This is a genomic window from Vibrio rubrogenes (assembly GCF_059641415.1).
The window spans coordinates 1-57,671 of sequence record NZ_JCARSY010000022.1; the positions used below are offsets into that span (position 1 = coordinate 1).

51 protein-coding genes and 2 pseudogenes (1 of these 53 running past the window's edge) are annotated in these 57,671 nt (G+C 45.3%); 30 read left to right on the plus strand and 23 right to left on the minus strand.

Going from position 1 to position 57,671, the window contains the following annotated elements; all coding sequences use genetic code 11:
* Positions 1 to 41: 41 nt before the first annotated feature.
* From AC55NX_RS14640 to dnaA, 17 genes are all read right to left on the minus strand, one after another.
* The gene (locus AC55NX_RS14640) at positions 42 to 545 is read right to left on the minus strand and encodes a GNAT family N-acetyltransferase (protein WP_496996409.1); all 504 of its coding nucleotides are present in this window, start codon (positions 543 to 545) and stop codon (positions 42 to 44) included.
* Between the two features lie 159 nt (positions 546 to 704).
* Positions 705 to 1,328 (minus strand): protein-methionine-sulfoxide reductase heme-binding subunit MsrQ, encoded by a 624-nt coding sequence (gene msrQ, locus AC55NX_RS14645; protein ID WP_496996410.1) that lies wholly within the window; start codon positions 1,326 to 1,328, stop codon positions 705 to 707.
* Positions 1,329 to 1,388: 60 nt separating this feature from the next.
* A complete protein-coding gene (gene msrP / locus AC55NX_RS14650) occupies positions 1,389 to 2,390 on the minus strand; it encodes a protein-methionine-sulfoxide reductase catalytic subunit MsrP (RefSeq protein WP_496996411.1) in 1,002 nt (333 codons plus the stop codon).
* 291 nt (positions 2,391 to 2,681) lie between these two features.
* A complete protein-coding gene (locus tag AC55NX_RS14655) occupies positions 2,682 to 3,122 on the minus strand; it encodes an Hsp20 family protein (RefSeq protein WP_077335520.1) in 441 nt (146 codons plus the stop codon).
* A 466-nt stretch (positions 3,123 to 3,588) separates the two neighbouring features.
* Positions 3,589 to 5,364: a UvrD-helicase domain-containing protein gene (locus AC55NX_RS14660; protein WP_434200939.1), complete on the minus strand. Its 1,776-nt coding sequence runs from the start codon at positions 5,362 to 5,364 to the stop codon at positions 3,589 to 3,591.
* A complete protein-coding gene (locus tag AC55NX_RS14665; protein ID WP_434200938.1) occupies positions 5,357 to 7,135 on the minus strand; it encodes an AAA family ATPase in 1,779 nt (592 codons plus the stop codon). Before AC55NX_RS14665 ends, AC55NX_RS14660 begins: the two co-directional genes overlap by 8 nt.
* A 99-nt stretch (positions 7,136 to 7,234) precedes the next feature.
* A complete protein-coding gene (locus AC55NX_RS14670; RefSeq protein WP_496996412.1) occupies positions 7,235 to 9,067 on the minus strand; it encodes a TniQ family protein in 1,833 nt (610 codons plus the stop codon).
* Complete coding sequence (locus AC55NX_RS14675; RefSeq protein ID WP_217497621.1) at positions 9,067 to 10,029, minus strand: TniB family NTP-binding protein; 963 nt, start codon at positions 10,027 to 10,029, stop codon at positions 9,067 to 9,069. The genes AC55NX_RS14670 and AC55NX_RS14675 overlap by 1 nt, the downstream gene beginning before the upstream one ends.
* Positions 10,026 to 11,972: a TnsB C-terminal domain-containing protein gene (locus AC55NX_RS14680; protein WP_434200936.1), complete on the minus strand. Its 1,947-nt coding sequence runs from the start codon at positions 11,970 to 11,972 to the stop codon at positions 10,026 to 10,028. The genes AC55NX_RS14675 and AC55NX_RS14680 overlap by 4 nt, the downstream gene beginning before the upstream one ends.
* Entirely contained in the window at positions 11,887 to 12,678 is a 792-nt protein-coding gene (locus tag AC55NX_RS14685; protein WP_434200935.1) for a TnsA endonuclease N-terminal domain-containing protein, read from the minus strand. The genes AC55NX_RS14680 and AC55NX_RS14685 overlap by 86 nt, the downstream gene beginning before the upstream one ends.
* A gap of 175 nt (positions 12,679 to 12,853) precedes the next feature.
* Complete coding sequence (locus AC55NX_RS14690; protein WP_434200934.1) at positions 12,854 to 13,240, minus strand: helix-turn-helix domain-containing protein; 387 nt, start codon at positions 13,238 to 13,240, stop codon at positions 12,854 to 12,856.
* A gap of 192 nt (positions 13,241 to 13,432) precedes the next feature.
* The gene (locus tag AC55NX_RS14695) at positions 13,433 to 15,382 is read right to left on the minus strand and encodes a UvrD-helicase domain-containing protein (protein WP_496996413.1); all 1,950 of its coding nucleotides are present in this window, start codon (positions 15,380 to 15,382) and stop codon (positions 13,433 to 13,435) included.
* Positions 15,375 to 17,678 carry an AAA family ATPase gene (locus AC55NX_RS14700; RefSeq protein WP_434200932.1) on the minus strand — a complete coding sequence of 768 codons (2,304 nt, stop codon included), beginning with the start codon at positions 17,676 to 17,678 and terminating at the stop codon, positions 15,375 to 15,377. Before AC55NX_RS14700 ends, AC55NX_RS14695 begins: the two co-directional genes overlap by 8 nt.
* Positions 17,679 to 17,925: 247 nt before the next feature.
* On the minus strand, positions 17,926 to 20,340 hold the full coding sequence (gene gyrB / locus AC55NX_RS14705; protein WP_496996414.1) for a DNA topoisomerase (ATP-hydrolyzing) subunit B: 2,415 nt from the start codon (positions 20,338 to 20,340) through the stop codon (positions 17,926 to 17,928).
* Positions 20,341 to 20,359: 19 nt separating this feature from the next.
* Entirely contained in the window at positions 20,360 to 21,439 is a 1,080-nt protein-coding gene (recF, locus tag AC55NX_RS14710; RefSeq protein ID WP_496996415.1) for a DNA replication/repair protein RecF, read from the minus strand.
* 42 nt (positions 21,440 to 21,481) lie between these two features.
* The gene (dnaN, locus tag AC55NX_RS14715) at positions 21,482 to 22,582 is read right to left on the minus strand and encodes a DNA polymerase III subunit beta (protein ID WP_496996416.1); all 1,101 of its coding nucleotides are present in this window, start codon (positions 22,580 to 22,582) and stop codon (positions 21,482 to 21,484) included.
* A 98-nt stretch (positions 22,583 to 22,680) separates the two neighbouring features.
* Entirely contained in the window at positions 22,681 to 24,084 is a 1,404-nt protein-coding gene (gene dnaA / locus AC55NX_RS14720; RefSeq protein ID WP_496996417.1) for a chromosomal replication initiator protein DnaA, read from the minus strand.
* Positions 24,085 to 24,477: 393 nt separating this feature from the next.
* Here dnaA and AC55NX_RS14725 point away from each other — a divergent pair, with 393 nt between their 5' ends.
* The 9 genes and pseudogenes from AC55NX_RS14725 to AC55NX_RS14765 form a co-directional block, all read left to right on the plus strand.
* Entirely contained in the window at positions 24,478 to 25,227 is a 750-nt protein-coding gene (locus AC55NX_RS14725; RefSeq protein ID WP_496996418.1) for an amino acid ABC transporter substrate-binding protein, read from the plus strand.
* 166 nt (positions 25,228 to 25,393) lie between these two features.
* The gene (locus tag AC55NX_RS14730; protein ID WP_059123166.1) at positions 25,394 to 26,065 is read left to right on the plus strand and encodes an amino acid ABC transporter permease; all 672 of its coding nucleotides are present in this window, start codon (positions 25,394 to 25,396) and stop codon (positions 26,063 to 26,065) included.
* Positions 26,062 to 26,799, plus strand: a complete 738-nt coding sequence (locus AC55NX_RS14735; RefSeq protein ID WP_496996419.1) for an amino acid ABC transporter ATP-binding protein — start codon at positions 26,062 to 26,064, stop codon at positions 26,797 to 26,799. The genes AC55NX_RS14730 and AC55NX_RS14735 overlap by 4 nt, the downstream gene beginning before the upstream one ends.
* A gap of 300 nt (positions 26,800 to 27,099) precedes the next feature.
* Positions 27,100 to 27,234, plus strand: a complete 135-nt coding sequence (rpmH, locus tag AC55NX_RS14740) for a 50S ribosomal protein L34 (RefSeq protein ID WP_005378825.1) — start codon at positions 27,100 to 27,102, stop codon at positions 27,232 to 27,234.
* 11 nt (positions 27,235 to 27,245) lie between these two features.
* Entirely contained in the window at positions 27,246 to 27,602 is a 357-nt protein-coding gene (rnpA, locus tag AC55NX_RS14745) for a ribonuclease P protein component (protein ID WP_072963080.1), read from the plus strand.
* Positions 27,569 to 27,826 carry a membrane protein insertion efficiency factor YidD gene (gene yidD / locus AC55NX_RS14750; RefSeq protein WP_074374016.1) on the plus strand — a complete coding sequence of 86 codons (258 nt, stop codon included), beginning with the start codon at positions 27,569 to 27,571 and terminating at the stop codon, positions 27,824 to 27,826. The genes rnpA and yidD overlap by 34 nt, the downstream gene beginning before the upstream one ends.
* Positions 27,827 to 27,828: 2 nt before the next feature.
* Entirely contained in the window at positions 27,829 to 29,457 is a 1,629-nt protein-coding gene (gene yidC, locus AC55NX_RS14755) for a membrane protein insertase YidC (protein ID WP_496996420.1), read from the plus strand.
* A gap of 132 nt (positions 29,458 to 29,589) precedes the next feature.
* A complete protein-coding gene (gene mnmE / locus AC55NX_RS14760) occupies positions 29,590 to 30,951 on the plus strand; it encodes a tRNA uridine-5-carboxymethylaminomethyl(34) synthesis GTPase MnmE (protein ID WP_496996421.1) in 1,362 nt (453 codons plus the stop codon).
* A gap of 171 nt (positions 30,952 to 31,122) precedes the next feature.
* Positions 31,123 to 31,704, plus strand: a pseudogene (locus tag AC55NX_RS14765) (phage integrase SAM-like domain-containing protein); the annotation flags it as partial.
* Between the two features lie 43 nt (positions 31,705 to 31,747).
* Here the strand turns inward: AC55NX_RS14765 and AC55NX_RS14770 are convergent.
* Positions 31,748 to 32,463: pseudogene (locus AC55NX_RS14770) on the minus strand (DUF927 domain-containing protein); the annotation flags it as partial.
* 11 nt (positions 32,464 to 32,474) lie between these two features.
* Positions 32,475 to 32,666, minus strand: coding sequence for a helix-turn-helix transcriptional regulator (locus AC55NX_RS14775; RefSeq protein ID WP_025630236.1), 192 nt, complete (start codon positions 32,664 to 32,666; stop codon positions 32,475 to 32,477).
* 541 nt (positions 32,667 to 33,207) lie between these two features.
* Here AC55NX_RS14775 and AC55NX_RS14780 point away from each other — a divergent pair.
* The 7 genes from AC55NX_RS14780 (at position 33,208) to AC55NX_RS14810 (ending at position 43,759) form a co-directional block, all read left to right on the plus strand.
* Positions 33,208 to 33,720 carry a type II toxin-antitoxin system RelB/DinJ family antitoxin gene (locus tag AC55NX_RS14780; protein ID WP_496996422.1) on the plus strand — a complete coding sequence of 171 codons (513 nt, stop codon included), beginning with the start codon at positions 33,208 to 33,210 and terminating at the stop codon, positions 33,718 to 33,720.
* 69 nt (positions 33,721 to 33,789) lie between these two features.
* A complete protein-coding gene (locus AC55NX_RS14785; protein ID WP_496996423.1) occupies positions 33,790 to 35,772 on the plus strand; it encodes a type I restriction-modification system subunit M in 1,983 nt (660 codons plus the stop codon).
* Complete coding sequence (locus AC55NX_RS14790; protein WP_496996424.1) at positions 35,769 to 37,073, plus strand: restriction endonuclease subunit S; 1,305 nt, start codon at positions 35,769 to 35,771, stop codon at positions 37,071 to 37,073. Before AC55NX_RS14785 ends, AC55NX_RS14790 begins: the two co-directional genes overlap by 4 nt.
* Positions 37,073 to 40,297 (plus strand): type I restriction endonuclease subunit R, encoded by a 3,225-nt coding sequence (locus AC55NX_RS14795; protein WP_496996425.1) that lies wholly within the window; start codon positions 37,073 to 37,075, stop codon positions 40,295 to 40,297. The genes AC55NX_RS14790 and AC55NX_RS14795 overlap by 1 nt, the downstream gene beginning before the upstream one ends.
* Position 40,298: 1 nt before the next feature.
* Positions 40,299 to 41,813 (plus strand): AAA family ATPase, encoded by a 1,515-nt coding sequence (locus AC55NX_RS14800; protein ID WP_496996426.1) that lies wholly within the window; start codon positions 40,299 to 40,301, stop codon positions 41,811 to 41,813.
* Between the two features lie 2 nt (positions 41,814 to 41,815).
* Complete coding sequence (locus tag AC55NX_RS14805) at positions 41,816 to 42,673, plus strand: HNH endonuclease (protein ID WP_496996427.1); 858 nt, start codon at positions 41,816 to 41,818, stop codon at positions 42,671 to 42,673.
* Positions 42,674 to 42,724: 51 nt separating this feature from the next.
* On the plus strand, positions 42,725 to 43,759 hold the full coding sequence (locus tag AC55NX_RS14810; protein ID WP_496996428.1) for a virulence RhuM family protein: 1,035 nt from the start codon (positions 42,725 to 42,727) through the stop codon (positions 43,757 to 43,759).
* 432 nt (positions 43,760 to 44,191) lie between these two features.
* On the opposite strand, the gene AC55NX_RS14815 is transcribed toward AC55NX_RS14810, so the two are convergent.
* Both AC55NX_RS14815 and AC55NX_RS14820 read right to left on the minus strand, forming a co-directional pair.
* Positions 44,192 to 44,650 (minus strand): DUF2867 domain-containing protein, encoded by a 459-nt coding sequence (locus tag AC55NX_RS14815; RefSeq protein WP_496996429.1) that lies wholly within the window; start codon positions 44,648 to 44,650, stop codon positions 44,192 to 44,194.
* A gap of 75 nt (positions 44,651 to 44,725) precedes the next feature.
* Positions 44,726 to 45,001: a DUF1330 domain-containing protein gene (locus AC55NX_RS14820; RefSeq protein ID WP_496996430.1), complete on the minus strand. Its 276-nt coding sequence runs from the start codon at positions 44,999 to 45,001 to the stop codon at positions 44,726 to 44,728.
* Between the two features lie 92 nt (positions 45,002 to 45,093).
* Between AC55NX_RS14820 and AC55NX_RS14825 the strand changes: the two genes are divergently transcribed.
* Positions 45,094 to 46,017 carry a LysR family transcriptional regulator gene (locus AC55NX_RS14825; protein WP_496996431.1) on the plus strand — a complete coding sequence of 308 codons (924 nt, stop codon included), beginning with the start codon at positions 45,094 to 45,096 and terminating at the stop codon, positions 46,015 to 46,017.
* A 109-nt stretch (positions 46,018 to 46,126) separates the two neighbouring features.
* Here AC55NX_RS14825 and AC55NX_RS14830 read toward each other — a convergent pair whose 3' ends face one another.
* Entirely contained in the window at positions 46,127 to 46,309 is a 183-nt protein-coding gene (locus AC55NX_RS14830) for a hypothetical protein (RefSeq protein WP_496996432.1), read from the minus strand.
* A 754-nt stretch (positions 46,310 to 47,063) separates the two neighbouring features.
* Here AC55NX_RS14830 and mioC point away from each other — a divergent pair.
* Positions 47,064 to 47,504, plus strand: a complete 441-nt coding sequence (gene mioC / locus AC55NX_RS14835; protein WP_059123157.1) for an FMN-binding protein MioC — start codon at positions 47,064 to 47,066, stop codon at positions 47,502 to 47,504.
* A 155-nt stretch (positions 47,505 to 47,659) separates the two neighbouring features.
* Here the strand turns inward: mioC and AC55NX_RS14840 are convergent, their stop codons facing one another.
* The gene (locus tag AC55NX_RS14840; RefSeq protein WP_496996433.1) at positions 47,660 to 48,064 is read right to left on the minus strand and encodes a hypothetical protein; all 405 of its coding nucleotides are present in this window, start codon (positions 48,062 to 48,064) and stop codon (positions 47,660 to 47,662) included.
* Positions 48,065 to 48,240: 176 nt separating this feature from the next.
* On the opposite strand from AC55NX_RS14840, the gene mnmG reads away from it, so the two are divergent.
* The 12 genes from mnmG to atpD form a co-directional block, all read left to right on the plus strand.
* Positions 48,241 to 50,136, plus strand: coding sequence for a tRNA uridine-5-carboxymethylaminomethyl(34) synthesis enzyme MnmG (mnmG, locus tag AC55NX_RS14845; protein ID WP_496996434.1), 1,896 nt, complete (start codon positions 48,241 to 48,243; stop codon positions 50,134 to 50,136).
* A 1-nt stretch (position 50,137) separates the two neighbouring features.
* Positions 50,138 to 50,770, plus strand: coding sequence for a 16S rRNA (guanine(527)-N(7))-methyltransferase RsmG (gene rsmG, locus AC55NX_RS14850; protein ID WP_496996435.1), 633 nt, complete (start codon positions 50,138 to 50,140; stop codon positions 50,768 to 50,770).
* Between the two features lie 15 nt (positions 50,771 to 50,785).
* A complete protein-coding gene (locus AC55NX_RS14855) occupies positions 50,786 to 51,559 on the plus strand; it encodes a ParA family protein (protein WP_059123153.1) in 774 nt (257 codons plus the stop codon).
* A gap of 20 nt (positions 51,560 to 51,579) precedes the next feature.
* Positions 51,580 to 52,473 carry a ParB/RepB/Spo0J family partition protein gene (locus AC55NX_RS14860; protein WP_496996436.1) on the plus strand — a complete coding sequence of 298 codons (894 nt, stop codon included), beginning with the start codon at positions 51,580 to 51,582 and terminating at the stop codon, positions 52,471 to 52,473.
* A 148-nt stretch (positions 52,474 to 52,621) separates the two neighbouring features.
* Positions 52,622 to 52,990 (plus strand): ATP synthase subunit I, encoded by a 369-nt coding sequence (locus tag AC55NX_RS14865; RefSeq protein ID WP_496996437.1) that lies wholly within the window; start codon positions 52,622 to 52,624, stop codon positions 52,988 to 52,990.
* Between the two features lie 12 nt (positions 52,991 to 53,002).
* Positions 53,003 to 53,785, plus strand: a complete 783-nt coding sequence (gene atpB, locus AC55NX_RS14870) for a F0F1 ATP synthase subunit A (RefSeq protein WP_059123150.1) — start codon at positions 53,003 to 53,005, stop codon at positions 53,783 to 53,785.
* A gap of 50 nt (positions 53,786 to 53,835) precedes the next feature.
* A complete protein-coding gene (atpE, locus tag AC55NX_RS14875; protein WP_021021406.1) occupies positions 53,836 to 54,078 on the plus strand; it encodes a F0F1 ATP synthase subunit C in 243 nt (80 codons plus the stop codon).
* 73 nt (positions 54,079 to 54,151) lie between these two features.
* Positions 54,152 to 54,622: a F0F1 ATP synthase subunit B gene (gene atpF, locus AC55NX_RS14880; RefSeq protein WP_077335480.1), complete on the plus strand. Its 471-nt coding sequence runs from the start codon at positions 54,152 to 54,154 to the stop codon at positions 54,620 to 54,622.
* Positions 54,623 to 54,636: 14 nt separating this feature from the next.
* Positions 54,637 to 55,170, plus strand: a complete 534-nt coding sequence (gene atpH / locus AC55NX_RS14885) for a F0F1 ATP synthase subunit delta (RefSeq protein ID WP_059123149.1) — start codon at positions 54,637 to 54,639, stop codon at positions 55,168 to 55,170.
* Between the two features lie 13 nt (positions 55,171 to 55,183).
* Positions 55,184 to 56,725, plus strand: a complete 1,542-nt coding sequence (atpA, locus tag AC55NX_RS14890) for a F0F1 ATP synthase subunit alpha (RefSeq protein ID WP_496996438.1) — start codon at positions 55,184 to 55,186, stop codon at positions 56,723 to 56,725.
* A 44-nt stretch (positions 56,726 to 56,769) separates the two neighbouring features.
* Positions 56,770 to 57,636 carry a F0F1 ATP synthase subunit gamma gene (gene atpG / locus AC55NX_RS14895; RefSeq protein WP_496996439.1) on the plus strand — a complete coding sequence of 289 codons (867 nt, stop codon included), beginning with the start codon at positions 56,770 to 56,772 and terminating at the stop codon, positions 57,634 to 57,636.
* Between the two features lie 34 nt (positions 57,637 to 57,670).
* On the plus strand, position 57,671 holds a 1-nt sliver of the coding sequence (atpD, locus tag AC55NX_RS14900; protein WP_496996440.1) for a F0F1 ATP synthase subunit beta. It continues 1,403 nt past the right edge of the window; only 1 of the gene's 1,404 nt is visible here; only part of the start codon is in view: it crosses the right edge, with 1 base visible at position 57,671; its stop codon lies beyond the right edge, outside the window.

Below are 57,671 nucleotides of genomic sequence, written 5' to 3' on the forward strand. Positions count from 1 at the left end.
GGAATATCCCCCGTCCTATTTTATCCTATCAACGTGGCAAATCACTCGTCAGACGTGGTTTGTTGATAGACCTTCATCCCTCTTGCCTGATAGTTTGCCAGCGCATATTCGTGGTCAAGGGTACAGGTGTGAACCCAGACTCGCTGCGGGTTATCCCACCCCCATGCAGACTGAAGTGCATGGGTCAGCAGGTAACCGCCGAAGCCATGTCCCATAAAATCAGGTGCCAGGCCAAAATAAGCGATTTCAATATTCCCGTCAGCCTGTTGCTCTAGTTCATAATAACCGGCGATACTTCCCTGACTTAAAGCAAACCAAGTTCTCACCTGTGGCGATTCAGCGTATGCCTGCCATTCTTGCTCAGAAAGTGCCAGTTTATCCCGCCACTGCCACGGTTCACCGACTAACTGATAGAGATAACGGTTAAAGCGGTAATTCTTGACTTGCGCTTCGATGACCTCAAAACCTTCCGGCTGGGGTTTTTCATTCAACGCCGCCAGCGAGTGCATTTCAAGATAGTATGTCGTGACTTCCGGTTCTTTCATTCCAACTCCGTCGGATCAAACTGTATTCTGATCAACTGATTGTATCAAAACTATCAACAAGAGTGGGGACGATGAAGGGAAAGATAAAGCACCGAGCATTCACCAAGATACCGACCACCGTTGAAGACGGTATCTTCACCAACAGAACGTTCATCCAGCTTAATGAGGCTTGAGTGATGCGCTGTTTCGTCGACGCAAGCGAGACTGACCAAACCGCCACAGCTGTGGCAGGCGAAAACTGAGTAATACCACACTGATGACGCCATAAAATGCAGCTTCGTAATAACTGGAACGAACCTGCCAGAACAGGTGAATCCACCCCAGAATCAGCGCAAGATAGACCAGACGGTGCAGCGTTTGCCACCGTTTGCCGAGCCGTTTCATCCAGCCTTTGGTTGAGGTGATCCCCAAGGCAATCAAAATCAGCAGTGCCGGAGCACCAACCAAAATATAAGGCCGTTTCACCAATTCCGAGCCAAACAAAGTCAGATTACCGCCTAGAATAAACTGGTAGTAAGCCAGCAGGTGCAACAATCCATAAAACAGCGCAAACAGCCCCAGCATCCGTCGATGGGTCATCAGCCAACGCCATTTCAAATGCCGGACCAATGGTGAAACCATTAAAGTGATCAGCAGAAAGCGTAATGTCCAAAGTCCGGTTTCCAACACAATGGTTTTCGCCGGATCACCGCCTAAATTCTGAGTAAAAACACCCCAGACCAACAGTGACAACGGTGTACAGCCGAGTATAAACATCACGATACGACGGAAAGTAACCGGCATCTATTTCTCCTTACATACGTACTCGACGCTCAAAGCCTGCCACGACGTTAACGAACTCAATTAATAGTAACGGGCTAAATCCATCCCCTGATACAAAGGCGCAACTTCGTCATAACCATTAAATAGTCGTGTCGGAATAATATTCGGGCTTAATAACCCCGAAGGCAAACGGCGCTCTTCTTTCTGACTCCAGCGTGGGTGATCGACCTGTGGATTCACATTGGCATAAAACCCGTATTCATGTGGTGCTAATTGGCTCCATGTCGTCGGTGGCTGTTTTTCCGTCAGCTCGATTTTGACGATTGATTTGATACTTTTGAAACCATATTTCCATGGCACCACCAAGCGAAATGGGGCACCATTTTGATTCGGTAGGGTTTTGCCGTACAACCCCACCGCAATCATAGTCAACGGATGCATCGCCTCATCGATGCGTAACCCCTCAACATACGGCCAGTCAATCGAGCTAAACAAACTCTTCTGTCCCGGCATCTGTTCCGGGCGCTCTATCGTGGTAAAGGCGACATATTTGGCTTTACTGGTCGGTGCAAACCGCTTGAGTAATGTGGCTAAAGGAAAACCAATCCAGGGAATCACCATCGACCAGGCTTCCACACAGCGCAGACGGTAAATGCGTTCTTCCAGTGTGATTCCTTTGAGGAGATCTTCTAAATGATAGGTGCCGGCTTTCGCGACTTCACCACCGATTTCGACCTGCCACGGAAACGGCTGAAAATCCCCGCTGTCATCAACCGGATCACTTTTACCATAGCCAAACTCATAAAAGTTGTTGTACTGCGTGACATTTTTGTAAGGCGTTAAGGGTTCGTTGATGACTTGCTGATTTGCCTGCGCATCATTTAACTGCTGTTTCAGCCATTGCGGTGCATTCGGCTGGAATTTTCCGGCCTCCTGACTGGGTTTGGCCAGTACATTCAATGATGGGAGCAAGACGCTGGCACCGAGAGCGAGCGAACCTTGCATAAATTTCCGGCGAGAGCGATAAATGGCTTCCGGTGTCACATCAGCTTCGGTGAGCTGTGGTTTTTTCCTGATCAACATAAGCTATCCTTCCATGCTCTCATGAGAGTTGGTTATTAATTCGCCTTTACCAAACTGTATCGTGCAATGGTTATCTTAGCCAATACGAATGTGATAAATTCACGATGACTCAACAGCCTTTATGATAGTTAGACGGATAAAAGAGCAATTTATTACAGCCGGTTGGATGTTTTTTGGATATTTAATGCCACCAAATGATCATTCGATAGTGGTCTGTCCAATAATGGTAAATGAGAGGCGATCAAAAAGAGCGCCTAAAGGCGCTCTTTCACAACTTTCCCTAACTGATCGTTATTCTTTACTTTCAATTAGGTTTTTACCGTTAATCGCAATTTTGCGTGGCTGCATTGCTTCTGGAATTTCACGTTCCAAATCAACATGCAGCAGGCCATTTTCCATGGTTGCACCCACGACCTTGACATAATCCGCCAACTGGAACTTACGTTCGAAGTTGCGTTCTGCAATGCCTTGGTAGATATAGGTTTTCTCATCTTCAGGTTTACGTTCACCTTGTACAATCAGGGTATTTTCCTGTTGGGTGATATCGAGGTCCTGTTCAGCAAATCCAGCGACAGCCATCGTAATCCGATACTGATTTTCGCCTTTTTGCTCAATATTGTATGGGGGATAACCTGAAGAGCCATTTTTTGCGTTGGCTGTTTCCATTAAATTAAACAGGCGATCAAAGCCAATGGCATTCCGGTATAAAGGTGTGAAATCGACAGTTCTCATATTTCTATCCTCGCTATGAAGCAATAGTTTCATGAATTTTTGTCCGACTATCTGTTCAGATGACCCAGAAAGCGAACAGTTGTACTTTGGTTAACTCACCTTCTCATCAGAGCAAGGCGGTCTTCCGATTCAGAGGCCCGGTTGGCATCCTCTTCATACCTAGATATATGGTCGTTCAAATTCGGATCAAGGGGATCAAATAAATTTTTTTAAAATTTTTTGTCTCCTTTCTCATATCCAATTGGTATCAAGTACAGACAAAAAAACAGCCACCGACTGGTAGCTGTTTTCCATAACTTTCCATAACAAGGTATGGTTTCTCATGAGAGGGTGTGGGATCTCATTCTTCATGAACTCAGTGATCCTAGATATTCTAAGCCAGTTCAAAGATTATGAGATTTTTGAACAAGATTGGAATCTCATAATTCATAGCACTTTCATACCAAAATCTCATACTTCGTGAAACTCAGTTGATTCTTTTATAGAGGTCTTCTACCCATGGTGAGTGTGCACCCTTTTCGAACACTAAATATAAGTATTGTTTGGGCCGTGTTACTCCAACGTAAAAGAGCCTGCGAGCCTCTCTCATATCCTTATTACTTTGTAAATCTCGCTGACTTGGTAATCCATTCTTATTAATACCAAACATGATGACAGCTTTAAACTCACGACCTTTAGCACTATGTAAAGTGCTAAGAGTAATACGACCCGATCCATCAATGCGGCCAGCAAAAAAATTCAGAGGTATGTCTAATTCCTGAGCTGGATTAGTTCTTGAAATCAACGTTAAACACAAATCCCACTCTTGATGAACATTTCGACAAACCTGCTTCCATGGTTCGACCAACTCAACCAACAAACGACGTAGCCAGGTATTGGTAAATTCTTCCCTACCAATACCACTACATAGGAAGCTCATCAGTTGACCCGAAATAATGTTCTTTTCAGCGTCGGTCGCATTTCCACCATAGACCAAAGAATAAGCTTCTCGTTGTAACCTTTGGAATGAAGGATTGGCTTCAACCCAACCACCTGTTACCCAGCTCGCACAAGCTTCAATAAATCGCGCGAAGCGAGAACTTCGAGGGATTAGAGCGTTTCCATCTGTTCGTATGTATGGTCTACTCGATAAATCAAGCGCGTCCGCAACCTTATCTCCAAGCCATGCAGCTCGATACAGGACGGCTATTTGTTCAGGTTCAACACCTTTGGACAACAAATCAGGTACAATTATTTTAGCGACATATGCTGCTTGGCCTTCTAAGTTGCTCGGAATGGGGCAAAAGTTAATCTCGCCTTCACCTGACTCCATTAGCCCTTGATAGTCTCGCTCTTCACCAAGTGCACCAAATGACCCCTGTATTATTTTACTTCCAGAACGGTAGTTGAAGCGGAGTTTAACTGTAGAAACATCTGCTCTTTTGGTCAGTCCATCAAGAAGAGCAGGGTTCGCTCCAGTAAAACCATAGATAGACTGATCGACATCCCCCACGGCAAATAAACGGATCCCACTTTCAAAGCAAAGTAGCATTACCAGCTCGTGAAGAGCGTGACCTAAATCTTGATATTCATCGACAAATAATACAGGAAATCGAGATAGTAAAGCTCGCCGTATCCAAAGATGGTCTTTAACCATTCTATAAGCAATTAAAGGCATATCATCAAAATCGATGAGCCCATTAAATCGCAACTCAGTCTCATAGGCCTCAATAAAATGTGCTAATTCTTCATTCTGCCCGCGCCAGTTTTGGAGGTCTCTATCTACATGTTGCCGACGCTTTTCAGCAGCTATCTGCCAGCGCTGATGGGGATTTCCTCCGTCATTAAACACCTTATGATAGGCAACTTCTACAGCCGTGCGGCACTCAGCAGCCGTTGCTACACGATAACAGGGTGGTAAGAGACTCGGTACACAACGAGAATATGGTGAAAGGATCTGAGTTAAAGCAAAACTGTGTACCGTACCAATAAAAACACGCTCATTGGCTATGATACCAAGCTTAACCAAGCGTGATTCCAGCTCAAGTGCGCATTCATTATTATAGGTAATACATGCTACACCACGAGGCTCAGTCACTTCTTCAGAGAGCAACCTTCCCATAGTGATAGTAAGTGTTTTGGTTTTTCCACTTCCCGGACCTGCAAGCACAACACAATGACCTGTTGAATGCGCGGCTTCCCACTGCTCAGGATTGCGCCTGAGATCCTCTAAAGCTAGTTCAAGAGATCTCGGCTTAGACACGGGAAGCCACAAAGTGGATGGCAGAAGTAATGTATTCTGGTGGTGTCAATCCAACAGCCTTTTTAGCAAGCTTAGCGCTCAAACGCCCTTTACCTATATCTGATATCATTGACAACAAATGACGAGAGTCTACTGGATGGCCGTTTTTCCAAGCATTTATTCGATTGGTACGAGTTGGGCCAAAGCCCTGATCATCTAATATTTCTAAAAGAACATTCCGTATATTTGGCGAATTCACGATGGCCACTTCAAAAGTTAAGCTGTTTAGAAATATTCCTGCTGCGTGCCAGCGCTTGCTAAAATCATTAAAATCAACGAATGGTGGCAGCACTTTTTCTTGTATAGTCAATGGAGGTCTACCAATAACTTCGCAGTAAGCATCCCATATGCCGAATGTTCTCTCAATTCCTAAGGGAGCTTTAGTGCCATCCAGCGGATCCCAATCAGTTATGACAGAGAAAGGTAGCCCAAGACTGGCAGCCAGTTTCACATAAGGCTTAAAGTTCACTCCAGCCACATTGCAAACAGTGATACCTAATTGGTCTAAATTACATCCAATGCTCTCTGCAAAAACAGGCAGAAGAGCTTCCTCAGCATCACCTTCAACAAAGATAACTCCTCTAGAGAAAAGTAATTCCGAACGGGTTGCCGTTAAATAACGTTCTATATCTTCAAGTTCATCTTCTGTCACTGGAAGTTGAGCTAGTGAAAATGCACGACTAGAACCGTCCTTACACCGTAAGTTGATAATAGACTTGAGTGGCGCAACAGCGGCGAGAGTTGGCGAATGACTTGATACAATAAGCGATTGATCTGGTGCATTATCATTAAAAAGCTTATCAAACACTGAACGCTGGAGCTGTGGATGAAGATGTGCTTCAGGTTCTTCGATACAAAGAACCGAGTAGTTGCGCTCATTTTTCTTACGAAGCCAACTGAACTCGGCCAGCTTAAGCGCTAACAAAGCTACGTTAGCAGAGCCTAAACTGGCCTCAGCTATTCCACGCTTACCATCATCAATAAAGAGAGAAATGGCTCGAAATAGCCGTATGGGATCGGACGGTGAAAAACGAAGGCGAGCATCAAGGTCTTGGGATTTTCCAGAAAGATCTAAAATCCCATTTCTTAGGGACTCCTCAAGCTCCTTAACTGGTTCAAATGATTCTACCTTGGCATTTGCAGTCTCTAAGACGCCAGCGACATCAGCGAGCGCAGATCGGTCAACAGACCCGATTGCTTCTTCTAATAAAGGCCGCAGAGGAGAATTTCGCCAAGATGCAAGCTGTCCTTCCGCATCACGCAAAGCATGGAGCATATCCAAAGATATCCGCCGACGAACCCTACTTGGTACAGATCGTGTTTCCTCCCCTCCTCCGAAGATCAAGAATTCATAATCCTCGCTGGAATTCGGAACTCCATGTAAATCTGCCTTTGGCCTAAATACATAACTCAGCCTTGCCACAGCAGGAGCATCCGCTCTCCGAAAATCAGTTAACAATGCAGCTAGCGATACATCATTGTCAAAATCTGAAAAATCTAGATGTACTTCAACCTGAGGAGCTGTCGCAAGATCACAGCCATCCCACAAATCTGACAGCTTAAGCTGCCGATCAGAATCAGAAAGCGAAGAATCAAGCACCAACCTTATCGCATGAAGTAAATTACTTTTTCCAACTCGGTTTTCTCCCAGAAGCACTATATTTCGAGCCAACGGGATATTGATCGATTCAAAATTTCGGAAGTTCTTAATAATTAGGTTTGATAAATACACATCCGACTCCCTGATGCTGAACTACATTCATACTAACAGATCTTGCCACATCCTAGTAAGCCAACAGGCGATCTCTAAATTTACGGTATAGAGATCGATTTATAAAGAGCCTATCAAAATTTGAACATCGGAAAGTTGCTCTTTTATGTATACTTTTTGCCTAAGCGCTATTTCCCATCCCTGATCCACTGGAAATACACCGATACTGGCGAGATATGAAATAAGAGTTCTTGAGCTCAGCCCAGTATTCTTAGACAGCTTCGATAGCAAAATATACTTCTGCTGAAATTGCTCAATATTGATTTGTGAAAGCCACCTCGTAGTCCCACCTAATGCCGAAGATGTCTCAAGCAAGCCCACCTTCACTAACTGATATGTAAACTGCTGTTGAATTTGCATTAGCTTTGCAGCAACCGGGATACTAATCACATTACTGCTAGATTTTATCTTTTCATACCAGGTTAGAAATTCAGACTGAGAAAACAACATAGAAGCTAAGCCTATACTAGATTCAAGGCTAGCAGACACTTTTAGCTCCTGACTTTTAATAGCGCGGAGGATGGTGATAAGTGGATCTTCAATTTGACCACCAAAGTACTGAAGTACTTGAGGTAGCGACCAATGATCTCCGGGGATATTCGTAATTTCATCTAGGAATGAATCTCGATAGTGGTAAATATCATCTCTGTAGAATTGCCATTTAGAGCCACCTTGCTCGTTAGGCTTTGAAATCGCCTCAAATCCCTCAACCTCTCTCAACCTGGCAAACTGAGCCTTGGTTAAACCCAGAGCTGATGCAGCATCTTTAGCAGACAGTAGACTTTTTAATCTATCTTCTCTGGCTATCAAGTCCGGTTTATAGACTAGCGTCACCACACGCTTTTCTTTCTCTAGTGATTCACTTCTAACAAGCCGCTGTTCAATTGCTGATTTCAGCGTGCTCTTATGTATCTCAAACTCACGACATGCCTGCTGTAACGGTATCCAGGGATGGTCATCAATTGTTCTAGAAGAAAAATGACTGTTTCTTCTGCTTAGCGGCTTCGTCCAGAACCTGTTTATGTACAGTTCAATCAACTGGCGATACTGATGAAACACCTGGCCCGAGAAACGGTCAAAAAACTCCAGATAGAAGTGGCTGAAATGGTCGGATATTTGAGGTGAGCTAGGTGTGACTCCATGTATTTTCTTCAAAAAACTAAAGAAGCCAGCTTTGCCCGTAAAAAAGGCTTCACTGGCATCATCTATATACTCTCTCGCATACACAAAATCCGACAGGGCTATTTGGGGTATCACCTGACCCCTTTGCTCTTTATCTATCCACCGGATAGCAAATCTGACAAATTGGATTCGGCTATCCATATCGAGTTCATCAAGGTTATTGAGAAGCCATAACGCTTCGTCATCCATGTTGATGTAATCGCCTTCGATGAAACGCTGAAGATTTATAACATCCTGAGAGCAGAGTTCCGGTTTCGCTTCACTGAAGGCTTTACCACATGAACAGGCATCGATCTTATTGTTCTTAACCTCTAAAGGGCTCTTACAGAACTCACATTGGTAACTCAGCCAAACACCATGATGAGGACAGCACATGGATACTTTGATCTGCCAATGAACTCTGAAGAATGGCTGATCTTGCAGGCACAAGGGGCAGTATTTGATTATCCTGTTTTGGATCTCATTGGGATACAGAGAGATGAAGTCTGACGTAAATTTTCGGCCTAGTTCATAGCCGCTCCAATCTGTTCCCGCTAAGATGGGATAAATCTTCTGAAGTGACAGGGAGTGAGTTGGAACTCTGTTCGAATCAAACAGCCATCTATATGAATTGTAATCATTAAGCTGAGCGATACGGATAAGGTAGGTCATTGGATTCTCATCCGGGTATCCGGGCGGATGAATTAACGGTTTGATTAGCCTGTATTCCATCACGCACGCACCCTTTTACTCTCATTGGAGATAACCCGGTGAAATGGCATACCAGGCTTATCCAAATGCTCATATTTAAATCCTTCATGAAATGGGTTCAAATTGCCAATGCCTTCAGCCCAAATGCATTCAGTGAAAGCAATGTAGAAGCATTCTTTATCCAGCTTGTCATAATCCAGCTTTATCGCTTGCTCATAGGCACCTATGAAAAGCTTAACCAAATAATCAATGATTCCATTGCTTGCAAAGAACAATGACAAGATCAGCTCTTTGTCCTGTAAGTTGATGCGAACTGGCAAACCCACTTTCTCATCCAATACTCGAATAACACCAAGGAAGGTCGCTCGTGATTCCTTTGTTCGGATACTGAAGGGCGGTATATCAACTCTACGACTAAAGCGCCGCCTTAGCTGCTCATTGACCTCCAGGATTGCCTCACTGCGTTCTAACCCCATAAGAACAGTAGAAACACCGGCTTTATCGATCACTGTTTTCAGCCAGTCGGACACTTCCAATGGCGTTCTTCGTTTCCCTTGGTCAACAAAATGCTGCAATTCATCAAAGATCACCATTTGCACTTCGCACTTATCCAGGTAGTTCAGAATACGATTGGTTTTCTCAATCGCTGACCCCTTGTTGAACCTGGGATCTCCCAGTTGGATAAGCATCTCTTCAGCTATGTTCTTAACCGTTGGTACCGATGGAGTATCGACAACCAAAACCGGAATGATCTTCTTTTCTCTCGTTTCAATTTCGGGGAAAGAAAGACGCATCTTTTCTTTCAGCGTAGATTTACCTGTCCCAGATTGGCCGACACAAATGATGTTCTGAGCGGTGTTGATTAAAGCCTTCATCTGGTAAGCATGCACAATCGCCTGGTACGCACGATCGAACTGGGGATGATTGATGACAAGGCTACGGATCGCAGCGATGTTCTTCAGTTGCTTTGCTGTATACATCATTGATTTTCCGCCCTATCAATGACAGAAAAGACTGGAATGTCGTCATGGTCCCAGTTATCCATAGCTCCAAGAGTTAAGACGGGCTCAACACTGTTTGCTGTCCAAGCGGATTGATTAGGCTGTTTGTTTAACGCTTCAGAATTATCCCTAGCGGCCTTTCGTCTCTCACGTAACAACTTATGCTTACTTTTCTGTTCAATCTTTTGCCTGAGCTTTTCTTTACTGCGCATTAATGAAGCCATTTCCTGCTCGGAAGCACCACGTTCTCGCGCGTCAGCACGGATTTGCAAATGCTGTCTTAGCGTCAGGCCTGTAGCGTAATCAGGATCTATACAAGGCACCTTGAGAAAGTTACCTTCATACTCGTCATACACCCATATAAACCCCAGGTTCTCTTTGTCGTATCTGAACCTCACCTTGTGACAATCGCCTAGATGGCGAATCAAGCTCAGCTCGGCAGAGTTATAAAACAGACCTTTGAACTCGATGCCCGTATGACTCAGTACACGTTCATCTTCAGAAGTCAGAATCAGATCAAGCTGCTCCTTACTTTCTGGCAGCATTGGCTCCACAACCTTCAGCCCCTCGTTCCAGAGGGCTGCTGGCGTTCTCTGTGTTCCTCTATGAGTCTTTTGACAATAAATATCGATCATCCACTGATGGACTAGCTCTTTGAGGTCATCTAGGGTAATGCTGGATTGTTTTACAGAGTCATAGTCGCCACGCTGATTGATGTTTGAAAATGACGTTCCTGGTATCCGGTGAGATACTTCGCGGTTCAATGTTCCTAAGAAACGTTCAACAGCTCCCTTGTACTGAGGCTGAGCTTTGGGGCAGAACTGCAAATCGATATCTAATTCACCGCACATCCTTCGCAGTTGATGTGAATGAAACTCCATCCCATTGTCACAGATCAACATGACCGGCTTACCAAATGCAGGCCAATCGTTTTCGATATCTGGGTAATCCTGCTTGATATAGCACTTTGGCAAGATAGCGTTGCGCAGCGCCCTCATAACGGACAATTCAGAAGGCGGCTCAAAACCAATCTCCATTCCCACAGGCATTCTTGAATACCGATCTAACAGAAGCGTCAGGTAAGGGCGGCCATCGGCAACGCCGGTAATAGGGTTGAGTACATGAACGTCCATTGGGGTGTGATCAACTTCTATCCGCTCAAGTATTCTGGTCGGACATGCCCCTAAACCAGATGCCCGGAACGCTTTGTCTGCTGCGCCTTTTCCATACCTCGCAGCCATGACCTCATATTTATCTGAATTTTTCAGCAACCGATAAAAGGTAGCCCGACTAGGAATCTCCAATGGGATTTGCCTTGCGGAATTAACTAATAACATACGAGCGAGAAATGCTTCATAGGTTGCCTGTATCGAAATTCTTTGAGGGGTTAAGTACACCTCTTCAACTACCTCATGTAACACTTGTCCAACGACACCTTTAAACTTTCTTGATCCTTTGAATCCAGAAGGCTTGTTCATCAGACCTCGAATGTCATAACCACTGCTTTTCCAATTACGCCACCACCGATAAACAGATGGCACACTTGGAGGGTGTTCATCACCAAGCCTTTCGGCTCCCAAGCGGATAACGCCCTCTAGGTGAACCTTAGATGGCTGAACACCATGCAAGTCTCTCAAAAGTTTTACATAATGGTATTTTCTCAATACAGCCTGCTGGCTATTACTATCCAACCCGCTCAGGTCAATCTCGCTTCTGGCAGAATTAGCAGAGGCCGCATTATTGCCGTGAATGATCAACTCTCCATGATACAAAGCCGTCATAAGCTCTTGTTTCGTTCTCTTTACAACTGCCAGATCAGACTTACGCTCCAGATAACATTCACCTCCCTCTAATATTCGGCTGATCATGAAAGGCACATCGTTCAAAGTCAGGTGAAGTCCGGTATGCAAAGAGGCAAGTTTCATCAGTTGATCCTTCTGGCTGGATAGTTAGTAATGAGTCGAGATTAATAGGTTGATCCAAGTCGAATGTAATATGGCCTTGCGCGAGCAAAGCATAGGCATCACTGAGCGATCCAATGAAGCTTGTAAGCTCATCAAGAGTTGCGTCCTGATGTGAAGACACCCATAACCTGGCCTGCCCGATAACATCAGCACTGCATTGGTATGCAAGATAAGGTCTTAAGAAAGCTAGGTTGCTCTGTCTGACTGGCTGGTTCAGCTCTTCATCTGTTATCACGATGAAGTAGCAGCCATGCTGCTGCCAGAAGGCATCTATATCGCGGAACTTCGCTTTCAGCTCATCATCAGCTAACTTACTGGCAGGTTTCACTTCAACGTAGATCCGTTGCCCGGTGTTCAGTTGCAATTCAAAGTCTGGGGTGTATTTTCGAATACACCCGCCGCTCGGAAAGCTGATGGTTATTGGCTGTTCCCTATAACAGGACACTATGGGAGAGAACTCAAAAAGCAAGCAAGCCTTCTTTTCGAGTTGTGACTCCCAGGCAACTTGGCGTTTGTTTTTTACTGAAGGTAGGAAACCCACGACTTTGCCAGCGGTTGGTCTAACCGGCTCCCTTGCACGCTTCACTGATGGTTGAGGAGCCGATTTTAGGCGCAGCCTGGCCCTCCGAAGGGTTCCAAATGGAACCACGGTATTTTTAAAAGACATGAAAAACCCTTACCCCTAGAGGTAATAAAAATTACTGTTTATGGTTAGGTTACTCAGGAGTTCTTGCGCGCGCGGCAGGGAAAAGGGATACTTTTGATTCTCACGTCGTAAGTATCAACTTACACTAGCACAGCGGGGCAGTCCTTACGGGTTGTCCCGTTTTGTTTTTAAGCCATCAAATACTCCTGATCTCGACCCCAGACTTTGGCCTGACATCCATATTCAGTATGTTACGAATGACGTTTACTTTGTCTGAACTCAAAGCACCCAGGTGACGACGCAGGTCACGCATCAGGGCGTACTCTTCCAGTGTTGCGTTATCCGGTAGTCGAATCGTTCGCTGAGATTCGTCTACTTTGTCCCAGAGCGTTTCTTGCTCTTCAGCATCCAGCTTCAGGGACGCTATCAACTTGTTTAGGACTTGCTGTGAAGGCGGGCCTTTCTTCCCGTTTTCCATTGCACTCACGTAGCAGGCGTTCACACCAAGGTGGTCAGCCAACTGAACTTGTTGCAACTGACGACTTCTCCTTAGTGATTCCAAATACAATCCAAATGGAGTCATCAATATGTTCCGGGAATAAGGTTAATTTGTTACCAGAATAAGGCAACAGAAGGAGAGAAATCAAAAGAAAACTAAGAAAAAGCACTATAAAAATCAAAGTGTTATACTTTAATAAATCAATACAGGCGGATTTGATTGAGTCACTCGTGTAATACCCTAATCAAACCCTCTCCGCTACAAAAGTATCTTGGTTTATTCCGCGTCAAAAGCCGCAGAGGTATGAATGGCATGCTCTTCAAAAAGATCAAGCTTGCGTATATGAGCTGTTGCTCCTTCTGGGTCTGCAGTAAAAAGGACGACTGCTAAATCTTTCAAAGCCCTTGTGCAGCATACATAGAAAAGACGACGTGTTCGATCCATCGTTGTTTCTTCGCCAGCCTCAATGCGTTCTAGATCGGTTTTCGAAGGCTCTTTGAGACCCAGGTATTTTTCATAGGAAAACTGGAAATGAGTACTTTCCGCATCATCTAGAATAACGAGTACTCTATCGAATTCAGCCCCCTTGATACCTTGCTGAGTCCCAAAAGGAGAGCGTTCCGAAATATAGGTGTAGTACTCTAGGAGCTGTTTTGCCGGGCACGCAAGAAAAGCATCCATCGAGGCCATTTCCTTCTCAGATTCATCTTCCTCTTGGTCATCGTCATTTTCATCATCAGCTTCTGCGGTCGGGGCCTGTGGAGCTGCTTCAGGATCCAAATAAGATGCTAGCCGAGGATCAAAGATTATTAATCCAGCAGCATTAACTTGCTTCAACAGGTCGCCGATAGTTTCGTTGGACTTCCCAACTATACCTTCTGCAATTGAGTCAACAAGCCCTCTGAGCGTATTAAGTCGTTCCGCCACATCCACACCGGCTAAAGTATCTTTTTCAAAAAGGGGCGAATACTTCCGGATCAGCCTCATCACTTCGAGCTGTCGCCCTTCTGTATGAGCAAGTGATATCGGAATGAGAAATTTCAAACACGGCGAAAGCGGCCACGCAGAGCCATCTAGAAAGCCGTTTTTGAATGCTGCAGGCGCTTTAGAGTTGAGAGCCGAGTACAACTCTCCAAATCCTAGACGTTTTGCTGCCATCTGGTGAACAATTACAAGAAGCTTTACCTGATCCTCGTCAGTATTACCAAGTCGCCAGTGACCATCCCCCGTGCGTGCTGCCATCCAGTCGCGCACTCTGACTAAATTTGCATCTCGCGTATCATCTGCTGGCAAGATGAAAAGGTGGGCCGAGCCCTCAGGTGTTGGAGTGATGCCCTCCGGACTTATACGCTTGCCGGGAACTTGAACAAGATCATCACCATCGTGCCGAATAGCATTTGCAAGATCTAAAACCTTCGTTGAGCATCGAAAATTCTCTTGCTTCGGGATGTCTATCCAATGGGGTTCTGCTTCAACCAGACCTGTTCCCGTAGCATATATTCGTTGCATCGGATCGCCGAAGAAACCCAGGCAAAATGTTACACCCGGCTCACGCTCAACGGCCTTCAATCCTTCAATTACTTCAGTTGTCGTGTCTTGACTCTCATCCACAAAAACAAAAGGAAATTGGTGTGCAAGAAGAGTCCGAAAGAGGGGGCGTTCAGCTATTAGGTAAGTTACAAGCTTCAGAACATCATCATGACCTAAAACCCCTTTAACGTAGTCGCTCCCTGTACCGTAGCGAAAACTTTTGACTGCACTGACACGCCCCGACAGCCTACGAAGACGCGCCAAGTCTCTAGAGTCTTTGTCCTTTGTGCGCTGTTGAACCCTAGACCCATAGGTTGCCTGTTTCTGTTCAATAGCCTCGATCTTCTCCACGATACGTGCAGAAACCCAAACGCGAATATCGTTCTGAAACGGTTTGGCTAGCAGCCACATAAAGCTGTGAATGGTCGATACATGTACCAGAGGATCATTTCCAACATCTTTCCAAATCTCTCCGGCCGCAATTTCCGTGTAAGTGATGCAGGCAATACGCTGACGGAATTTTCTCAGTTTTTCCCCATGTATTTGAATAGCCGACGACAAGCCCTTAATGAGAGAGGTGGTTTTTCCAGACCCTGCACCTGCCTTCATTATAAAACTGCGCGGAGGAACGCTCTCAAGGCAATTTCGCAGGTCGATGTCTGCCTGGGTATCCGGCTTATTTGCTCGGCTACTCATGCGCAGCTCCAGCGACAATGTCAGCATTAGGAATTGTGTCAGACAGCACGGCCTCAAGTTCGATCCGCACTTCATCCTTTAACCAGACCAATCCATCACGGATGTATTCCGGGACATTCCACGCGTCTTCGTTTTCGGTGAGTAAAGCGAGCGCGAACCTCGTTTTATCGAAACTTTTCCGCGAAACTTTCTGATGGAGACCTTTAGCAAGCGCACTGGGACTGACAACTTCGCCCTTCACAATCAGACCAAGAGGCTTCCTTGCAGGATCTTGAGACCATATTGGATTCTCAAGGCCAAAATCTTCCTCAAGTGTGCGTCCGCAAAGATTTTCAGTGGAACCATTCCAAGTGACTTCACGCTCAATCTGATAGGCAACACGAACCTTTGCGCCGTGTACAAGCTCGTGAGTTTTGTCTGCATCCGAGGCGTTGCGCAAGTCTTCGATTGTTTGTTTTCTAGGAAGCCATTTTATAAGGGTTTGATTCGAGGTCGCAGCGCCAGGCTCACTAGGCAAGCAAGCTTTGCCATATTTCTTCTTGGGTGGGGCGGCCACTGGCGGATCTTGCCCATCATCCAGAGCCTGAACAGCGGTACCATCCACTTCCTCGACAGGAGCCTCAAACTCTTCAACCTCGTCATCAACTTCATCGCCGGGCTTATGAGTCACGAGAGAGACGCTATCAATATCTGTAACTATGAGTGTCGTTAGACCAAGAAATTCTATAAGTGATTGGAAGCGATGCCCAAAGGCTCCTCCGACCTCCAAAATACATAGAGAAGCTGATCGGAGAGGTTTAGCAACTTTCCCGATCATTATAGGCATGAGCAATCTTTCAACATTACCTTCAACGAGAATAGCTGCGTCTGAGAAAAAGAGATCACAGTGTGTCAGCTTCAAATATCTTTCTAGGAAGTCCCGATCATCAGGCTGGGCTTGGTAGAATGAGGATAGATTTAGAACCTCTGTCAGCTGTTCATTCTCAACCTTCTTCCGGCGGAAGTAGCGGATTGGCTTAAATCCACGCTCGTAAAGAATATGTGGTGAATGGGTCGTTATAACCATTTGGCTGCCGAATATACTTCCGTCATCGCCTTCTATGTTCAGAAGCTCCAGCACATTTCGAATAAATGCCTGCTGGAGTTGTGCGTGCAGATGAGCCTCTGGTTCCTCCACGAAAATCAGATGCAATGGAGGGCGATTGTCCATCGTCTCCCACCTCGCTTGAGCATCCAAAATCTCCACGACCATGTAGATCAAATTTTTGAACCCTAGGCCGTTATAACTATCCGGCAATGTGGCGATGTCTTCGCCTTCTCCGATCTGATAGTGAACACGCGCGTCTTGGCTCATCACGTGAGCGGGATCTAGCGCCGACATTATTTTCAATCGTGGGTTATTAATGCCCGGATAACCTAATCTCGCAAGTCGTTCAAGCATTGGTTTGAACACGCCATCTAAATGGTTATTGAGCGCTTGCTCTGAGTCGAACAACGCCTTCAGTGCAGCGTGGTCGTCTTGCCTTTGATCGAGGTTGTGCTTGTAAAAACGGCTCAAACGCTTTGACAGATCTTCCGATCTTCCACCCACTTCCGGATTGGGATCAGCAAGATGTCGTTGAGCTCCCAAGCTGTCAATTTGAATAAGCGATTTCAGGATTTTACCACCGCTAGGCTCTCCACCTAATTCTTCCGGAACATAGCTCCCAATCTCACGGAAGTTCTCATCAAACTGTGAGTGATCCAAGATGAAATAGCGCAGCTCATATTCACTTTTGAGTTCACGCTGAAGATAGTCCGTCATGGAGCGAGGCCAAGGAACATATAGTGACCCTGGCGGCAGTGCCGCGGCCTGCTCAGTACCCTTAGCCTTAGCTACTTGATAATTTTGAACGAGGTTTAAAGGATTTCGAGCTGCCAGCGAAACCCGAATACCTACCTTGGTTCCTTCCCATGCAGTACTCGGAAGTAAGGGAATTACTAGGTAAAGATCTGACGCAGAAACTTCGAACCAGAGATCAAGCTCTATGCTTGGAAGTGAGAGATTGCCACTCTCGGGAACTGATTCATCAAGATTGATGCCCCCAGCTTCATCAAAGGCTTTCCAACAAGAAGAACTAAAATCATATAGACTGAAACGATCCTTTCCGCCTGAGACAAACGCATGAATGGCTTGAGTTGCCGACGTCTTTCCGCTGTTATTAGATCCTACAAATATCGATATGTCGTCAGCTAGCTCAATATGAGCATCCTTAAGACGTCGAAAATTCCTTAAGCGATACGAGTGAAGATGCAAAGCAGAGACCTCCGTGTCATTTCTTAGCTATGTTAAGGCTTAAGTTTTATAAACACTAAGACAAGGGCTTAACAACTAAGCCCCTTACTTGGGTCTCCAACCAGCCTGCTTATAACTTCCTTATTAAGTAAATACTATTCAAATCCAATCGTGGTTATTTCCAAACCTCAGTTCACGAATTGTGAGACGTCGGATCACGATTGTGAGATCTCAGATCACGGAGGATGAGATCCCACAGAGGGATAGGCTAGACATCCAAGTTTGCAACTTTCAACGCATTGTCTTCAATGAAGGCACGACGCGGTTCAACTTGATCGCCCATCAGGGTCGTAAACAGCTCGTCGGCACCAACCGCATCATCAATGGTCACCTGCATCATCCGGCGTGTTTCCGGATCCATGGTGGTTTCCCACAGCTGATCGGGGTTCATTTCTCCCAGACCTTTGTATCGCTGTACCGCCAAACCACGGCGAGACTCTTTCATTAGCCATTGAACGGCTTCGGCAAAACTATTCACCAATTGAGTTCGCTCACCGCGCTGAATATACGCACCTTCTTCAATCAACCCGTTCAGTTCTTCAGATAAGGTAGCCAATGAGCCGTACTCTTTCGAATTCAACAGATCGACACTCAGCGTATATTCGTAAGTGACACCATGCGTACGAACCGTTATTTTCGGAGAAAAAATCCCGGTCTCTTGATTTTGTTCGACCTTATAACTGTACTGACTTGCACCCACTTCTTTTGCATTGAGCTGCTCAATTAACTGTTTGGTCCAAGCTTCAACTTTATCGTGATCAGCACAATCGGTTTCCGTCAATCGAGGAATATAGATAAACTCGCCAACCAAAGCATATGGATAACGGCGGCTCATCCGTTCAATTAACTTCATCGCGGAATTATAACGCTGAACCAACCCTTCCAGCGCCCCACCAGACAGCGCAGGTGCATCAGGGTTGACATGGAATGATGCCCCATCCAACGCCAGTGAAATCTGATACTGGGTCATTGAATCTTCATCTTTAATATACTGTTCTTGCTTCCCTTTTTTGACTTTATACAACGGTGGCTGAGCAATATAAACATAACCCCGCTCAATCAACTCAGGCATTTGACGATAGAAAAAGGTCAACAACAAGGTACGGATGTGCGAACCATCAACGTCGGCATCAGTCATGATAATGATGTTGTGATAACGCAGTTTGTCCGGATTATATTCGTCACGACCAATGCCACAACCCAATGCAGTGATCAGCGTGGCAACTTCCTGAGAAGACAACATTTTGTCAAAACGGGCTTTTTCAACGTTAAGGATTTTACCTTTCAGCGGCAAAATTGCCTGATTCTTCCGGTTACGGCCTTGTTTGGCAGAGCCACCAGCCGAATCACCCTCCACAATATAGAGTTCAGAAAGGGCCGGGTCTTTTTCCTGACAGTCCGCCAGTTTGCCCGGCAGACCAGCAAGATCCAACGCACCTTTACGGCGAGTCATCTCGCGCGCTTTGCGAGCCGCTTCACGGGCACGAGCAGCATCGATGATTTTCGAACAAACGATTTTAGCTTCGTTCGGGTTCTCAATCAGAAACTCAGATAATTTTTCACCCATTGTGGTTTCAACCGCAGATTTCACCTCTGAAGAAACCAGTTTGTCTTTTGTTTGGCTGGAGAATTTAGGATCCGGCACTTTCACTGAGATGACAGCTGTCAGACCTTCACGGGCATCATCACCGGATGTTGCGGTTTTCTCTTTCTTACTGAAGCCTTCTTTATCCATAAATGTGTTCAGCGTCCGAGTCAATGCAGCCCGGAAACCGGCCATGTGCGTTCCGCCATCACGCTGAGGAATATTATTGGTAAAGCAGAAAATACTTTCTTGGAAACTGTCATTCCACTGCATTGCGACTTCAACCGTAATGCCATCTTCCCGCTCCTGATTGAAGTGGAAAACTCTGTCGTGGATCGGGGTTTTATTGCGATTCAGGTGCGAAACGAATGCCTTGATACCACCTTCATACATGAAGTGATCCTGTTTGCTATCACGCTCGTCACTCAGCTTGATTGACACACCGGAGTTGAGGAAAGACAGCTCACGCAGACGCTTGGCTAGAATCTCATAGTGGAACTCGGTATTGGTAAATGTTTCGTTACTCGGCCAGAACCGGACCATCGTGCCGGATTTTTCGGTATCGCCAACGGCTGCCAGCGGTGCCTGAGGGACACCGTGACGATAGGTCTGAGTATAGATGTGACCACCACGATGAATCGTCAGGACAACCTTTTCAGACAGCGCGTTCACAACCGAGATACCGACACCGTGCAAACCACCGGAAACTTTGTACGAGTTATCGTCAAATTTCCCGCCGGCGTGCAGCACCGTCATAATAACCTCTGCCGCAGAAACATTTTCTTCTTCGTGAAGCTCCGTCGGAATACCACGGCCGTCATCACTGACTGAGACGGAGTTATCTTCGTGAATCGTCACGACGATATCTTTACAGTAACCCGCTAACGCTTCATCAATTGAGTTATCTACCACCTCAAAGACCATGTGGTGCAGACCCGTACCATCATCCGTGTCGCCGATGTACATCCCCGGACGTTTTCTGACTGCGTCCAGACCTTTCAGTACTTTAATACTCGATGAATCGTAATTATTCGACATGAGTTACTCTCTTTATTTTTTATCCTTGCTCTATCCGGCCTTGTTCCACATGGAACAATTTGCTGTCTGACATATACATGTCATCCACCTGATCTCGGGTAATAGAGCTTACAAAAACTTGCGCTCCGGTTGCTTTTAAACAGTCTGCCAACCTTTTACGGCGCTCACTGTCCAACTCAGAAGCAAAATCATCAATGAGATAAATACATTGCTTACCCGTTAAGGATGTTAAGTGTTGTCCTTGTGCAACCCTTAGGGCACAAACCATCAACTTAAGCTGACCGCGCGACAAAACATCCTCAACCGGTGTACCGTTCACTTTTATTCTTAAATCCGCTTTATTCGGCCCACTGAATGTGTAACCCAACAGTTTATCGCGTTCAAAATTTCTTTCGAGAAGCGTTTGATATAACGTCTCTTTTTCCCAGCCACGATAGTATTGTAACTGGATTTTAAATTCCGGTAAAAATGACTGACATAAAGCTTCTGCCACGGGCTTGATTTGCGCCACATAATCGGCACGCCATACATCAATCTGCTCCGCCAGATGCGACAGTTCTGCATCCCAATATTTGAGTTCTCGGTAGCCCGTCGCCGTTTTAAGTAACGCATTACGTTGCTTATTCAGACGACGAAAGCGACCCCATGCCTCAAAAAAAGCCACTACGGAATGAAATACCCCCCAGTCGAGAAATGCCCGTCGCTGTTTCGGACCATCCGTCAGTAACTCAAAGCCTTCGGGATGAATCAATTGCAGGGGTAATACCTGCGCCAACTGAGCCAATTTTTGTCCGGACTGACCCCCTATTTTAACCTCAACCGAGCCATCGCGCTGCTTATTAATGCCAATCGGTATCTCAATTTGGTCGGGGTTCAAAAAACGCCCGTGAACAAACAGCTCCTGACACTCATTCTGGATCACTCTGCCGGTTAAACTACTTTTAAACGAACGACCATGGCCCAGCATGTAAATCGCTTCAAGTACGCTGGTTTTACCGCTTCCATTGGCCCCGATAAGAAAGTTAAAGCCTGATGATAATGAGATATCACAGGCTTTGATATTCCTAAATTGCTGAATCATTAAGCGCGAAAGTGGCATACTTCAATCTATCGTTTGAATGCATTGATTGTCTGATCAGACTTATAACCGGATCGGCATGACAACATACATGGCACTGTCGTCTTCAACATTTTCGATCAAAGCACTGGCATTCGAGTCTGACATCGACATTCGGACATTATCGCACTTCAATGTATTGAGGACATCCAGCACATAACTCACGTTAAAGCCAATCTCAATCGGCTCACCTTCAAAATGAACATCCAACAATTCTTCCGCTTCTTCCTGCTCCGGGTTATTCGCAGTGATTCGCATATCACTACCATCAATATTCAAGCGGACACCGCGGAATTTTTCATTGGACAGAATCGCAGCGCGAGAAAACGCATGACGCAAGACATCACAAGCAGCCACCAGCATTTTATTGGTACTCTGAGGCAACACTCGACGATAATCAGGAAAACGACCATCGATCAATTTGGAGGTAAAAATAAACTGATTTACTTCAACACGAACGTTCGCGCTACCGATTTGCACGACAACCGGCTGTTCCGGCATATCAAGCAACTTAACCAGTTCGAGAACCCCTTTGCGCGGCACAATAATTTGTTGTGCCGCCAATGATTCGGATAAGGCAACTTGAGCAACGGCCATACGGTGACCATCGGTTGCCACTGAACGCAATGTTGTCTCTTCAATATCAAACAACATCCCGTTGAGGTAATAGCGAACATCCTGATTGGCCATCGAGAATTGCGTTTTTTCGATGAGTCCGCGTAAGTCCGCCTGCGACAAAGTGAGCGATAACTCACTCTGCCAGTCTTCAATATTGGGGAAATCTTTTGCCGGCAACGTTGCCAAAGAAAAACGGCTGCGACCAGAACGAATCAGTAATCGATCACCATCCAATAAAATGGAAATCATTGCATCATCAGGAAGTCCGCGACAAATATCGAGTAGTTTGCGGGCTGGCACAGTCACACGGCCCGTTTCCACATCACCTTCCAGAGCAATTTTACCAACCAATTCAACTTCCAGATCGGTGGCCGTCAGCATGAGGGTATCACCTTCAACCGCCAACAACAGATTACCGAGGATCGGCAACGTTGTCCGTCCGCCAACCGTTCCGGATACCTGCTGAAGCGGTTTAATCAAATTGCTACGTTCAATGGTAAATTTCATAGTTCGCTCTTTATTATATGTCACCCCACCGATCTGGTCGGGGGGATCGACCGACACCGTGCTATTTGTTCTGTATGACTATTTATTCCCGAGAAACATCAAGAAGAGAGCGTCCGAATCAAATTAGAATAGTCTTCCTTGATATCATGACTTTCTTCTCTGAGTTGCTCTATCTTCCGACAAGCATGAAGAACCGTCGTATGATCACGTCCGCCAAACGCATCACCGATTTCCGGCAAGCTATGGTTGGTCAGTTCCTTCGCCAACGCCATCGCTAATTGACGAGGCCGGGCAACCGAACGTGAACGACGCTTCGACAGTAAATCTGCAACTTTGATTTTATAATACTCAGCCACGGTTTTCTGGATATTATCAATCGTGACCAATTTTTCCTGTAAAGCCAATAAATCACGCAAAGCTTCACGAACAAAGTCAATCGTAATTGGCCGACCGGTAAAGTTAGCATTGGCAATGACACGGTTCAGCGCACCTTCCAGCTCACGGACATTTGAACGCAGTCGTTTGGCAATAAAGAAAGCAACCTCATCAGCCAGATGGATCTGGTGATCTTCTGCTTTCTTCATCAAAATGGCGACTCGCGTTTCCAATTCAGGAGGTTCGATCGCCACCGTCAAGCCCCAGCCAAAGCGGGATTTAAGACGATCTTCTACCCCGTGAATCTCTTTCGGATAACGATCTGAAGTCAGAATGATTTGTTGATTACCTTCAAGTAACGCATTAAAAGTATGGAAGAATTCTTCCTGAGAACGCTCTTTGTTGGCAAAAAACTGAATATCATCGATCAAAAGGGCATCGACACTGCGATAGTAACGTTTAAATTCTTCTATAGCATTGTTTTGCAGCGCTTTTACCATATCCTGCACAAACCGCTCAGAATGCATATAAACCACTTTTGCTTGTGGATTATGATCAACGATCGCATTGCCAACCGCATGTAACAGGTGCGTTTTACCTAAACCGGTACCACCGTATAAAAAGAGGGGGTTATAAGCTGCTCCCGGATTATCAGAGACTTGTTTTGCCGCTGCGAGACCAAGCTGGTTCGATTTACCCTCAACAAAGTTATTGAACTTATGCTTCGGGTTCATATTCGATCGGTAATTAATCTCGATCGGTGCCGAATCATCATCCCAAGTTTTATGAACCGGTTTTCTGGCTTGCAGTCGGGCTGGCGCTGAGGACTCGGCCGCAACATCTGCCGGTGTACGTATCGGTGTGCGTTTCTGCTCATCAACCGGACGGTTGCCAATTTCAAAACGCAAACTTGGAATATCACTCCCACAATACTCGTTGAGAAGGCGATTGATGCTATTGAGATACTTATCTCGTACCCAATCAAGCACAAAACGGTTTGGGGCGAATAAAGTGAGAGTATTGTCATTGAGCTCGGCTTGCAGCGGTCGAACCCACATACTGAATTCTGTCGCAGGAAGCTCTTCCTGAAGCTGTTGCAAACATTGCAACCAAAGAGAAGATGACACTGTTCCCTCACTCTGATTAGATGATCGATAAAGACTGGCAATTCTACCTGTTGATCTTCAAGATCGCCAGTAATTGATCGTCAATCCTGTAAACTAGATCCAAGTTATTCACACTTTTTGGCCAATTTATTCTTGGATCTACCCTAAATGTCCCTAGTTTACCCACATGTACGTGCACAAAAGCGTGGATCTTACAAAGTTATCCCCAGCTTAGCACAATCACACTTTGTGAAATTGAACCGCTGTCGAATCCCGTGAAAGAGCGTGATAAGAAACAAATATATGAATAAAAGCGCATATTTTATTATAGGTTATGACCCATAACTTATGGTTATTTCTTTTGTTATGCTATATGTCATTAAAATAGTCGCCCGAAAGATTTTGGAGATCAACATGAAAAAATGGTTTATTGCTGCAATTGCGGCTCTCGCTTTTACAACAATCAATGTCCATGCAGCAACAGAAGTTAAAGTTGGCATGTCCGGCCGCTACTTCCCGTTCACGTTTGTCAAAAAAGATGAACTACAAGGATTTGAAGTTGATCTATGGAAAGAAATAGCCAAGCGCAACGACTATCAAGTGGAATTTGTTACAGCAAGCTTCTCTGGTCTGTTTGGTCTATTGGAAACCGGACGAGTTGATACGATCTCAAACCAGATCACGATCACGGATGCTCGCAAACAAAAATATCTATTTTCAGACCCGTACGTGATTGATGGTGCACAGATAGCTGTACGCAAAGGGAATAATACCATCCACAGTCTGGATGACCTGAAAGGCAAAACCGTTGCGGTCAATTTAGGTTCCAACTTTGAGCAACTGTTGCGTGAGCACGATAAAGACAATCAAATCAACATCAAAACTTATGACTCAAGCTTTGAACAGGATGTTGCTTTGGGTCGAATCGATGCCTTTGTCATGGATCGTCTTTCTATTCTGGAAGTGATTCAAAAATCCGGGTTACCACTCCAACTGGCAGGAAAACCATTCGAAACTATTGAGAATGCCTGGCCTTTCCTCAATAATGAAAAAGGTAAGAAGCTTCAGGGTGAAGTCAACAAAGCACTCGCAGACATGCGCGCTGACGGAACTCTGAGCAAGATTTCAGAAAAATGGTTCAACACAGACATTACACAAAGATAATGAACCATCGGCATGATTCCTGATGAATCATGACACCAAATAAACCCACTGTCTGAACCAGCACAGTGGGTTTATTTTTAAACACACAGATGCATTGACACCAATATTCAGGAATCACTGACCTCTGCCAGTTGTTGATTTCCTGATAAAACAGAAGACACACATTATGGGTTTTGATTTTCAATATATGCTGGAGCTGATGCCAATCCTGCTTAAATATCTCGGCATTACAATAGAGTTAGCCTGCTGGGGCATGATACTTTCCATCATTTTATCGGTCATCATTGCGAATATCCGAGTCTTCCGTATCCCTGTTCTCGATCAGATTTGCCAACTTTATATCAGCTATTTTCGAGGCACACCGCTGCTGGTCCAGCTTTTCCTCTTTTATTATGGATTACCGCAAATTTTCCCGATCATGACTGGTATGGATGCCTACAGCGCAGCAATACTCGGTTTGGCACTTCACTTTTCGGCCTACATGGCGGAAACCATCCGCGCTGCAATTATTGGCGTGGACAGAAGCCAAATGGAAGCGAGTCTGTCTATCGGTATGACGACCACTCAGTCGATGCGTCGTATCATTCTGCCGCAAGCCACCCGGATCGCTTTACCTTCTCTGATGAACTATTTCATCGATATGATCAAATCAACCTCACTGGCATTTACGCTCGGGGTTGCTGAAATCATGGCGAAAGCACAAATGGAAGCCTCTTCCAGCTTTCATTACTTTGAAGCCTTCCTCGCCGTCTCTTTCATTTACTGGGGAATCACCATTATCCTGACCCGGGTCCAGAGCTGGGCAGAACACAAACTCAATAAGGCGTATATGAGATGATCAAGTTAACCAATATTCATAAACGTTTCGGAGAGAGTGAAATTCTCAAAGGGATTGATCTTGAAATCAATCAAGGTGAAATCATTGTCATCATCGGATCGAGTGGCACCGGTAAATCAACACTGCTGCGCTGTGTGAATTTTCTTGAGAGTGCAGACCAAGGCACGATTACCATTGGTGATGTGAGTGTCGATAGTACCAATCCGAATAAAAATGATGTGCTGGCACTGAGACGCAAAACCGGATTCGTCTTTCAAAACTATGCTCTGTTTGCCCATCTCACCGCAAAACAAAACATTGCGGAAGGATTGATCACTGTCCTCGGCTGGAAAAAAGATCAGGCTTATGAGCGTGCTCAGCAGATTCTCAACGACATCGGGCTTGGGGATAAAGGTGATCAATATCCGGCATCACTTTCCGGTGGTCAGCAACAGCGAGTGGGAATTGGCCGGGCAATGGCTCAGGAGCCAGAACTACTATTATTCGATGAACCAACATCAGCGCTCGACCCGGAGTGGGTGGGCGAAGTGCTGAGTTTAATGAAAAAACTGGCCCGGGTTCATCAAACCATGCTGGTGGTCACCCATGAGATGCAATTTGCCAAAGAAGTCGCGGATCGCGTGATCTTTATGGCTGAAGGCAAAATTGTTGAACAAGGATCTCCACAGGATATCTTCGATAATCCACAGGATATCCGCTTGAAGAAATTCTTAAATCAGGTCGGGATCCAATAAGGATCCTTGAGATTTTATCCGTACAACGTATAATCGCCCGACCAAATTGAAATGAAGCGGCTTTGCTTTTATATCCGTTCTTGAAAACATCGGTTCTTGAAAACAGAGATAAAAGCAATTTATAAGCCAGAGATTCTGGCGCTTCGTTTCCCCAATTATTGACACCTTCGGTGGCAGTGATTACAATTCCGCCTCTTTGTTGCAAGGTGTCGGAATTTTCCCTCTTGTAAAAGAGGCAGAAAGAGCCCAACACCGGGTTTAACAAGAACCTAGAAACTACTGATCAGTAAGGTAAAAACAATGAAACGCACTTTTCAACCTACAGTTCTGAAGCGCAAACGTACTCACGGTTTCCGTGCCCGTATGGCAACTAAGAACGGTCGTAAAGTAATTAACGCACGTCGTGCGAAAGGCCGTGCACGCCTGTCAAAATAATCTGACTTATTTTGAACAAGTACGCTTTTCGTCGGGAGTTACGTTTGTTAACTCCCGAACACTACCGATATGTATTCCAGCAAGCTCGTAGTGCTGGCTCGCCTCATTTTACCATCATTGCCCGTAAAAACGCTTTATCTCACCCAAGACTGGGATTAGCCGTTCCGAAAAAACAGATAAAAACTGCCGTAGGCCGCAATCGTTTTAAGCGACTTGCTCGGGAAAGTTTTCGCCTGAAGCAGCACGAATTACCGCACAAAGACTTTGTCGTGATTGCGAAAAAAAGCGCTCAGGAACTCAGCAATGACGAAATAACAAAGCTGTTTGATAAACTATGGCAACGCCTGTCTCGCCCTTATCGTGGTTAGTCATCGGACTGATTTATCTATACAGATGGCTGATTAGCCCTCTGTTAGGACCACGTTGCCGATTTACACCAACCTGCTCCCGATATGCGATAGAAGCATTGAAAGCTCACGGTTTTGTAAAAGGATGTTGGTTATCAGGCAAACGTCTATTAAAATGCCACCCTCTGAATGAAGGGGGCTATGACCCCGTTCCACCTAACCCAAGACAAGACAGAGATAAATAACGATGGATTCTCAACGTAATATCCTGTTAATCGCTTTGGCGCTGGTTTCTTTCTTACTGTTCCAGAAATGGCAAGTAGCACAGAATCCTGCACCAACTGCGGTTGAGCAGACACAATCAAGTAGTTCAGTTCCTGCTGCTCCTCAAAGCTCTGATGAGTTTGAATCAGTATCAACTCAGGATGTTGCAGGAAAAATAGTGACCGTGAAAACGGACGTTCTCACGCTTTCCATCAATACGGTAGGCGGTGACGTAATCTCTGCAAAACTGAATCAATACTCCAAAGAACTGAATTCCGATCAACCTTTTGCGCTGCTGAAAAAGAACAGTGATTTTCAGTTTATCGCTCAGAGTGGTCTGATTGGTCCGCAAGGGATCGATAAAAGAGACGGTCGCCCAACTTACCAAGTTGCCCAAAATAATTATCAACTGGCAGATGGTCAAGATGAGGTTCGCGTCCCGCTGACTTATCAGGCGAACGGCATTACCTATACCAAAACATTTATCCTGAAACGGAACAGCTATGCGATTGATGTTGATTTCAACGTCAATAACCAGTCAGGCCAAAATGCTGCTGTCGGCATGTATGCGCATCTGCGTCAGACACTGGAAGCAACCGGAAGTAGCTTTGCCATGTCAACATACCATGGTGGTGCGTACTCGACGGAAAATACTCGCTACAAAAAGTTCAGCTTTAGTGACATGAAAGATCATGCACTCAATGAGACCTTGAACAATGGTCAAGGCTGGGCAGCAATGATCCAACACTATTTTGCTGCAGCGTGGATTCCACGTCAGGCACCGGATACGAAACTCTTTTCTCGGGTAATGGCCAACCGTAATATTGGTGATATCGGGATCAGAGAACCAAACCGGATCATCGCAACAGGTGAAAGCACAGACTTTAATGCAACGCTATGGATTGGCCCTAAACTGCAAAACCAGATGGCAGCAACCGCGCCAAATCTGGATCTCGTAGTAGATTACGGCTGGTTATGGTTTATTGCCAAACCACTGCATAGCCTGCTTTCCTTTATTCAGGGTATTGTCTCTAACTGGGGTATCGCGATTATCTGTCTGACCTTTATTGTCCGTGGTGTAATGTACCCACTGACCAAAGCTCAGTACACTTCCATGGCCAAAATGCGCATGCTGCAACCGAAGTTGCAAGCAATGCGTGAACGCATTGGTGATGACCGCCAACGCATGAGCCAGGAAATGATGGCGTTATATAAATCAGAAAAAGTGAACCCGCTGGGCGGCTGTTTCCCGATTCTTCTGCAAATGCCGATCTTCATCTCGCTCTACTGGGCGCTGATGGAATCTGTTGAACTGCGCCACCAGCCGTTCTTTGGTTGGATTCACGACTTGTCTGCCCAAGACCCATACTACATCCTGCCACTTTTGATGGGTGCCAGTATGTTTATGTTGCAGAAAATGAGCCCGACAACGGTTACCGATCCGATGCAACAGAAGATCATGACCTTTATGCCAGTCGCATTTACGGTTTTCTTCCTGTTCTTCCCATCCGGTCTGGTGCTGTACTGGTTGGTGTCAAACATCGTGACCCTGATCCAGCAAATGGTGATTTACAAAGCGCTGGAGAAAAAAGGTTTACACTCGAAGAAGTAAACCGGAACAGTGCGAAAAGAGGCGGCCAAAGGGTCGCCTTTTTATTAGCGGCTGATTACAATGCCCATCATACGATCCATCATGACAATCCATGAGGGATACTGCCTTTTTGACTGAACAGACCAATTCACTATGACTACAGACACAATCGTTGCACAGGCAACACCGACAGGCCGTGGCGGTGTCGGAATCATTCGTGTATCCGGCCCGAAAGCGGCTGACGTCGCCAAAGCCGTGACGGGAAAAACGCTCCGGGCCCGATATGCAGAATATCTTCCCTTTCAGGATGAAGACGGCACCCAGTTGGATCAGGGAATCGCCTTGTTTTTCCCCAATCCCCATTCGTTTACCGGTGAAGACGTTCTTGAGCTCCAAGGACACGGTGGTCCCGTCGTCATGGATATGCTGATCCGCCGGATTCTCACTATTCCCGGTATTCGCACAGCGCGTCCCGGAGAGTTCTCAGAACGCGCTTTCCTCAACGATAAACTGGATCTCGCACAAGCAGAAGCCATTGCCGATTTGATCGATGCCAGTTCAGAACAGGCAGCCAAATCAGCCCTGCAATCGCTGCAAGGGCAATTCTCGACCCGAATTCATACGCTGGTTGAGTCTTTAATCCATCTGCGAATCTATGTTGAAGCTGCGATTGATTTCCCTGAAGAAGAGATCGACTTTCTGGCTGATGGTAAAGTGGCAGGCGATCTGCAAACGATTATCGATAACCTGAATATGGTCCGGCGCGAAGCCAGCCAAGGCGCTCTGATGCGTGAAGGCATGAAAGTCGTCATTGCCGGACGCCCCAATGCCGGCAAATCCAGCCTGCTCAATGCACTCTCCGGTAAAGAATCCGCGATTGTCACAGATATCGCCGGCACCACCCGGGACGTGCTGAGAGAGCATATTCACATTGACGGTATGCCACTGCACATTATCGATACCGCAGGGCTGCGGGAAGCTTCAGACGAAGTCGAACGCATCGGGATTGAGCGCGCTTGGGATGAAATCAAACAAGCCGATCGCGTTTTGTTCATGGTGGATGGCACCACAACCGACGCAACCGATCCCAAAGAGATCTGGCCGGATTTCGTTGATCGTCTACCGGAAAGCATCGGCATGACGGTGATCCGTAATAAAGCGGATCAAACCAACGAAACGATGGGGATCTGCCACGTCAATGACCCAACATTGATCCGCCTGTCAGCAAAAACCGGCGAAGGGGTCGAAGCCTTGAGAAACCATCTCAAAGACTGTATGGGCTTCACCGGTAGCCAAGAAGGTAGCTTCATGGCCCGCCGCCGCCACCTCGATGCGCTGGATAAAGCCGCCGAGCACCTCGCCATTGGTCAGCAACAACTCGAAGGCTACATGGCCGGAGAAATCCTCGCTGAAGAACTGCGCATCACCCAGCAGCATCTCAATGAGATCACCGGTGAGTTTAGTTCTGATGACTTACTGGGACGGATCTTTTCGAGTTTCTGTATCGGGAAGTAAAGTGGGCAAATAACGGAAAACAACAGCAAACAACGGTAGATAAAACACTGATTTTATTAGATCTTCATTTGCCGTTTGTTTCCATCTATTGCCGTTAATTGCTAAATCTAGTCCCCAGTTGGTCCCCAATGACATGATAAATGCCGTATTGGGGACCAATTGGGGACAAACATGAAAATTTTCATTGAAAAACGGGCACTTAAAGCAGATGGAACGCGAACATTGCGTCTCATTTATGACCACGGTTATACCATTAAATCAAACGGATCTCGTCAACGAAAACGTGAACACGAAGTGCTAGATCTTTTTGTCTATGACAAACCTAAAACACCCACCCAGCGCCAACACAACAAAGAACATATGCTTCTCGCCGAAACCATTAAGAGTAAACGACTGGTTGAGTGGCAATCTCAGAAGCACGGATTTGAGGATCGAACCAAGCGTTCAGTTAGCTTCATTGATTACTTTCAACGGCAAGTTGATATCAAAGAACAAACCACTTCAACCTCCAACCACTCGATCTGGCTTTCAGCTCGTAAGCATCTGCTGTTCTACTGCGGGAAACATGATCTTAGCTTTGATGAGCTGGATAAAGACTGGTTAGACGGGTTTAAGTATTACCTAACCAATGAAGCGAAAACCAAGAGTGACACAGCGTTATCTCGCAACACACAAAGCTCCTACTTCAATAAAGTTCGAGCGACGATCAACGAAGCCCATCGAGAAGGTATTATTCGCGATAACCCGCTTTCACTTGATAGCCAGAGGACTCCATCAGCTCTGTCAGGCCAACTTATCCATTGCTCAATGTCAACGTTCGCCAAGCCGCCTGTTTCCCACATCCGTTGGCGGTTGTTTTCCAAGACTTGATATAAGACTTATCAGCATAAACAGACGCCGCGAAAAACGATGTGACAGACTTACCCGACGAAGACGGCTCCATCCTGCACTTTCCATTCCAACAGGCTTGAGCAGCAGCGCGGCCAACGCAACTCCAACAGAAAATATGAGCAAGGGGTTACCGATCAACAAAGAACCGACTTCACTTTGCCATTCCGCTAAGCTCCCTTCTGCCAAACAGAGTGAATCAGCCATACCACCAGAAAAGTAGTAGGACTCATCTGACCGTCCGAAACTGTTCTCCGGAGTAACGAACACCTTGTTATGCCAACCTGTTCTTGTGACACAAAAGGCCGTTTCCGCCGCTTTGAGCTCATCCCGCAAATAGCGCTGGACCATATTCCATGCAGTTTGTTCAGGCTCCAGCCAAAAACCGGTATCGAATAATTCATCTCTTAGCTGATAGTTGGCCCCTCCCATAATCTTTCTGGCAGGCACTATCATTCGGATCGTCTGCCTGTCCATATTGATGATTTCAATGCAAGCACTGAACCCTGACTTCCGATCAGGTGAACGCGTTCTAGCAAGAACCTTGACCGAAGAGCTCAACGAACGCCAGCCTCGCTCACGGCAGAAATACTGTAGTTGATCATGATGATGACGAAACTTCATATGACCCCCTATCACAGGCTCAAAAGCCACTTCTGCACATCTTCAACACGAAATCTCACACTTCGAGCACCAGGCGATAAATTCACTGGAGAAGGAAAAGAACCATTTTTCACATAACGGCGAATGGTTGCCTGAGACAGCTGAGTTAGCTGACAGACTTCTTGATAGCTTAATAGCTGATTTGATTGTTTTTGTTCGGTCATAACTACTCCTGATAGCTAATGAATAATCAAGGAATAGCTTGTAGGATGAGCAACGCAAAGGCGCGCGGTGCTCAGGCCCATTTTGGGCAGTTTGGCGTGAAAATAAGCCTGTCAAATTCATGGCTTAGTGTTACAGAAGCAGATAATGATGCGGTAATGTGATTAGGCGTTACTTCAGCGTTATTCATCAAGCCACAAAGCGCTATGCGTTAAGCTGTTCACCATGGTTAACGCATTGTGATTAGAGACTCACTTTCACATGTGAAAGTAGCAAAACATGAAGCTTTGAACGGATAGAACAACCAAGTGTACCGCTTTTGTCTGGTACACCTAAAACGGTACAGTTAAACTGACCAATCAATGTAACACATTGTTATAGCACGTTACCTAACTGTACCGATTTGACGAAAACGGTACACCTCCCTCATCCAAAGCAATCACTACACCCATTTCTTCTCGCTTTTTTGACCCAAGCACTCGCCACTACACACCAAACCCGCTAAGATACAAAAATTACAATTTGTAGGTTTTGTGAATTCATATGAAAGCAACCAAGATAGACCCTCAACTACTTGAAAAAGCTACGAGTATCTTTGCTGAATTAGGTTTACCGATTGAGCAGGCCATCAACGTATTTCTAGCAAAGTCCGTTCAGGCCAAAGGCTTTCCGTTTTCTGTTGCCCTTGAAAATGAAGCAGAAGCGCAGGAGGCCTCACACAGCCAAGCACAAAACAAAATCAGCAATGCCGAGATAACCGAAGCTATCCAAGACCTAGTTGAACACGCTCTACCACAGAGTGAAATAGAAAACCTCACGCAGCTAACCTATTGTCGCAACACCTTCGGGTTGTCATTCCCGGTGCTCAAACTGGCTAAATCACCACGGCCAGAAGACATTCGCAGTGCAGCCAAAGATGCCAAAGAGCGAAACCGCTACTCCACCACTAAAGTGGCCCAGCGAGATGAAAAAACCTACGTGATTTGCACCCAGTGGACCGACAGGCACCGCAATGCGTTTTGTCGTTGGCAAGCCATCTTTAGCCGAAACGCTTAACTAGCAGACAAAATAACAACCAAACCAAACACTGATTTTTAACGATTTAACTTTATTTAGGCAGTATCAATGAACTTACAAGACAAAGAACAAAGCGCCAAACTCTCCAGTGCTATTTGGCGTATGGCAGACGACCTATGGGGTGATTTCAAACACACCGACTTTGCACGCATTATCCTGCCCTTTTTGCTACTGCGTCGTATTGAATGCGTGTTGGAACCCACCAGTGAAGAAGTACGCAAGTTCTATCTGGCCGAGAAACAATCGGGCATTGACCTTGGTTTAGTGTTGCCAGAAGTTGCGGGATTCGCCTTTTACAACACCAGTGAATACAGCCTCGAAACCTTAGGCGCATCAGACACAGGCGACAACCTAGAACACTACATCAGCCAGTTCAGCAAAAACGTTCGTACCATTTTTGATGAGTTTAAATTTGGTCAAACCATAGAAGATCTGGAAAAAGCCAAGCTGCTCTACCGCATGGTGAGCTACTTTGCCAATCTCGACCTGCATCCTGATGTGGTGTCTGATCGCGTATTGTCAGATGCCTATGAAGAGCTGATTTTCAAGTTCGCCAGCTCGGTCAATGAAAAGGCGGGGGAATTTATGACCCCGCGTGATGCCGTGCGTCTAGCTACCAAACTGGTGCTGGCGGCGGATGAAGATATCTTTAGTGAAAAAGGTGTGATCCGCACCATCTATGACCCGACCTGTGGTACGGGCGGTTTCCTTTCCGATGCTATCAGCCAAATTGAAGAAATGGGCAGCAGCGCTAAAGTCGTGCCTTTTGGTCAAGAGCTCGACCCAGCGACCCATGCTATGGCGCTGACCAATATGATGATCCGTGGCTTTGATGCCAACAACATCAAACAAGGCAACACCCTATCAGATGATCAGTTACGTGCCGACAAGTTCCACTACGGCCTTGCCAACCCGCCATTTGGCATTAAGTGGGAAAAAGCTAAAAAAGAAGTGGAACGTGAGCATAAACAGCTCAAATACGCAGGGCGTTTTGGTCCTGGTCTACCCAGTATTTCTGATGGCTCCATGCTGTTCTTGTTGCACTTGGTATCAAAAATGGAAACGCCGGAAAACGGCGGTGGCCGCGTCGGCATCGTGCTCTCAGGCTCGCCACTGTTTAACGGCGATGCAGGCTCAGGCCCATCAGAAATCCGCCGTTGGCTGCTAGAACAAGACTTAGTCGAAGCGATTGTTGCCCTGCCAACCGATATGTTCTTCAACACCGGAATTGGCACCTACATCTGGATTTTGTCTAACCATAAAGAGCCAAGACGCAAGAATCAGGTGCAACTGATTAACTTGGCAGACATTTGGTCACCAATGCGCAAATCACAAGGTAGTAAGCGCAAATACCTCAGTGACGAACAGATTGACGATATTATGCGCGCTTACGATAGTTTTGAAGCCAGCGACAACTGCAAAATTTTTAACACTACCGATTTTGCCTATCGCAAAGTGACCATTCAGCGTCCGCTGCGTGCCAAACTCAACATTACGCAGGATGGCATAGCCCTACTCAAAAACTTAGCCGCGTTCCAAAAGCTCAAACCAGAACAACAAGCGGCGTGGGTACAACTCCTCACCGATAACCTTGGCCTTCAGCCTTATGAATGGGCGGGTTTGGCGGTTAAGCAAAATAACAATAAGAATGACTTTGGGAAGTGCCCGAAGGCACTGGCTGCGGCCTTAACTGCGCACTTTATGTTGATAGATCCGCAATTCGAGCCTGCGTTGGATGAAAAAGGCCAAGTGATTGCCGACCCGAAACTTAAAGATACAGAAAGCGTCCCTTTTGATCGCGACGTTGAAGATTACTTTGCACAAGAGGTGCTGCCACATGTACCGGATGCCTTTATTGATCACTCAGTGCGTGATGAAAAAGACGGAGAAGTGGGCATTGTCGGTTATGAAATTAACTTTAACCGCTATTTCTACCAGTACGTGCCGCCACGCGATTTGGGGGTAATTGACAGCGAGCTAAAGGCATGTGAAGCGCGCATTCAGGCACTGCTCAATGAGGTGGCGGAATGATCACGCCTTATCAAAAATATGCTGGTAGCGATATTAAGTGGGTTGAGGCTATACCAGAGGATTGGAAATCAGTCCCTTTATACACTGTTGCCTCTGAATCAAAACTGTCAAATAAAGGAATGATAGAAGATAACCTTTTATCGTTGAGCTTTGGTCGTATTAAGCGCAAAAGTATTGATACACAAGGTGGACTTCTACCTGCGTCATTCGAGACTTATCAGATAGTTAATGAAAATGACATTATTTTTAGACTAACGGATTTACAGAACGATAAGCACAGTCTTCGCTCTGCCCAATGTACGGAACGAGGCATTATCACTTCGGCATACGTTGCGGTTACCCCAAATGCGATTAGGCCAAGATATCTTCATTATTTGATGCGAGCATATGATGAAACCAAGGTTTTTTACAACCTTGGGGCAGGTATGCGTCAATCACTCAAATATGATGAATTAAAGCGCTTGCCTATTTTATTGCCACCTGAATTAACGCAACAAGCGATTGAAAAGTTCCTCGATCGCGAAACCCAGCGCATCGACAGTCTTATCGACGAAAAGCAGACCTTTATTAAGCTACTGAAAGAAAAACGCCAAGCGCTGATCAGCCATGTGGTGACTAAGGGGCTTAACCCCAATGTGGAGATGCAGGATTCTGGCATCGAGTGGATTGGGCAAGTGCCGAAGCATTGGGAAGTCAAAAAGATAAAGCATATCTGTTCCAACTTTATGTATGGAACCTCTCAAGACTGTAACCAGTCTGAGGTTGGCTATCCTGTTCTCAGGATACCAAACATCAAGAGTACTAATGTTGATTTTGAAGATCTCAAATATGCAAATATCAGTGATGCTGATGCTTTAACTTACCTTTTATCAAGAGGCGACATTTTAGTCATTAGAACTAACGGTAACCCTAATCTGGTCGGCCAAAGCGCGCTTTTTGATTCAAATGGGCAGTATTTATTTGCCTCATACCTAATAAAGTTAACACCAAAGCTAGGAGTGGATACTAGCTTCTTAGTAGAAGCGATGAACTCACTATCTGTTCGTCAAGCATTAACATTTCAGTCAAGAACATCGGTAGGTAACTACAACCTGAGCATTCCTTCACTAGCTAATACAAATATTGCTATCCCACCAATTGATGAGCAGAAGACAATAACGAATTACTTGAGTGCAGTAACGAAAAACATTGATCTACTGATTCAAGAGACTAATAAATCGATTGTTCTTCTAAAAGAACACCGTACATCACTTATCAGCGCAGCAGTAACAGGGAAAATCGACGTCAGGGAGGCGGTGTAATGGCAGCACATCATGAAGTGCATTTTGAACAATATATTACCAAGCAGTTGGTGAACAATGGATGGAAAGAAGGCCACTCCAGCCACTACGACCAGCAGCGCGCAATTTACCCGCAAGATGTCATGGATTGGGTAAAGGCCACCCAGCCAGATGCCTGGCATAAACTGAATAAACTGCATGGTGCGAATGCCGAGCAGGTGCTACTGGAGCGCTTAGAAAAAGCACTTGCCAGTAAAACAGGTGGCACCATTAATGTATTGCGTAAAGGCTTTACCATTGCAGGTTGCGGCACCATTGCCATGGGCCAACGCAAACCCGAAGATGCGCGCAATGAAGAGCGTATTGCCCGTTATGAGCACAACATTTTGCGCGTGGTACGCCAACTGAAATATTGCCCGACCCGCGAGTGGGAAATTGACTTGGTGTTCTTTATCAACGGCCTACCCGTAGCCACCGCCGAGCTAAAAACCGATTTTACCCAGTCGATAGAATCGGCCATTGCGCAGTACAAGCAAGACCGTTTGCCCGTCGATCCAAAAACCAAGCGCAAAGAGCCGCTGTTAACCTTTAAACGCGGTGCCGTGGTGCACTTTGCCATGTCTGATACTGAAATTGCCATGGCAACCAAACTGGCGGGAGAAAACACTTATTTTCTGCCCTTTAACAAAGGTCACGATGGATCTATCTCAGATTTGCCCGTGCATATCAACTTGCCGGGTAAAGATGGGGAGTATCCGGTTAGCTATTTTTGGCAAGAGATCGGCCAAAAAGATAACTGGCTGCGCATCTTCTACAGTTTTGTGTATGTCGAAACCAAAGAAGTCGCCGACAGCAATGGCAAGGTTCAGCGTAAAGAAACGCAGATTTTCCCCCGTTACCATCAGCTTGATGCGGTAAACAAGATGATTGACGATGCCCGTAAGAACGGTGCAGGCATGCAGTATCTTTGTGAGCACAGCGCCGGTTCGGGAAAAACCTCTACCATTGCTTGGACGGCCCATGATTTGATCCGCTTGCGTAGCCCAGAGGGTAAAGCGGTCTTTAAATCCGTAATCATTGTGACCGACCGCACCGTGCTGGATTCGCAGTTGCAAGATGCGGTGCAGCAGCTCGATCATCAATATGGGGTGATTAAGGCGATTGACCGCGAAAAGAGCAGCGAGTCGAAATCAAAGCAGCTTACAGAAGCGCTGTTAACTGGTACGCCGATCATTGTGGTGACGATTCAAACCTTCCCGTATGCGTTAGAGGCGATTCTGACCAATCAATCTTTGGCGCAGAGTAACTTTGCAGTGATCATTGATGAGGCACACACCTCACAAACTGGCTCAACAGCTAAAGGCCTACGCGCAGCGCTTACGCTAAACCTTAGCCCTCAAGAGTTGGAGCAAATGAGCATTGAGGACATTCTTACTAAGGTTCAAGAAGCGCGTGCCATGCCCAAGAACGTTTCGCACTTTGCTTTCACCGCCACACCCAAGCACAGCACTAAAATGTTGTTTGGTCGCCCGAAAGACCCTAGCCAGCCGGTGTCAGATGACAATCTCCCTGAATCGTTTCATCTCTATACCCAACGTCAGGCCATTGATGAGGGCTTTATTCTTGATGTGTTGGAGAATTACACCCACTACGATACGGCCTACAGAATTGGTGAGAACAATCTGGATGAGAAGCGCGTAGATAGCAAACAAGCCCGTCGCGCCTTGGCGCGATGGATGTCACAGCACCCAACCACGGTCAGCCAAAAAGTCGAATTCATTATTGAGCACTTCAAGGCCAATATCGCCCATCGACTGGAAGGTGAAGCCAAAGCCATGGTGGTGACATCAGGCAGGCCGCAGGCAGTGAAATACAAGCTCGCTTTTGATAAGTACATCAAAAAGCATGGTATCGAGGGGATTCAAGCCTTGGTTGCCTTCTCGGGCAAAGTACCGGGTAAAGATTTGGGTGATGAAGACAGCCAAGACCCATTAGGAATTGATTTCGATAAAGAGTACACCGAGTACAACTTAAACCCAGACACGCACGGGGCCGACCTGCGCCACGAGTTTGAGAAAACCGAATATCGCGTCATGTTAGTCGCCAATAAGTTCCAAACGGGCTTTAACCAACCAAAATTGGTTGCGATGTATTTGGATAAAAAAATCTCAGATGTAGAAGCGGTGCAAACTCTGTCTCGCCTAAACCGCACCTACCCAGGCAAAGACACCACTTACGTGATTGATTTTGCCAATGAGCCGCAGACCATTCTCAATGCGTTCAAAAAGTACGACAAAGGCGCGCAGCTCAACGAAGTGCAAGATGTGAACGTCATCTATGACATCAAAGAGATTCTGGATGAGCAAAGCATCTACAACCATCAAGATTTAGAGTTGTTTAAGCAAGCGCGTGGTAAGTCGATTCTCGGTCAAGCACCCGACAAAAAGTCACACGCGCACAAAAAGCTGCTTGCTGCCACACAACGCCCTACCGATATATTTAACGTTAAGCTAAAAGCGCTGGTTGATGCCGCAAACCATTGGGATCAGCAATACAACAAAGCGTACCTTGCGGGTGATGAGAAAGCGGCGAACTACGCAGAATCGCAGCGTAGCGAGTTCACCAAGCAGCGCGAGGCACTGATGCGCTTTAAGTCGGACTTGGCTCGATTTGTGAAGTACTACAGCTATATGGCGCAGTTGATTGAGTTTGGTGATCCTGAACTGGAAAACTTTGCCGCATTTGCCCATTTGCTTTCGCGTCGATTGAAAGGGGTGACACCAGAAAACATCGACCTCAGTGCACTGGTGTTAGAGAAGTTCAAAATTAAGTATGACAAAGAGCCGCTTCCAATCGCGGTGAATCAGGTACTTGAACCTATCCGGCCGAATTACAACGACCCAACCGATCGTGAACAGGCATTTCTTGCCGATATCATTCGCCGCCTCAATGAACTGTTTGGCGATGTCGGCGATGAACCAGGCCGTCGAAACTTTGCCAACGGCACCATTACGCGTGTCGCCCAAAACCCAATTGTGGTTGAGCAAGTAGAAAAGCACGACAAGTCGATAGCCCTCAAAGGCGACTTGCCACAAGCGGTGAAGCAAGCCGTTGTACAAGCTCTGCTCAAAGAAGGTGATATAGCCCGAACGCTACTCAAAGACCCACAGGTAATGGCAAGTTATGTTGAGCTGATTTTTGACATGATGAAGCAAGGTACATCTGAACACCAAAGCGGAGAGTGATATGAATATTGTTATCGTCCAAAAAAATCAGAGAATTCCCTCATCTGGAGTTAGTACCGCCTATCTTCATATTGACCACTGGAATGATTTTTCATTCGTTACGATGTTTTACTTATCACTGTTCGATGAAAAAGGATATATTCACGAAATCGGAAATATCAAAATTGGTTTCCAAGGACAAACAACTGATAAGTCAACATACGAAACGTTAGGTTCAGTATTTCAAACGCTACCCGATGGATATTTTTCCGTTGGCATGGACGTTGATTACTATAAAAAGATCTCGAAACTATCTGGGACCATTAAGAACTCGTTGCTCCGTGCGTTAAAGGACATGGCCTATATTCCTGAACTCATATCGCTAGCTCAGGACGAGGAAGTATTTAGGACCTCTTTACTAAGGGATGTCAGTTTATCTGTCATTAAAGGACAGTTCACACGAGTACTTGAAGGAAGAAACCCACTCACTAATTTTGAGTTCAAGTTTAGAAGACCAGCTCAAACCAAAATGTCTGGTATTGATTTGATATTTGAAGTGAAAGTTGGAGAAAAACCGAGCACAAACATTCATGCTCTTATAGGTCGTAATGGTGTAGGGAAGACAACTATTCTCAATGGAATGATTGAAGCTGTTACAAGTAAAGGGCTATCAGAAGCCAAGTTCTATGACGCAGAGGGTTGGAGAGAACCCCCTATCAATACCAACTATTTCAGTAGTTTAGTATCAGTATCCTTTAGTGCATTCGACCCTTTTGAGCCCCCTAGAGAACAACCCGACCCATCCAAGGGGACATGTTATTTCTATATAGGACTAAAAAAAGAAGGGGAGTCACTTAAAGGGTTAAATGATATCCATGAAGACTTTCTTCACGCCCTAAAGTTATGCTTTAGTCAAGAGTCGAAAAAGCATAGGTGGCTACAAGCCATTGATACACTCGAATCTGATGAAAACTTTGCAAATATGGAGCTGAAAAGCCTCGCTGAATACTCAGGTGATGTACTCATAAGCAAAGCACGAAAACTTATCAAAAAAATGAGTTCTGGTCATGCTGTCGTGTTGCTAACTATCACTCGTTTGGTGGCGACAGTGGAAGAAAAAACACTCGTGTTAATTGATGAGCCAGAGAGCCACCTTCACCCGCCATTGCTGTCTGCATTTATTAGAGCATTATCAGACCTACTCCTTGATCGAAATGGCGTCGCAATTATCGCAACTCATTCTCCGGTTGTACTTCAAGAGGTTCCTAAAAAATGTGTCTGGAAAATAAATCGTTCTAGATTGGCTACAGAACCACGCAGGCCCGCCATTGAGACATTCGGCGAAAACGTAGGCATTTTAACGAGAGAGGTATTTGGCTTGGAAGTTGTTAAATCAGGTTTCCATGATCTGTTAGTCAAATCAGTTAATGCAGGTGGCACTTATCAAGATATTTTAGATGATTATAATAATCAGCTTGGTGTTGAAGCTAGGGCCTTGTTAAAAACACTTGTTATTCATAGAGATAGAGATCGTTAGTGATGTTAAAACTTGATATACCTAGACTATCTATCGCTGAAGCCATTGATATATGCAGTGAAGGAATTACGGGTAACCCTTCGCTCCGAGAGCGTCTTCTAAACAATGTTAAACGTTTTAAAATTGATGAGTTTGGATATGTAAAGCACGCACAAAAAGGAGACCTATATAGAATAGTACCGCTACCGGGCCCCAAAAGTAAGGACCATCTAGTAATTGATGGTATGTATAAATCTGAGTTTATAACGTTGTACGAGAGCTACTTTAGGAATCAGGATAAGCTAGGGCGAACTATTTATGACTCGTTGATGGTTGCTGCAGATGAAAAATGTCCATATTGCGGAGGGATTGGTCGCCCAAGGAATTTAGATCACTATTTGCCGAAAGCTCACTATCCCCAGTTCTCGATACTACCAGTTAATCTAGTGCCCTCCTGCCGAGATTGCAATATGGATGGAAAAGGTGATGATTATGCAAAAAGCGAAGTAGAGCAGATTATACACCCTTACTTAGATGACGAGCGCTACTTCAGTGATCAATGGATATTTGCTCATTATCTACCAGGCAATGATATCGAACCAGGCGCTATAGAATACTTTGTTTCTCCTCCTGACTATTGGGAGCCTGCACAGAAAAAGCGAGTTGAAAAGCACTTTAAGGACTTTGAAATCGCCTTGAGATTTTCTAAAGAAGCAGGGCCACGGCTAGTAGTATTAATGAATCAATACAAAGATCTCCTTGATAATCAGATAGATAAAACAACCAGTAAGCACATCATTTTTCAGAGTGTCATCAATGCATCGCCATTTATCAATCATTGGGAAAGGGTCATGTGCGCGACGTTAATGTTGGAGTTGTGATTATGAACCAAATCTTACTACCTAAACTCAGCATTACTGAAAGGAGACTCAATGACCGATAACACCCCACAAGCTCCGCATGGTGAGTTCGTTCTATTTACCAGTGCAGATGGTACAACTCGCGTAGAGTGCCGCTTTGAGTCTGACACCTTGTGGCTATCACAAGCTGCGATGGCTGAGCTTTATGACAAAGATGTCCGCACCATCAATGAGCACCTTGTTAACATTTATAACGAGGGAGAACTTGTACAAAACGCAACCATCCGGAAATTCCGGATAGTTCGATTGGAAGGTACTCGCCAAGTCTCTCGCGAGATCGACCACTACAATATCGATGCAATTCTGTCTGTAGGCTACAGAGTTCGTTCGCAGCGTGGTACACAGTTCCGCCAATGGGCAACGCAAGTCCTGAAAGAATACCTGATTAAGGGATTTGCCATGGATGATGAGCGCCTCAAAAATCCGCCCGTTGGTCACTCAGCAGTGCCAGATTACTTTGATGAAATGCTGGAACGCATTCGCGATATCCGTGCCAGTGAGCGTCGTGTTTATCTTCGAGTCAAAGAAATCTTTACCATGGCTGCCGATTACGAGCCATCAAACAAAGAAACTAACCTCTTCTTTCAAACCATTCAGAACAAGCTGCATTATGCCTGTACGCACATGACGGCCGCTGAACTGATAGCTAGCCGCGTGGATGCCAGTAAGCCAGATATGGGACTAACTAGCTATAAAGGCGATGAAGTGCGTAAGACCGATGTAACCATCGCCAAAAACTATCTGCGTGAAGACGAAATCAAAGAGCTTAACCGCATCGTCAATATGTGGCTCGACTTTGCCGAAGACCAAGCGCTTCGCCGCAAGCAGGTATTCCTACAGGACTGGGCCGATAAGCTAGACCAGTTTTTAAGTTTTAATGATCGGGACGTATTAAGCGGAGCGGGAAAAATCACCAAGAAAGACGCAGATGATAAGGCGAAATTGGAGTTTGACCACTTTGCAGAACAACGCCGCCGTTTAAAAGAATCCGAAGGCGCACTCGCAAATATCACAGCCCTCAAGGCAATACTCAAAAAAGACAAATAGCGCGACTAACTCAGTTGAACCAGCCATGGTACCGACATCAATGTCGGTACCATCGTTCTCAGGTCTGTCATTTATCCTGCCAAAACACCATCTAAAAGCCACTTTGAAGTTTCAGCTGGCTGTCTCATAAAATTAGCGTATCGAAAATGGATATCTATACAAAAAGCGACATCCCCTCGAGACGCACAGCAAAAGTTGCTCTGCCACTTCAACGTTGCCATCGAAACCGTGCTTCAAGAACAATCTATTCACTATGAGCGCACCAATGGCAATTCAGAACAAAAAATAGAGTTTTATTTCCACAGTGCAGACTACCAATGTCCAAAATACGAAGCTGGTATGACAAACCGAGATCTTTGCTATATCACCGCAGAAGTTTTCGAACCGAGAAGAACAATGTCACCGTCTTTCGTCAACGATGGACATCTGTATTTATGAGCGACAAGAGTAAACACGAGCCAACGCATTCCGGGCAATCAACACATGAAATGGAAGAATCGCATTTAAGTAAAGCGAACCTGCAATGTTATTGGGGTGAACCCATGTGGCTAAATAAACGAGTCCTTGATGCGATACCACTGCAATTCTAAAATTCAAATGTTTGTCATCAAATCCTGCAATAAGCTCGGTATTATTTTCTGATTCGACAGGGAAAAAACCCACTTTATCTTTCGCTTCAGGGCCATGGCTGGACAGTCCAAATGGCATTGTCAGACAATTTCGGATACTGATAAGAAACCGGGCCCATGGTGGGAAGTTAGTTATAATATCAGCAGCTTGTCTCGGAGATAATGTTGATTCCACACAATAGCAATCGATAAAATCAGATGAACCCACGTTCTTAAGTAGAGTGCTTTGTAATGGCAACTCAGTGGTTCTTACATGGCTCATGGCGCTTACCTCTTTGCATTTGAACTGTCATTTTCGATGAAGTTATAATTTCCCTTTAACTTCCCCTGAGGCTATCTATACAAGCTGAAAACAGCTACGAATCCCTTGCTCCCGCAGTGGAATCAATGCTTGATAAGCAGCGCTGAAATACCAGTTCTTCGCGCTTTCTTTATCGGGAAATTCTATAACCGCTTTCATCACATGCTCTGGCTCGCCATGCAATGTTTCGGCTTCTCCTTTGGCAATAAATCGGCCGTTGTACGGGATTAATGTTTCCCCTGCCTGTGCGCTGTACTCCGCGAGTTTTGTGTTATCCAGCACAGTTAAATCAACAATCACTAAACTTGTCATTCTGTTTACCTCCGAGGTTAATGGATTGACTTAGCTTAGTTTTATGCGGAATATCAAACAATAGCTAATATATTAACGAAGTGTTTATATATATGAACAATGTAAAACTTGCTCCCCTGCTACTTATTTTTGCCGAAGTAGCCAGTAAGCGTTCCTATACAGCGGCAGCAAAAAAACTGGGTATCAGTAAATCTGCTGCCAGTCAGCAAATCAAACGGTTAGAAGAAGACATCGGTCAACAGCTACTTATACGCAATACAAGAGGAGTCGTACTCACAGCAGTAGGAGAGTCTTTACTGATCCGTAGCGAGCTATTGAATGAGCAGTTGAACATGGCATTTACTGAAATCAACAGTAAAAAAGCCCAGCCCAGTGGTCACTTTAGAGTATCGGTTCCGCCTTTTTCTGAAAAAGAGATTGTCATGCCTGCAATCAAGCAGCTGTGTTTGGAGTTTCCACAACTGGTACCAGAAGTGGTTGTGACAGAAAAATGGCGTGATCTGATTGAACATAAGCTGGATGCAGCTGTTTTTGGCGGCAATATCAAAGACTGCGACTATCGGGCTTTATCCGTCGGAAAAGTCTCAGAAATATTCTGTGCTTCTCCCCGCTACATTGCACAATATGGCTCCCCTAAACGCGTTGAAGATCTTGTCACACATAAGTTTATTGCGACAGCCTGGCACCGGAAAAAATTAGAAATTTTTGATAACCAACATGCAAATAAAAGACTCATTACTGTCAAACATTGTGTCAAAGTAAATACGCTATCGACAGGGCTTGAAGCAGTGTTACATGATATGGGGATTGCACTATTACCCGAATTTCTCGTTCGGACTCACTTTATTGATCATGGGTTAACCCGGGTGCTGCCGGACATCAGAGGCCGAGAATGGCATTTCTACTTTTTACATCAGTATAAGGGTGAGAAACCGCTTCATATTTCCCGATTCTATCAGCTTTACCGCCATTATTTTTTAAAGGCGAGTACATCAACCATCGATTCAACTGAATGATACAGCGCTGATGCATTCAGTGTTCCAAGATACTGATGGAACAGTCGCTAAAAATCCAACAATGATTGCCATATAAAAGGAGAGCCCCGCTCTCCTTGGCTTTTCAGGGTTACACCCCATTCTCTTGCTGTAACTGCATTTCATCAAAGGTAATCAGATTATTGAGGTACAGCAGCACCTCTCGCAGTTCGTGCTGGTTGGTTCCGGCATCGGTACACAGGCCGAGAAAATCGATCAGATAACCTCGGGCGGTCAGCGGTAAATTAGGGGTAAAGGTGTTGAAACTGGACATTTCACTCTCCTTGAGTTGATGAATGATTTCACCACCAGAGGAGGTTCGAATCTCGGAAGGTGGTGAGCTGAACGGGTTCGAACTACCGCACTCAAGGAAACGGTCTGACCGAAGCCAGCCTCATTCAGCCCACCATAATTAGATATGGCAAGACTGTGTATAGTAAAGTCAGTGCAGACTGACGTCTATACTCCTTAAGCTTGAATGCGGGGTTCGAATCCCGACGCCGGAGATCACCGACGTGTGTTCAGCTTAAACAGCCGCGGGGATTACAGCGACTCCCAAAAAAGGAAAGTTAGTGATGACTCGAAGAAAGTCATCCTTTGGCCAACATCTTCATTACCTATTTTTACGAGTGATTTCACGGTTTGAGGGTGATACCTGTATATCAAAGTAGCGGCAGAGATGAGAATTACGCCAGTAGATCATATATTCGATGGATCCGCTTAAAAGCCGTCATGTTTTACAAAGAACACAACGATGATCCTCGATTGTTACTCATACAGTTACCCACACCAAACACACATGAGTATACAAAGATGATCATGATCTGAGGTCTCGTTCATGCACCGGTTAGTCTCACCCTATCCACACAATATACAGTTGTGTCTTTCTTTCCCGCTTCGGTTTGATTACTCTTATGTTGAAAATTTGTATCTCGACACATGTTTCTGATGAGATTTGGTGTCAATACGTTTTATCTAAAGCAATCAAAGCATTCCATTTGTGAAATTCCATTGTGAAGAGGATGAGTATGATCCATATCATTACGGGGAGCACGCTAGGCGGCGCTGAATATGTCGGTGATCATCTTGATGAGCTACTACAACAACAAGGACATGAAACCGAGATCCATAATCAGCCGGATTTAGCGGATATCCCAGCAGAAGGCATCTGGCTGATCATTACATCAACACACGGTGCCGGAGAATATCCTGATAATATTCAGCCGTTTATTCAAGCACTTCAGGATACGCCACCCAGAACGGACAAATTATCATTTGCTGTTGTCGCTATCGGTGATTCCAGCTATGACACATTTTGTGCTGCGGGAAAACATGCTTACGAGCTCATGCTCGATATCGGAGCAACTCCACTGACTGACTGCTATACGATTGATATTATTGAGCATCCGGTACCTGAAGATGCCGCAGGGGAATGGCTCTCTCAGCATATTGAACAATTCAGTTCATAATCAAATTGTGCATAAGTAGTTACCCACAGGGTGGTTAAAGCTGCCCTGAAATAGCTCCCAAACTTTTCCACATCATTAATAACAAGCCAATTGAGATAAAATAGCCGCCAGTATCCTTTATCCGAACAAAATACATACCATAAACATAGTTAAGGTTAAGATATTGATTTAATTATTTTTTGTTCATCCTTTCTCAGAAAGGGGATATTAAAAAAGCGTGTTTTGATCACACTCAACTTGAGTAAGCCAGCATTGATCGCTTCTCTCAAATGCCTCGATGAAAGTAAATACGTCCAGATCAATCCCACCAGCCGCATCTCCGGTTTAAAACTTTGATCGAGTACTTCATTTGATTTTTTAACCAAAAACAACTGTGGATAAATATAGAAAGATCCAGTGCAAAAGCTATAGTTATCCCAATAACAACTTAGCATCATCACTAGTGCTGTGAATAAGTACTGTTTTTGATCCCAGCTAGTCCTCGATTTGATCAATGCTTGATCACAAGGATTGATCGCTCTGAAAGTGATGATCATGTTGATCATTTTAGGCTTATCCACAAAGATCCTCTTCCCTAATAGTAGATCTAATAAAAAGATCTATATAAAGATCTTATATATTTATAAGGTTCAAGGATCATGTGTAAAAGCACAAAATCAATTTTCTAACGGAGATAAAAAAGGTAGAATGCGACTCTTTTATTTCTTACACAGATCTGAATATCTGAGGTCGGTTCATGCTTTATCACGAAAATTTTGACGTCATTGTGGTTGGTGGCGGTCACGCAGGAACGGAAGCCGCTCTCTCATCTGCACGCACAGGACAAAAAACATTACTCCTAACGCATAATATTGATACGTTAGGACAGATGTCATGCAATCCAGCCATTGGTGGGATCGGAAAAGGTCATTTGGTCAAAGAGGTTGACGCTTTAGGCGGGCTCATGGCTCAGGCGATCGATCATGCAGGTATTCAGTTCAGAACTCTGAACGCTTCAAAAGGCCCGGCTGTACGGGCAACGAGAGCTCAGGCGGATCGAGCACTATACAAAGCGTATGTACGTCATGCGCTGGAAAATACTCCGAATCTGACGCTGTTTCAGCAAGCTGCCGATGATCTGATCGTCGAACAGGATCGAGTGATCGGGGTCGTAACCCAGATGGGGCTCAAATTCCACGCTAAAGCGGTTGTACTCACCGTCGGTACCTTTCTCGGTGGCAAGATCCATATCGGTATGGAAAACTACTCAGGCGGCCGTGCTGGCGATCCTCCGTCGATCGCATTGGCACAACGCTTACGTGAATTACCATTCCGAGTTGATCGTTTAAAAACGGGAACACCACCCCGGATTGACGCTCGTTCTGTTGATTTTTCTCAGTTAGCGGTACAGCACGGTGATGATCCAATACCGATCTTTTCATTTTTAGGTCGTCGTGATCAGCATCCGCGTCAAATTCCTTGCTACATCACTTACACCAATGAAAAGACACACGATGTTATTCGCAATAATCTGGATCGCAGCCCGATGTATGCAGGGGTTATTGAAGGCATTGGTCCACGTTACTGTCCGTCAATCGAAGATAAAGTCATGCGGTTTGCTGACAAAAATAGTCATCAGATCTTTATTGAACCGGAAGGGTTAACCACAACAGAATTATATCCAAACGGGATCTCCACCAGCTTACCGTTTGATGTGCAGGTACAGATCGTGCGTTCTATGCAAGGCTTTGAGAATGCACATATTGTTCGTCCGGGATACGCCATTGAGTATGATTTCTTTGATCCGCGTGATTTAAAACAGACCTATGAAACTAAATTTATTCACGGGCTGTTTTTTGCCGGACAGATCAACGGCACGACTGGTTACGAAGAAGCCGCTGCGCAGGGATTGATGGCTGGTTTGAATGCGAGTTTGTATGCGCAAGAGAAAGAAGGTTGGAGCCCGCGTCGTGATCAAGCCTACATGGGCGTATTGATCGATGATCTGTCAACGCTCGGCACTAGCGAACCTTACCGGATGTTTACCTCTCGCGCCGAATATCGTCTGTTACTCCGTGAAGACAATGCTGATCTGCGTTTAACTGAAAAAGGTCGCGAGCTTGGTTTGGTCGATGATATACGCTGGGCTCGTTTCAACCAAAAGATTGAAAATATGGCGCGTGAGCGTCAACGTTTGAAAGATATATGGGTCAATCCGGAATCAACAGGTGTTGAGGCTCTGAATGAGATGCTCAAGACTCCGATTTCCAAAGAAGCCAGCGGTGAAGATTTATTACGTCGCCCGGAAATGACCTATGATTTACTGACGCGTCTGCCACAGTATTCTCCCGCGTTAGATGATCGTCAGGCTGCTGAGCAGGTCGAAATTCAGGTCAAATATGAGGGGTATATTCAACGTCAGCAAGACGAAATTGAAAAATCGCTGCGGCATGAAAATACCAAGTTGCCGATTGATCTGGATTACAGCCTTGTCAAAGGGTTATCGAATGAAGTTGTGCTAAAACTGAATACGGCAAAACCTGAAACGGTTGGTATTGCATCACGTATTTCTGGTATTACTCCGGCGGCTATTTCTATTTTGCTGGTTTATCTCAAGAAAAATGGGATGCTTAAGAAGGGAGAAGCAGCATAATATGGGGACGCTGGCAGCACGTCTGGCGCAGTTGATTGCACAGACAGATCTCACGGTAAGTGAACATCAGATGACGCTTCTGCTCGGATATGTTGAGCGTTTGAACAAATGGAATAAAGCTTATAATTTGACATCGGTTCGCGATCCGGAAGACATGTTGGTGAAACATATCATGGATAGTATCGTTGTAAGTCCTCACTTACCCGGTAATCACTTTATCGATGTCGGTACTGGGCCGGGATTGCCCGGTATTCCACTGGCGATTATGAACCCTGATAAGCGTTTCATTTTGCTGGATAGTTTAGGCAAACGGATTCGGTTTATTAAACAGGTGATTTATGAATTGAACATTCATAACGTGACACCGGTTCAAAGCCGGGTTGAAGATTTCCAGCCGGAAGATAAATTTGATGGTGTGCTCAGCAGAGCGTTCGCTTCCATGGTAGATATGGTAAATTGGTGTCACCACCTTCCTAAAGCAGATGGTGGAGTTTTTTTGGCATTGAAAGGACAAATACCGCATGATGAGATAGATATGCTTCCTGAATGGTGTTTTGTGACGGATATCCAATCTTTAGCCGTTCCTGAACTCGAAGGTGAGCGTCATCTTGTAATCTTATCGCGCAAGGAATAGACAACGAGGCATGCCGTGGGAAAAATAGTAGCAATCGCCAACCAGAAAGGTGGTGTTGGTAAAACAACGACTTGTGTCAATCTTGCTGCCTCTATGGCGGCAACGAAACGTAAGGTATTAGTGATTGATCTTGACCCGCAGGGCAACGCAACAATGGCAAGCGGTGTTGATAAGTACCAGATTGATTATACCGCTTACGATTTATTAGTTGAGGAAGTCCCGTTTCAGGAAGTTGTCTGTCAAAAGACGACTGGCCGTTATCATCTGATCGCTGCAAATGGTGATGTGACAGCTGCGGAAATCAAACTGATGGAAGTTTTTGCCCGTGAAGTCCGGCTGAAAAACATACTCTCTTCGGTTCGTGATAACTATGATTTCATCTTTATTGATTGCCCTCCTTCTCTTAACCTCCTTACAATCAATGCGATGGCTGCTGCGGATTCTGTTTTAGTACCAATGCAATGTGAGTATTTCGCGCTTGAGGGATTAACGGCCCTGATGGATACCATTAGTAAGTTGGCAGCTGTTGTGAATAGTAATCTGAAAATCGAAGGGTTACTGAGAACGATGTACGATCCTCGTAATCGACTCTCCAATGAGGTATCCGATCAATTAAAACAGCACTTTGGTGATAAAGTGTATCGTACCGTTATCCCACGTAATGTTCGTCTTGCCGAAGCACCAAGCCATGGTAAACCAGCAATGTATTACGATAAATATTCTGTTGGTGCCAAGGCCTATCTCGCATTAGCCGGAGAGATGTTGCGCCGAGATGAAGTCATTGCATAATCAAAAAGGAATCCGCTTACATGTCTAGACGTGGTTTAGGAAAAGGCTTGGATGCGTTGCTTTCGACAAGTTCTATGGCAAGAGAAAAGCAACAAGTGGCGACTCAGAGTCAAACGATGTCATCCGACGGTGAATTAGCTGAAATTTCTATCGCCCACCTGAGACCCGGTGTATATCAACCCCGGAAAAATGTTTCTCCTGAAACATTGGAAGAACTATCGGCTTCGATTCAGGCGCAGGGAATCATCCAACCAATCGTTGTGCGGCCGATCGATAATGGAAATTATGAAATTATTGCCGGAGAACGACGGTGGAGAGCTGCCAGACATGCCGGTTTGAAGCAAGTTCCTTGCTTAGTTAAACATGTGGAAGATCGGGCGGCCATAGCAATGGCTTTGATTGAGAATATTCAGCGTGAAGACCTGAATGCAATTGAAGAAGCTCAGGCGCTGGAACGGCTGCAAGATGAGTTTAAACTGACCCATCAGCAAGTTGCGGATGCGATTGGTAAATCCCGGACGACAGTGACAAATTTACTGCGTCTGAATCAGCTTGATGAAGTTGTCAAGTCACTGGTTGCAGAGAAAAAACTAGAAATGGGCCATGCGCGTGCGCTGCTGATGTTAGAGGGAGAGGCTCAGGCTGAGATTGCCAGTCAAGTCGCGAAAAAGCGGTTAACCGTTCGTCAGACAGAACAACTGGTCAAGAAAGAGCTGTCGCCTAAACCTGAAAAACAGAAACCTATTGTAACGAATCATGCATTGAATTTATCCGACAGATTGGGTGAAATGCTGCAGGCTAAAGTTTCTGTGAACCTTTCTGATAAAGGGCAAGGGAAAATCACCATCAGTGTTGCTGACAGTCAGGCTTTGGAAGACATCTTGCAATCATTGACTGCAAAACTAGAGTCATAACCCCATAGAACAGATATGTTTATTTTTGCAATCATTGATTTACATTTTATGGGTTTTTGTGATGTATCTAGAGGAATTGTAGGTCCGGCTTTATTGTAAAAGGTAAAGGCGGATGTATAATCGGCCTATAGTTAACGGGTGGTAACTTATGTTAAATAAATGGTTTATTCTGTCATTTTCGTGGCAGTTAGCCTTTTTTATAGTATTAGCTACCATTGTCGGCTATGTGCTGGATGAGAAAAGTGGTCTTTCTGCTTTTCTTGGGGGACTTACGTACATCGTACCTTCACTATTGGCGAATTTATATGTGCATAGAAAGTTGGACCGCGAAGACAATGCGGGTCTGGATGTTGGTCGTGCATATATGGGCAATCTATACAAATTAATGATGACCGCTGGCGTTTTAGTGTTTATTTTTAGAGAAATTGACATAAATGCCGGGGTTCTTATTGTGTCTTATTGTCTGGCAAGTGTGGTGCAGTTCGTAACGTCATTTTTTTCAATCAACCGTGAATAGATAGGATATTCAATGTCTGGTTCAGGTGAAACCACTCTAACCTCTCAAGAATATATCTCTCACCACCTGACCTTTTTAAGTTCAGGAGACGGCTTTTGGAGTTTGAATATAGACTCAATGGCTATTTCTGTGCTTTTGGGGGTTGGCATGCTTTGGCTATTTTTTCGAGTCGCCAAAAATGCAACAAGTGGTGTCCCCGGGAAACTACAGTGTTTCATCGAGATGATCGTTGAATTCGTAGACGGGACTGTCAGAGATGTATTCAGCGGAAAAAGTGCGTTAATTGCTCCATTGGCGATAACCATTTTCGGATGGGTGTTCCTGATGAACTTAATGGACTTGATCCCGGTAGATTTTCTTCCTCATGCAGCAAGCTTAGTTGGAATTCACTATCTTCGTGTCGTTCCTTCTGCCGATGTCAATATTACGCTATCGATGGCGTTGGGTGTCTTTGTTTTGATTCTGTTCTACAGCTTCAAAATTAAAGGGCCAATCGGGTTTGCAAAAGAGCTAACACTGCAGCCATTCAATCATTGGGCATTCATTCCAATCAACTTGATTCTGGAAGGGGTGACTTTGATTTCGAAGCCGGTATCACTGGGTCTTCGTTTGTTCGGTAACATGTATGCGGGTGAATTGATCTTTATATTGATTGCCGGATTGTTACCATGGTGGTCACAGTGGGTGTTGTCAGTGCCTTGGGCTATTTTCCATATACTGATCATCACATTACAAGCATTTATCTTCATGGTATTGACGATAGTTTATCTGTCTCAAGCTTCTGAAGATCACTAATTCAACTTAATCAATCAGAAACTCAATTAGTATAAAACTTGGAGTCAATAATGGAAAACTTGAACATGGATCTGCTGTATCTTGCAGCGGCAATCATGATGGGCTTGGCAGCAATTGGTGCAGCAATCGGCATCGGTATGCTGGGTGGTAAGTATCTTGAAGGTGCTGCTCGCCAGCCAGATCTTATCCCACTTATCCGTACTCAGTTCTTTATCGTGATGGGTCTTGTGGACGCGATTCCTATGATCTCTGTCGGTCTAGGTTTGTACGTCATGTTTGCGGTTGCCGGCTAAGTTAGCACAGTAGATTTGTGTCTATAAATTGGCTGGTGTTTTTAATTATTTGCAAACATAGAAGGAGTCTGCGGTGAATATAAACGCAACTCTGCTAGGTCAGGCTATTGCGTTCGCTATCTTTGTTTGGTTTTGCATGAAATATGTATGGCCACCATTGATGGCAGCGATTGAAGAACGTCAGAAAAAGATTGCTGACGGTCTATCAGCTGCTGAACGCGCTGAAAAAGACCTCGATCTAGCTAAAGCGAATGCTTCTGAACGTATCAAAGAAGCCAAGCAAGCAGCGGCTGAAGTCATTGAACAGGCGAATAAACGTAAAGCACAAATTCTTGATGAAGCGAGAGATGAAGCCATTGTTGAGCGTAATCATTTGATCGCTCAGGCTGAAGCCGAAATTGAGTCTTTGCGTATTCGTGCCAGAGATGACTTGCGTAAACAGGTTGCTGCTCTTGCTGTGGCTGGAGCTGAGAAGATTCTTGAGCGTTCTATTGATAAAGATGCGCATAAAGATATTCTCGATAGCATTACTGCGAAACTTTAATTAGGGGGGCGCAAATGTCTGATTTGACAACAATAGCACGCCCCTATGCTAAAGCAGCATTTGACTTTGCGGTAGAAAAAGGGCAACTCAACGAATGGGGTGAGATGCTTACTTTTGCTGCTGAAATCACTAAAAACGAACAAATTCATGAATTACTGAGTAGTTCTATGGCTGCCGATAAGTTGGCAGAAATTTTTGTTGCAGTTTGTGGTGAACAGTTTGATGAATACGGTCAGAACCTGATTCGGGTGATGGCTGAAAATGGGCGCTTAAGAGCGCTCCCTGATGTTTGTGAACTGTTTTTCGTGTTGAAAAAAGAGCATGAAAAACAGGTGGAAGTTGAAGTTGTTTCGGCAACGGAGCTTTCCGCAGAACAAAAAGCAGAGATCAGCAGCAAACTGGAGCAGCGCCTCGAGCGCAAAGTTCAGCTGAATTGCAGTATAGATGAGGCCCTACTCGGTGGGGTAATTATTCGAGCCGGAGACTTAATCATCGATAACTCAGTACATGGCCGTTTGAGCCGTCTGAGCGATGCATTACAGTCTTGATGGGGATTGGAGAATGCAACTTAATTCCACGGAAATTAGCGATCTAATTAAACAGCGTATTGAACAATTCAATGTTGTTAGTGAAGCTCGCAATGAAGGTACTATCGTCTCGGTAAGCGATGGTATTATCCGCATCCACGGCCTGAAGGACGTGATGCAAGGTGAAATGATCGAATTACCGGGAGGCCGTTATGGCTTAGCACTTAACCTTGAGCGCGACTCGGTTGGTGCGGTTGTAATGGGCCCGTATGCTGACCTTAAGGAAGGCACTAAAGTTACAGGTACAGGTCGGATTCTTGAAGTACCAGTTGGTCCTGAAATGCTTGGTCGTGTGGTAAACACACTGGGTGAGCCAATTGATGGTAAAGGTCCAATTGATGCTAAATTGACTTCTCCGGTAGAAGTGATTGCACCTGGTGTTATCGATCGTAAATCGGTTGATCAACCTGTTCAAACTGGTTACAAATCTGTTGACTCAATGATTCCTATCGGTCGTGGTCAGCGTGAGTTGATTATCGGTGACCGTCAGACTGGTAAAACAGCGATGGCGATTGACTCGATTATCAACCAGAAAGATTCTGGTATTTATTCTATTTATGTTGCGATTGGACAGAAAGCTTCCACGATTGCTAACGTTGTGCGTAAGCTTGAAGAGCATGGCGCATTAGCGAACACTATCGTTGTTGTTGCTTCTGCTTCTGAATCTGCGGCACTGCAATATCTGGCGCCTTATGCTGGGTGTGCAATGGGTGAATACTTCCGTGATCGTGGTGAAGATGCACTGATCGTTTATGATGATCTGTCAAAGCAAGCCGTTGCTTATCGTCAGATTTCTCTACTATTGAAGCGCCCGCCGGGCCGTGAAGCATACCCTGGGGATGTATTCTACTTACACTCTCGTTTACTTGAGCGTGCATCACGTGTCAGCGAAGGGTATGTAGAGCGATTCACAAATGGTGAAGTGAAAGGTAAGACTGGTTCTTTAACAGCATTGCCTATCATTGAAACTCAGGCTGGTGACGTTTCTGCATTTGTACCGACAAACGTAATCTCGATTACAGATGGTCAGATCTTCCTGCAAACAGAATTGTTTAACGCGGGGGTTCGTCCTGCTGTTGACCCGGGTATCTCGGTATCTCGTGTGGGTGGTGCTGCTCAGACGAAAATTATCAAGAAACTCTCTGGTGGTATCCGTACGGCACTTGCACAGTATCGTGAATTGGCTGCGTTTGCTCAGTTCTCTTCTGATCTGGATGATACGACGAAGAGACAGCTGGATCATGGTCAGAAAGTTACTGAACTGATGAAACAGAAGCAATACTCACCGATGTCCGTTTTCGAACAGGCACTGGTTATCTTTGCTGCGGAACGCGGTTATCTTGGAGATATTGAGTTAAGTCGACTCCTTGATTTTGAAGCCGCACTACTGTCGTTCGCTCGTAATCAATATGCTGATTTAGCAGCTGAGATCAACAAGACTGGTGCTTATAACGATGACATCGAAGCTCAGCTGAAGAAGCTGGTCGATGAGTTTAAAGCAACTCAAACTTGGTAATCAAAGTCGGTGGCTTAGTTGCCACCAACTAATGGAGAGTGACGATGGCCGGCGCAAAAGAGATACGTAGTAAAATCGGGAGTGTGAAAAGCACTCAGAAGATTACGAAAGCGATGGAAATGGTAGCGGCTTCTAAAATGCGTCGTAGTCAAGATGCAATGGAGTCTTCCCGTCCATACGCGGAAACAATGCGTAAAGTGATCGGTCATGTGGCAAACGCAAATCTGGAATATCGTCATCCGTATCTGGAAGAGCGTGAAGCCAAACGTGTTGGTTATATCATCATTTCTACTGATCGTGGATTGTGTGGTGGCTTGAACATTAACTTGTTCAAAAAAGCCCTGCTGGATATGAAATCCTGGTCGGAGAAAAATGTTGACGTTGAGTTGGCCGTTATCGGTTCAAAAGCGACAGCATTTTTCAATAACAGCGGTGCAAAAATTGTTGCTCAGACTTCCGGGTTAGGAGATGTCCCATCTCTGGAAGACTTGATCGGCTCTGTTAATGTGATGCTGAAAAAATATGATGAAGGTGAGTTGGATCGCCTCTATGTTGTGTTTAACCGTTTTGTGAACACCATGGTGCAAGAACCAACGATCGATCAATTGCTACCTTTGCCTAAATCAGGCAGTAAAGAAGTAAAGCGTGAGCATTCATGGGATTACCTCTATGAACCTGAACCAAAACCTCTACTCGATATGTTGTTGCAACGTTACGTAGAGTCTCAGGTTTATCAAGGGGTAGTTGAGAATCTTGCTTGTGAGCAAGCGGCTCGAATGGTTGCTATGAAAGCTGCAACTGATAATGCGGGTAACCTGATTGAAGATCTGGAACTTGTGTATAACAAAGCGCGTCAAGCTGCGATTACACAAGAACTGACGGAAATCGTGGGCGGCGCAGCTGCGGTTTAAGTGAAGGTCAAATAAATAGTTTAGAGGATTAACGA

Coding starts and splice junctions, on each gene's coding strand:
- AC55NX_RS14640 (WP_496996409.1), bottom strand. CDS start 545: ATGAAAGAACCGGAAGTCACGACATACTATCTTGAAATGCACTCGCTG.
- AC55NX_RS14655 (WP_077335520.1), bottom strand. CDS start 3,122: ATGAGAACTGTCGATTTCACACCTTTATACCGGAATGCCATTGGCTTT.
- AC55NX_RS14785 (WP_496996423.1), top strand. CDS start 33,790: ATGAACTTACAAGACAAAGAACAAAGCGCCAAACTCTCCAGTGCTATT.
- atpA (WP_496996438.1), top strand. CDS start 55,184: ATGCAACTTAATTCCACGGAAATTAGCGATCTAATTAAACAGCGTATT.
- atpH (WP_059123149.1), top strand. CDS start 54,637: ATGTCTGATTTGACAACAATAGCACGCCCCTATGCTAAAGCAGCATTT.
- AC55NX_RS14675 (WP_217497621.1), bottom strand. CDS start 10,029: ATGATGTATACAGCAAAGCAACTGAAGAACATCGCTGCGATCCGTAGC.
- dnaN (WP_496996416.1), bottom strand. CDS start 22,582: ATGAAATTTACCATTGAACGTAGCAATTTGATTAAACCGCTTCAGCAG.
- rsmG (WP_496996435.1), top strand. CDS start 50,138: ATGGGGACGCTGGCAGCACGTCTGGCGCAGTTGATTGCACAGACAGAT.
- AC55NX_RS14735 (WP_496996419.1), top strand. CDS start 26,062: ATGATCAAGTTAACCAATATTCATAAACGTTTCGGAGAGAGTGAAATT.
- rpmH (WP_005378825.1), top strand. CDS start 27,100: ATGAAACGCACTTTTCAACCTACAGTTCTGAAGCGCAAACGTACTCAC.
- mnmE (WP_496996421.1), top strand. CDS start 29,590: ATGACTACAGACACAATCGTTGCACAGGCAACACCGACAGGCCGTGGC.
- AC55NX_RS14775 (WP_025630236.1), bottom strand. CDS start 32,666: ATGACCGAACAAAAACAATCAAATCAGCTATTAAGCTATCAAGAAGTC.
- AC55NX_RS14825 (WP_496996431.1), top strand. CDS start 45,094: ATGAACAATGTAAAACTTGCTCCCCTGCTACTTATTTTTGCCGAAGTA.
- yidC (WP_496996420.1), top strand. CDS start 27,829: ATGGATTCTCAACGTAATATCCTGTTAATCGCTTTGGCGCTGGTTTCT.
- AC55NX_RS14790 (WP_496996424.1), top strand. CDS start 35,769: ATGATCACGCCTTATCAAAAATATGCTGGTAGCGATATTAAGTGGGTT.
- AC55NX_RS14865 (WP_496996437.1), top strand. CDS start 52,622: ATGTTAAATAAATGGTTTATTCTGTCATTTTCGTGGCAGTTAGCCTTT.
- AC55NX_RS14860 (WP_496996436.1), top strand. CDS start 51,580: ATGTCTAGACGTGGTTTAGGAAAAGGCTTGGATGCGTTGCTTTCGACA.
- AC55NX_RS14695 (WP_496996413.1), bottom strand. CDS start 15,382: ATGAGTAGCCGAGCAAATAAGCCGGATACCCAGGCAGACATCGACCTG.
- AC55NX_RS14685 (WP_434200935.1), bottom strand. CDS start 12,678: ATGTCTTTTAAAAATACCGTGGTTCCATTTGGAACCCTTCGGAGGGCC.
- atpG (WP_496996439.1), top strand. CDS start 56,770: ATGGCCGGCGCAAAAGAGATACGTAGTAAAATCGGGAGTGTGAAAAGC.
- AC55NX_RS14780 (WP_496996422.1), top strand. CDS start 33,208: ATGAAAGCAACCAAGATAGACCCTCAACTACTTGAAAAAGCTACGAGT.
- msrP (WP_496996411.1), bottom strand. CDS start 2,390: ATGTTGATCAGGAAAAAACCACAGCTCACCGAAGCTGATGTGACACCG.
- msrQ (WP_496996410.1), bottom strand. CDS start 1,328: ATGCCGGTTACTTTCCGTCGTATCGTGATGTTTATACTCGGCTGTACA.
- AC55NX_RS14680 (WP_434200936.1), bottom strand. CDS start 11,972: ATGAAACTTGCCTCTTTGCATACCGGACTTCACCTGACTTTGAACGAT.
- yidD (WP_074374016.1), top strand. CDS start 27,569: ATGGCAACGCCTGTCTCGCCCTTATCGTGGTTAGTCATCGGACTGATT.
- mioC (WP_059123157.1), top strand. CDS start 47,064: ATGATCCATATCATTACGGGGAGCACGCTAGGCGGCGCTGAATATGTC.
- recF (WP_496996415.1), bottom strand. CDS start 21,439: ATGCCACTTTCGCGCTTAATGATTCAGCAATTTAGGAATATCAAAGCC.
- AC55NX_RS14795 (WP_496996425.1), top strand. CDS start 37,073: ATGGCAGCACATCATGAAGTGCATTTTGAACAATATATTACCAAGCAG.
- AC55NX_RS14690 (WP_434200934.1), bottom strand. CDS start 13,240: ATGACTCCATTTGGATTGTATTTGGAATCACTAAGGAGAAGTCGTCAG.
- atpB (WP_059123150.1), top strand. CDS start 53,003: ATGTCTGGTTCAGGTGAAACCACTCTAACCTCTCAAGAATATATCTCT.
- AC55NX_RS14815 (WP_496996429.1), bottom strand. CDS start 44,650: ATGAGCCATGTAAGAACCACTGAGTTGCCATTACAAAGCACTCTACTT.
- mnmG (WP_496996434.1), top strand. CDS start 48,241: ATGCTTTATCACGAAAATTTTGACGTCATTGTGGTTGGTGGCGGTCAC.
- AC55NX_RS14730 (WP_059123166.1), top strand. CDS start 25,394: ATGGGTTTTGATTTTCAATATATGCTGGAGCTGATGCCAATCCTGCTT.
- AC55NX_RS14820 (WP_496996430.1), bottom strand. CDS start 45,001: ATGACAAGTTTAGTGATTGTTGATTTAACTGTGCTGGATAACACAAAA.
- AC55NX_RS14830 (WP_496996432.1), bottom strand. CDS start 46,309: ATGTCCAGTTTCAACACCTTTACCCCTAATTTACCGCTGACCGCCCGA.
- AC55NX_RS14725 (WP_496996418.1), top strand. CDS start 24,478: ATGAAAAAATGGTTTATTGCTGCAATTGCGGCTCTCGCTTTTACAACA.
- atpE (WP_021021406.1), top strand. CDS start 53,836: ATGGAAAACTTGAACATGGATCTGCTGTATCTTGCAGCGGCAATCATG.
- AC55NX_RS14800 (WP_496996426.1), top strand. CDS start 40,299: ATGAATATTGTTATCGTCCAAAAAAATCAGAGAATTCCCTCATCTGGA.
- AC55NX_RS14805 (WP_496996427.1), top strand. CDS start 41,816: ATGTTAAAACTTGATATACCTAGACTATCTATCGCTGAAGCCATTGAT.
- gyrB (WP_496996414.1), bottom strand. CDS start 20,340: ATGTCGAATAATTACGATTCATCGAGTATTAAAGTACTGAAAGGTCTG.
- AC55NX_RS14670 (WP_496996412.1), bottom strand. CDS start 9,067: ATGGAATACAGGCTAATCAAACCGTTAATTCATCCGCCCGGATACCCG.
- AC55NX_RS14810 (WP_496996428.1), top strand. CDS start 42,725: ATGACCGATAACACCCCACAAGCTCCGCATGGTGAGTTCGTTCTATTT.